Annotated in this window: 51 protein-coding genes, 1 tRNA gene and 1 pseudogene (1 of these 53 cut by a window edge); 35 read left to right on the forward strand and 18 right to left on the reverse strand. The window is 66.0% G+C overall.

All coding sequences use genetic code 11. The features are described 5' to 3' along the window. Positions 1-473, reverse strand: a 473-nt coding sequence (locus tag AmiPiv_RS03770) for a hypothetical protein (RefSeq protein WP_340035942.1), incomplete at its 3' end; no start/stop codon positions are given. A 179-nt stretch (positions 474-652) separates the two neighbouring features. Here AmiPiv_RS03770 and AmiPiv_RS03775 point away from each other — a divergent pair. Beyond that, positions 653-1,240, forward strand: a complete 588-nt coding sequence (locus AmiPiv_RS03775; RefSeq protein WP_340035943.1) for a transglutaminase-like cysteine peptidase — start codon at positions 653-655, stop codon at positions 1,238-1,240. 36 nt (positions 1,241-1,276) lie between these two features. On the opposite strand, the gene AmiPiv_RS03780 is transcribed toward AmiPiv_RS03775, so the two are convergent. Further along, positions 1,277-1,807, reverse strand: a complete 531-nt coding sequence (locus AmiPiv_RS03780; protein WP_340035944.1) for a GNAT family N-acetyltransferase — start codon at positions 1,805-1,807, stop codon at positions 1,277-1,279. An 86-nt stretch (positions 1,808-1,893) separates the two neighbouring features. Further along, positions 1,894-2,121 carry a YdeI/OmpD-associated family protein gene (locus tag AmiPiv_RS03785; protein ID WP_340035945.1) on the reverse strand — a complete coding sequence of 76 codons (228 nt, stop codon included), beginning with the start codon at positions 2,119-2,121 and terminating at the stop codon, positions 1,894-1,896. 134 nt (positions 2,122-2,255) lie between these two features. On the opposite strand from AmiPiv_RS03785, the gene AmiPiv_RS03790 reads away from it, so the two are divergent. Then, positions 2,256-2,696: a DUF2214 family protein gene (locus AmiPiv_RS03790; RefSeq protein ID WP_340035947.1), complete on the forward strand. Its 441-nt coding sequence runs from the start codon at positions 2,256-2,258 to the stop codon at positions 2,694-2,696. 37 nt (positions 2,697-2,733) lie between these two features. On the opposite strand, the gene nth is transcribed toward AmiPiv_RS03790, so the two are convergent. Continuing rightward, a complete protein-coding gene (nth, locus tag AmiPiv_RS03795) occupies positions 2,734-3,540 on the reverse strand; it encodes an endonuclease III (protein WP_340035948.1) in 807 nt (268 codons plus the stop codon). A gap of 22 nt (positions 3,541-3,562) precedes the next feature. Here nth and AmiPiv_RS03800 point away from each other — a divergent pair, with 22 nt between their 5' ends. Then, positions 3,563-4,057 carry a DUF2244 domain-containing protein gene (locus AmiPiv_RS03800; protein ID WP_340035949.1) on the forward strand — a complete coding sequence of 165 codons (495 nt, stop codon included), beginning with the start codon at positions 3,563-3,565 and terminating at the stop codon, positions 4,055-4,057. 75 nt (positions 4,058-4,132) lie between these two features. After that, positions 4,133-5,038 (forward strand): bifunctional helix-turn-helix domain-containing protein/methylated-DNA--[protein]-cysteine S-methyltransferase, encoded by a 906-nt coding sequence (locus AmiPiv_RS03805; RefSeq protein WP_340035950.1) that lies wholly within the window; start codon positions 4,133-4,135, stop codon positions 5,036-5,038. A gap of 25 nt (positions 5,039-5,063) precedes the next feature. Here the strand turns inward: AmiPiv_RS03805 and AmiPiv_RS03810 are convergent, their stop codons facing one another. From AmiPiv_RS03810 to AmiPiv_RS03830, 5 genes are all read right to left on the reverse strand, one after another. Beyond that, on the reverse strand, positions 5,064-5,699 hold the full coding sequence (locus tag AmiPiv_RS03810) for a ribbon-helix-helix domain-containing protein (RefSeq protein ID WP_340035951.1): 636 nt from the start codon (positions 5,697-5,699) through the stop codon (positions 5,064-5,066). Beyond that, a complete protein-coding gene (locus AmiPiv_RS03815; RefSeq protein WP_340035952.1) occupies positions 5,689-6,978 on the reverse strand; it encodes an HlyD family type I secretion periplasmic adaptor subunit in 1,290 nt (429 codons plus the stop codon). The genes AmiPiv_RS03810 and AmiPiv_RS03815 overlap by 11 nt, the downstream gene beginning before the upstream one ends. 56 nt (positions 6,979-7,034) lie before the next feature. Continuing rightward, a complete protein-coding gene (locus AmiPiv_RS03820) occupies positions 7,035-9,170 on the reverse strand; it encodes a type I secretion system permease/ATPase (protein ID WP_340035953.1) in 2,136 nt (711 codons plus the stop codon). Between the two features lie 30 nt (positions 9,171-9,200). Further along, positions 9,201-10,640 (reverse strand): TolC family outer membrane protein, encoded by a 1,440-nt coding sequence (locus tag AmiPiv_RS03825; protein WP_340035954.1) that lies wholly within the window; start codon positions 10,638-10,640, stop codon positions 9,201-9,203. A 317-nt stretch (positions 10,641-10,957) separates the two neighbouring features. After that, positions 10,958-11,872: a transglutaminase-like cysteine peptidase gene (locus AmiPiv_RS03830; protein ID WP_340035955.1), complete on the reverse strand. Its 915-nt coding sequence runs from the start codon at positions 11,870-11,872 to the stop codon at positions 10,958-10,960. A gap of 200 nt (positions 11,873-12,072) precedes the next feature. Between AmiPiv_RS03830 and AmiPiv_RS03835 the strand changes: the two genes are divergently transcribed. From AmiPiv_RS03835 to AmiPiv_RS03875, 9 genes are all read left to right on the forward strand, one after another. Further along, positions 12,073-12,858, forward strand: coding sequence for a thermonuclease family protein (locus AmiPiv_RS03835; RefSeq protein ID WP_340035956.1), 786 nt, complete (start codon positions 12,073-12,075; stop codon positions 12,856-12,858). A gap of 182 nt (positions 12,859-13,040) precedes the next feature. Beyond that, positions 13,041-13,793: a GGDEF domain-containing protein gene (locus tag AmiPiv_RS03840; protein WP_340035957.1), complete on the forward strand. Its 753-nt coding sequence runs from the start codon at positions 13,041-13,043 to the stop codon at positions 13,791-13,793. A gap of 137 nt (positions 13,794-13,930) precedes the next feature. Further along, positions 13,931-15,157, forward strand: a complete 1,227-nt coding sequence (locus AmiPiv_RS03845; protein ID WP_340035958.1) for a TadE/TadG family type IV pilus assembly protein — start codon at positions 13,931-13,933, stop codon at positions 15,155-15,157. A gap of 129 nt (positions 15,158-15,286) precedes the next feature. Continuing rightward, entirely contained in the window at positions 15,287-16,375 is a 1,089-nt protein-coding gene (locus AmiPiv_RS03850) for a hypothetical protein (protein ID WP_340035959.1), read from the forward strand. Between the two features lie 207 nt (positions 16,376-16,582). Next, entirely contained in the window at positions 16,583-17,254 is a 672-nt protein-coding gene (locus AmiPiv_RS03855; RefSeq protein WP_340035960.1) for an amino acid ABC transporter permease, read from the forward strand. Next, positions 17,254-17,925 (forward strand): amino acid ABC transporter permease, encoded by a 672-nt coding sequence (locus AmiPiv_RS03860; RefSeq protein ID WP_340035961.1) that lies wholly within the window; start codon positions 17,254-17,256, stop codon positions 17,923-17,925. The genes AmiPiv_RS03855 and AmiPiv_RS03860 overlap by 1 nt, the downstream gene beginning before the upstream one ends. Next, positions 17,925-18,656 (forward strand): amino acid ABC transporter ATP-binding protein, encoded by a 732-nt coding sequence (locus tag AmiPiv_RS03865; RefSeq protein ID WP_340035962.1) that lies wholly within the window; start codon positions 17,925-17,927, stop codon positions 18,654-18,656. The genes AmiPiv_RS03860 and AmiPiv_RS03865 overlap by 1 nt, the downstream gene beginning before the upstream one ends. A 10-nt stretch (positions 18,657-18,666) precedes the next feature. Then, positions 18,667-19,590: an isoaspartyl peptidase/L-asparaginase gene (locus tag AmiPiv_RS03870; RefSeq protein WP_340035963.1), complete on the forward strand. Its 924-nt coding sequence runs from the start codon at positions 18,667-18,669 to the stop codon at positions 19,588-19,590. A 20-nt stretch (positions 19,591-19,610) separates the two neighbouring features. After that, positions 19,611-20,408 (forward strand): transporter substrate-binding domain-containing protein, encoded by a 798-nt coding sequence (locus tag AmiPiv_RS03875; protein WP_340035964.1) that lies wholly within the window; start codon positions 19,611-19,613, stop codon positions 20,406-20,408. Between the two features lie 206 nt (positions 20,409-20,614). Here the strand turns inward: AmiPiv_RS03875 and AmiPiv_RS03880 are convergent, their stop codons facing one another. Next, on the reverse strand, positions 20,615-21,613 hold the full coding sequence (locus AmiPiv_RS03880; RefSeq protein ID WP_340035966.1) for a LacI family DNA-binding transcriptional regulator: 999 nt from the start codon (positions 21,611-21,613) through the stop codon (positions 20,615-20,617). A gap of 65 nt (positions 21,614-21,678) precedes the next feature. On the opposite strand from AmiPiv_RS03880, the gene AmiPiv_RS03885 reads away from it, so the two are divergent. Continuing rightward, positions 21,679-22,593, forward strand: coding sequence for an ROK family protein (locus AmiPiv_RS03885; RefSeq protein ID WP_340035967.1), 915 nt, complete (start codon positions 21,679-21,681; stop codon positions 22,591-22,593). Next, entirely contained in the window at positions 22,586-23,311 is a 726-nt protein-coding gene (locus tag AmiPiv_RS03890) for a copper homeostasis protein CutC (protein WP_340035968.1), read from the forward strand. The genes AmiPiv_RS03885 and AmiPiv_RS03890 overlap by 8 nt, the downstream gene beginning before the upstream one ends. Positions 23,312-23,329: 18 nt before the next feature. Here the strand turns inward: AmiPiv_RS03890 and AmiPiv_RS03895 are convergent, their stop codons facing one another. The 3 genes from AmiPiv_RS03895 to AmiPiv_RS03905 are packed head-to-tail and all read right to left on the reverse strand — an operon-like array spanning position 23,330 to position 28,187. After that, positions 23,330-24,886 (reverse strand): SpoVR family protein, encoded by a 1,557-nt coding sequence (locus AmiPiv_RS03895; protein WP_340035969.1) that lies wholly within the window; start codon positions 24,884-24,886, stop codon positions 23,330-23,332. 9 nt (positions 24,887-24,895) lie between these two features. Continuing rightward, positions 24,896-26,212, reverse strand: a complete 1,317-nt coding sequence (locus AmiPiv_RS03900) for a YeaH/YhbH family protein (RefSeq protein WP_340035971.1) — start codon at positions 26,210-26,212, stop codon at positions 24,896-24,898. A gap of 25 nt (positions 26,213-26,237) precedes the next feature. Beyond that, the gene (locus AmiPiv_RS03905) at positions 26,238-28,187 is read right to left on the reverse strand and encodes a PrkA family serine protein kinase (protein WP_340035972.1); all 1,950 of its coding nucleotides are present in this window, start codon (positions 28,185-28,187) and stop codon (positions 26,238-26,240) included. A 380-nt stretch (positions 28,188-28,567) separates the two neighbouring features. Here AmiPiv_RS03905 and AmiPiv_RS03910 point away from each other — a divergent pair, with 380 nt between their 5' ends. The 6 genes and pseudogenes from AmiPiv_RS03910 to AmiPiv_RS03935 all read left to right on the forward strand — a co-directional run bounded on the left by AmiPiv_RS03910 (position 28,568) and on the right by AmiPiv_RS03935 (position 35,454). Next, entirely contained in the window at positions 28,568-29,608 is a 1,041-nt protein-coding gene (locus AmiPiv_RS03910; RefSeq protein ID WP_340035973.1) for an ABC transporter substrate-binding protein, read from the forward strand. A 197-nt stretch (positions 29,609-29,805) separates the two neighbouring features. Beyond that, positions 29,806-30,630: an ABC transporter permease gene (locus AmiPiv_RS03915; protein ID WP_340036462.1), complete on the forward strand. Its 825-nt coding sequence runs from the start codon at positions 29,806-29,808 to the stop codon at positions 30,628-30,630. Then, positions 30,630-31,418 (forward strand): ABC transporter permease, encoded by a 789-nt coding sequence (locus tag AmiPiv_RS03920; RefSeq protein ID WP_340035974.1) that lies wholly within the window; start codon positions 30,630-30,632, stop codon positions 31,416-31,418. Before AmiPiv_RS03915 ends, AmiPiv_RS03920 begins: the two co-directional genes overlap by 1 nt. Before the next feature lie 4 nt (positions 31,419-31,422). Then, a complete protein-coding gene (locus tag AmiPiv_RS03925) occupies positions 31,423-32,484 on the forward strand; it encodes an ABC transporter ATP-binding protein (protein WP_340035975.1) in 1,062 nt (353 codons plus the stop codon). A gap of 196 nt (positions 32,485-32,680) precedes the next feature. Then, on the forward strand, positions 32,681-34,003 hold the full coding sequence (locus AmiPiv_RS03930; RefSeq protein ID WP_340035977.1) for an amidohydrolase family protein: 1,323 nt from the start codon (positions 32,681-32,683) through the stop codon (positions 34,001-34,003). 45 nt (positions 34,004-34,048) lie between these two features. Then, positions 34,049-35,454, forward strand: a pseudogene (locus AmiPiv_RS03935) (M20/M25/M40 family metallo-hydrolase). Between the two features lie 557 nt (positions 35,455-36,011). Here the strand turns inward: AmiPiv_RS03935 and AmiPiv_RS03940 are convergent. Then, the gene (locus AmiPiv_RS03940) at positions 36,012-37,886 is read right to left on the reverse strand and encodes an adenine deaminase (RefSeq protein WP_340035978.1); all 1,875 of its coding nucleotides are present in this window, start codon (positions 37,884-37,886) and stop codon (positions 36,012-36,014) included. Between the two features lie 146 nt (positions 37,887-38,032). Here AmiPiv_RS03940 and AmiPiv_RS03945 point away from each other — a divergent pair, with 146 nt between their 5' ends. Beyond that, positions 38,033-38,971, forward strand: a complete 939-nt coding sequence (locus tag AmiPiv_RS03945) for a nucleoside hydrolase (RefSeq protein ID WP_340035979.1) — start codon at positions 38,033-38,035, stop codon at positions 38,969-38,971. A gap of 423 nt (positions 38,972-39,394) precedes the next feature. Here AmiPiv_RS03945 and AmiPiv_RS03950 read toward each other — a convergent pair whose 3' ends face one another. Beyond that, the gene (locus AmiPiv_RS03950) at positions 39,395-40,573 is read right to left on the reverse strand and encodes a M20 aminoacylase family protein (protein ID WP_340035980.1); all 1,179 of its coding nucleotides are present in this window, start codon (positions 40,571-40,573) and stop codon (positions 39,395-39,397) included. A 60-nt stretch (positions 40,574-40,633) separates the two neighbouring features. Here AmiPiv_RS03950 and AmiPiv_RS03955 point away from each other — a divergent pair, with 60 nt between their 5' ends. The 3 genes from AmiPiv_RS03955 (at position 40,634) to AmiPiv_RS03965 (ending at position 42,967) form a co-directional block, all read left to right on the forward strand. Next, positions 40,634-41,365 carry a phosphoribosyltransferase gene (locus AmiPiv_RS03955; RefSeq protein ID WP_340035981.1) on the forward strand — a complete coding sequence of 244 codons (732 nt, stop codon included), beginning with the start codon at positions 40,634-40,636 and terminating at the stop codon, positions 41,363-41,365. A gap of 274 nt (positions 41,366-41,639) precedes the next feature. Continuing rightward, complete coding sequence (locus tag AmiPiv_RS03960; protein WP_340035982.1) at positions 41,640-42,278, forward strand: hypothetical protein; 639 nt, start codon at positions 41,640-41,642, stop codon at positions 42,276-42,278. 206 nt (positions 42,279-42,484) lie between these two features. Beyond that, the gene (locus AmiPiv_RS03965) at positions 42,485-42,967 is read left to right on the forward strand and encodes a c-type cytochrome (protein ID WP_340035983.1); all 483 of its coding nucleotides are present in this window, start codon (positions 42,485-42,487) and stop codon (positions 42,965-42,967) included. Positions 42,968-43,066: 99 nt separating this feature from the next. Here AmiPiv_RS03965 and recQ read toward each other — a convergent pair whose 3' ends face one another. Further along, a complete protein-coding gene (gene recQ / locus AmiPiv_RS03970) occupies positions 43,067-44,866 on the reverse strand; it encodes a DNA helicase RecQ (protein WP_340035984.1) in 1,800 nt (599 codons plus the stop codon). 185 nt (positions 44,867-45,051) lie between these two features. Beyond that, a tRNA-Ser gene (locus AmiPiv_RS03975) sits at positions 45,052-45,141 on the reverse strand. Positions 45,142-45,570: 429 nt separating this feature from the next. Here AmiPiv_RS03975 and AmiPiv_RS03980 point away from each other — a divergent pair. The 4 genes from AmiPiv_RS03980 to AmiPiv_RS03995 all read left to right on the forward strand — a co-directional run bounded on the left by AmiPiv_RS03980 (position 45,571) and on the right by AmiPiv_RS03995 (position 48,594). Beyond that, positions 45,571-46,281 carry a hypothetical protein gene (locus AmiPiv_RS03980; RefSeq protein WP_340035985.1) on the forward strand — a complete coding sequence of 237 codons (711 nt, stop codon included), beginning with the start codon at positions 45,571-45,573 and terminating at the stop codon, positions 46,279-46,281. A gap of 92 nt (positions 46,282-46,373) precedes the next feature. Continuing rightward, entirely contained in the window at positions 46,374-46,694 is a 321-nt protein-coding gene (locus AmiPiv_RS03985) for a hypothetical protein (protein ID WP_340035986.1), read from the forward strand. 51 nt (positions 46,695-46,745) lie between these two features. After that, on the forward strand, positions 46,746-47,405 hold the full coding sequence (msrA, locus tag AmiPiv_RS03990) for a peptide-methionine (S)-S-oxide reductase MsrA (protein WP_340035987.1): 660 nt from the start codon (positions 46,746-46,748) through the stop codon (positions 47,403-47,405). Positions 47,406-47,604: 199 nt separating this feature from the next. Beyond that, positions 47,605-48,594: a BMP family lipoprotein gene (locus tag AmiPiv_RS03995; protein WP_340035988.1), complete on the forward strand. Its 990-nt coding sequence runs from the start codon at positions 47,605-47,607 to the stop codon at positions 48,592-48,594. A gap of 63 nt (positions 48,595-48,657) precedes the next feature. On the opposite strand, the gene AmiPiv_RS04000 is transcribed toward AmiPiv_RS03995, so the two are convergent. After that, entirely contained in the window at positions 48,658-48,867 is a 210-nt protein-coding gene (locus AmiPiv_RS04000) for a SlyX family protein (RefSeq protein ID WP_340035990.1), read from the reverse strand. Positions 48,868-49,032: 165 nt separating this feature from the next. Here AmiPiv_RS04000 and AmiPiv_RS04005 point away from each other — a divergent pair, with 165 nt between their 5' ends. The 6 genes from AmiPiv_RS04005 to deoA form a co-directional block, all read left to right on the forward strand. Then, positions 49,033-50,565, forward strand: a complete 1,533-nt coding sequence (locus AmiPiv_RS04005; RefSeq protein ID WP_340035991.1) for an ABC transporter ATP-binding protein — start codon at positions 49,033-49,035, stop codon at positions 50,563-50,565. Continuing rightward, positions 50,562-51,704 carry an ABC transporter permease gene (locus AmiPiv_RS04010; RefSeq protein ID WP_340035992.1) on the forward strand — a complete coding sequence of 381 codons (1,143 nt, stop codon included), beginning with the start codon at positions 50,562-50,564 and terminating at the stop codon, positions 51,702-51,704. Before AmiPiv_RS04005 ends, AmiPiv_RS04010 begins: the two co-directional genes overlap by 4 nt. A 1-nt stretch (position 51,705) precedes the next feature. Beyond that, complete coding sequence (locus AmiPiv_RS04015) at positions 51,706-52,677, forward strand: ABC transporter permease (protein ID WP_340035994.1); 972 nt, start codon at positions 51,706-51,708, stop codon at positions 52,675-52,677. 161 nt (positions 52,678-52,838) lie between these two features. Next, a complete protein-coding gene (gene cdd / locus AmiPiv_RS04020; protein WP_340035996.1) occupies positions 52,839-53,231 on the forward strand; it encodes a cytidine deaminase in 393 nt (130 codons plus the stop codon). Next, a complete protein-coding gene (locus AmiPiv_RS04025; protein WP_340035997.1) occupies positions 53,228-54,034 on the forward strand; it encodes a purine-nucleoside phosphorylase in 807 nt (268 codons plus the stop codon). The genes cdd and AmiPiv_RS04025 overlap by 4 nt, the downstream gene beginning before the upstream one ends. 252 nt (positions 54,035-54,286) lie before the next feature. Next, positions 54,287-55,372: the 5' portion of a thymidine phosphorylase gene (gene deoA, locus AmiPiv_RS04030; protein ID WP_340035998.1), read on the forward strand. Its footprint extends 234 nt past the window's final position; only the first 1,086 of its 1,320 coding nucleotides appear in the window; its start codon is at positions 54,287-54,289; the stop codon falls past the right edge of the window.

The following is a 55,372-nucleotide window of genomic DNA, read 5'->3' on the forward strand; positions in this document are numbered from 1 at the left end:
CCACCGCCGCCGCCGCCGCCGCCGCCACCGCCGCCGCCGCCACCGCCGCCGCCGCCGCCGCCGCCACCGCCGCCGCCGCCGCCACCGCCGCCGCCGCCGCCACCGCCGCCACCGTTACCGCCGCCGCCGCCGTTGCCGCCGCCGCCGCCGTTGCCGCCGCCACCACCGTTGCCGCCGCCCTCGTTGCCGCTGCCGGTGCCGCCATTGTCATCGCTGCCGGTTCCGGCCACGGCCTGAATCAAAGACGTGGTGATGGGAGGGCATTGAGCCAATTCGTCGGATGACAGTATTTGTCGCCTGTTGAGCGCGATGCAGCAGCGTTCATAGTTGCCGCTGCTGAGCGGCTGGCACTGCTGTGCCGACATGACCGGTCGCACTTCGGCGAGTGCACTTCCACTGAGATAGGTGGACGAGGCCGAGGCCGTCACTAGCAGAAACAGTACTTTGGAAAAGCTTCCCTTGATTGCGGACATGGTACTCTCTCCATCAGGAAAGGCGCCGCAACCGCTCCAATCTCACCCCTTCAACCGGTGTTAATTCAAGGTAACAATTTGTTAGCCATGCCGCCTCCTTTCGGGCGGGTAGGTATTTTAGCAACCACTCATTAATCACCCACCGTCATCCTTTCATCCATCTAGCGGGGACTACCACTGTGAAACGCCTTGTCGCGCTGGTCGCGCTCACGACCACGTTTGCCGGAACGTTTGCTGCCTATGCCGGTACATCAATGGAAACCAAGGGCCAGGCCTTCGCGCCGCCGGCCTTCGCGTCATTCTGCGGCCGGGAACCCGGTCTTTGCAGCACGTCCGGGGGCAAGAAGGTCGTCGCCCTGAAGCCCGGGCTGAGCAGCGAACTCCAGCAGGTAACCCGTGCGGTGAACGCGCGGATCAAGGAGCGCAGCGATGTGGAGAATGGCGGCAAGGAGGACGATTGGCGTGTGCCGACCGCCTATGGCGACTGCGAGGATTTCGCCATCCTCAAGAAACGCGAGCTCATCAAGCGCGGCTGGCCCGCGTCGGCCCTGCTGCTGACCGTTGCGCGCTACCGCGGCCAGGGCCACACGGTGCTGACGGTTCGCACCAGCGAAGGCGACCTGATCCTCGACAACCTGACGAGTTCGGTGAAGGACTGGTCGCGCACGCCCTACAGCTACTTCGCGCGCCAGGCCCAGGGTAATGGCAGCCGCTGGGAGCGCATTGGCGCGGCCAAGCCGGTCCGCACGACCGCAGCCGAATTCTGAGCGGAAAGGCCTGTCAGGCCGCTTGCCCGGGCGCCGTCAGCCGCGGCGCTCGAGCAGGATCGTCGGATTGCCGTGATAGCTGGTCCGGGCGATCTCGCGATAGCCGTTCTTCTCGGCGACGCGCAGCGAGGCGCTGTTGCCGGGATCGATGATGCACACGGTGCGTGCAAAGCGGCCGTCTGCCCATTTCACGAAGCCCCCGACGACTTCGCTCGCCAGTCCCTTGCCGTGCATGTCGGCGACGAAGCCCCAGCCGGCCTCGGGCGTGCCCTCGATCGACGGAACCAGATCTCGCTTGAGGTCGTGGAAGCCGCCTTCGCCGACGAAGCGGCCCGTTGCCTTCTCCTCGACCGCCCAGAAGCCGTAGCCGATCAGCGACCACGAGCCGGCATGGCGCAGGAAGCGCTGCCAGCTTTCCTCGCGCGTGCGCGGCGTGGCGATGAAGCGGGTGACGACGGGGTCGGCCCACATCTGCGCATAGGCGTCGAAGTCGTCGAGCCGGTGCGGGCGCAATATGGCGCGATCGGTCTCGATCACGGGGATGTCGGCAAGGGAAAAGGCGGACATGGGCGGCTTCCAGTTTGGTTGGCCGCCTGTAGCACGGCCGGCGACCGGTGGATCAGGCCAGGGGCCCGCTTCTTTCCCGCCAGCTCTCAGCCATTCCACTGCATGCGCATGTAGACGCCGCCGCGAACGAGTTCGTCGAGCATCTGTTCGAGCCGTTTGCGCCTGGTGTCTTCCCGCTTGGCGCGGCCGATCCAGCCGAGATAGTCGTTGCGCTGGTAGGCGGGCCTCGCCTCGTAGGCGGCGAGCAGGCCGCGCGCGACGAGCTCGTCGCGGATCCAGTCCGGAATCGGGTTGATTTCGCGGGTCAGCGCCATGATCCGACTGTGCTGGCGGATGGCTGGGCGGTCAACAGCGCAGGCGAAGTGGCAGGAGGGTGGGCGGCGACCATATCGCGGTGGAAGCAGGCTTGCTAACCTCGCGGGCAGAATCGGCTCGGCGAGGCCCGCGAATGACCGACCTCATCCTGGCAATCGTGCACCATCTGCTCGCCTTCGCGCTGGCAGGCGTGATCTGCGCCGAGGCCGTGCTCCTGCGCCCGGGCCTCGACCGGCGCGGGCTCGCCACGCTCGGCCACATCGATGCCATGTATGGCGGGCTCGCCGCGCTCCTGATCGTCATCGGCATCGGCCGCGTCTTCCTCGGGCTGAAGGGCTGGGAATTCTACGTCTACAATTGGGTGTTCTGGGCCAAGATGGCGGCGTTCGCCGCCGTCGGGCTGCTGTCGATCGCGCCGACGATCCGCATACTGCGCTGGCGTGCCGCCGCGAGCGATGTCGCCTATGTCGTTCCCGAGGCGGAAATCCTGGCGATCCGGCGCTTCGTCAGGGCCGAGGCCGCGGTTTTCGTGCTCATCCCGGTGTTCGCCGCGGCCATGGCGCGCGGCTACTGAGCATTCCAGGATAAGTACGAGGAAAGCCGGGAACGCGCTATTGAGCCGCCATCTCGGCTTCGGCCACCTCGACCGGATCGAGTTCGTCGAGCGGCACCAGCGGCGCCGGCTCGTCGGTCGTCTTTTCCGGCGACTTGCAGATGTCGGCGATGACGCAGCGCCAGCAGTCGGGCTTGCGCGCCTTGCACACATAGCGGCCGTGCAGGATCAGCCAGTGATGGGCGTGCAGCATGTATTGGGCCGGCACGATCCTGAGCAGGCCCTGCTCGACCTGGTCGGGCGTCTTGCCCGGCGCGAGCCCGATGCGGTTGCCGATGCGCAGGATGTGGGTGTCGACAGCCATCGTATGCTGGCCGAAGGCCATGTTGAGCACCACGTTGGCCGTCTTGCGGCCGACGCCCGGCAGCTTGGTCAGCAGGTCGCGCTCGTCCGGAACTTCGCCGCCATGGTCGCGGATCAGCGCTTCGGATAGCGCGATCACGTTCCTGGCCTTGTTGCGCCAGAGCCCGATGGTGCGGATGTACTCGCCGACCTTGTCCTCGCCGAGGGCCAGCATCTTGTCGGGCGTGTCGGCAACGGCGAAAAGCGCCCGCGTCGCCTTGTTCACGCCGGCATCGGTCGCCTGCGCCGACAGCACGACGGCGACGAGCAGGGTAAAGGCGTTGACGTGCTCGAGTTCGCCCTTCGGCGCGGGCCTCTGGACCTGGAAGCGGCGGAAGATCTCGTCGACTTCTGCCGCACTGTAGAGCGAGCGGCTGCGCGTCGCGCGGCGGACGGGCTTGGCTGCGGCTGTCTTGTTGGCCGTCGACGCCTTCGGCCTGTCTTGGGGCTTGGGGTTTTTCATTGCCCCTCTATAATCAACCGACATGAGCGATACAAACAGCACATTCGCCGCCGATGAGCCCTTCTTCAAGGCGCTGCTTTTGCCGCACCGTTCGCTCGGCCGCACCGGCTTCCTGATTCTCATGGGGGCGCTGCTGTTCGGCTGGGTGGTCACCGGGGCGATCTTCCTGAGCTACGGCGCCTGGCCGGTGTTCGGGTTCTTCGGGCTCGACATGGCCGGCGTCTACGTCGCCTTCCGGCTCAACTACCGCGCCGCAAGGGCGCGCGAGGAAGTCAGCGTCTCGCGAACCAGCCTGGATATCCTCAAGACCGCGCCCTCCGGCAGGTCCGAGCGGTTCCGCTTCAACCCGTTCTGGGCCCGCTTCTCGGTCTCGCGCCATGACGAGATCGGCATCACCGCGATGGCGGTGACATCGCGCGAGGCAAGCGTGTCCATCGGCGGCTTTCTCAATCCCGACGAACGCGAGAACTTCGCCCGCGCCTTCTCCCGCGCGCTCGCCGTGGCCAAGGCCGGTTAGTCCGGCAGAATGAGCAGGAATCGGGTGGGAAACGCCGGCTTGCCACGCGATATTGGCGTTCAAGGAGACATTGCCATGAACGCTCAGACGAACGCTCGGACGAATCTCAGCCCCGTCGCGATGCTGCACCAGGACATCACCCCGGAGGGCATCGAGTACGAAACCGTGCGCCGGGTGATCGAGAAGATCAGCCTCGACTATCGCGACCAGCCCTCGCTCGAAATGCTGGCCGAGGAAGTCGGCGAAAGCCCGACCGGGCTGCAGAAGCTGTTCAGCCGCTGGGCGGGCCTGTCGCCGAAGGCGTTCCTGCAAGCGGTGACGCTCGACCATGCCCGCCGCCTGCTCGACGAAGGCCTGCCGCTGCTCGAGACCTCGCTGGAGGTGGGCATGTCGGGGCCGGGACGGCTGCACGATCTCTTCGTCACCCACGAGGCGATGTCGCCGGGCGACTACAAGACGCGCGGCGCGGGTCTCACCATCCGCTACGGCTTCCATATCTCGCCCTTCGGCGTGGCCCTCATCATGGTGACCGACCGCGGCCTGGCCGGCCTGTCGTTCAACGACGCCGGCGAGGAGCGCGCCGCCTTTGCGGACATGTCGGGCCGCTGGCCGAACGCCACCTATGTCGAGGACATGGGTGCGACCGCACCCTATGCCGCGCGCATCTTCGACCCGAGCCGCTGGCGCGCCGACCAGCCGCTCCGGGTGGTGATGATCGGGACGGACTTCCAGGTCCGGGTGTGGGAAGCCCTGCTGAAGATCCCGATGGGCCGGGCGTGCACCTATTCGGCCATCGCCGCCGACATCGGCACGCCCAAGGCAAGCCGCGCGGTCGGGGCCGCCGTCGGCGCCAACCCGCTGTCCTTCGTCGTGCCCTGCCATCGGGCGCTGGGCAAGTCGGGCGCGCTCACCGGCTACCACTGGGGCCTGACGCGCAAGCGCGCCATTCTGGGCTGGGAAGCCGGCCGGGTGGCACGGTAGGGCGACCGGCCGGCGGCGAAAACGGTCAGCCGTTCACCACGAAGGCAAGCAGCAGCTGCGGTGCCTGTATCGGCGCCCGCACGATGTTGAGCTGGCCGCGATAGCGGCGTTCGCCCGCGCCGATGACGAAGCCGCTGGAGATGGGGACGCCGTTGTTGCCGTCGAGGCGGGTGAAGATGTCGGCGACGTTGACGTCGAGCGACAGGCGCAGGTCGCGCTGGGCGTCCTGGCCGAAGCCGACCGGCAGCTGGCGCCTGACGAGCTGCTGGAACGCCGGATTGAAGGCCAGGATGCGCTTGGCCGAAGACAGCGCGAAGGCGGGGGCGGGGCAGGCGCCGAGGATCGCGTTGATGGTGCGAAGCGAGGCGAGCGCGCCGAGCTCCGCCTTCTGATCGGAAACCCAGCGCAGGCAGGCGACCCGTATCGCCGATGCGAGATTGCTGCTGTCGTCGTTGGCGGTGGCGATCTCTTCGACCATTTCGCCGATGGTGAGCTGGTTGTGCTCGGCGAGCTGCTTGAGCGTGGTCCAGAACAGGCGCTCGAGCCGGATGCCGCGACGTGTCCCCTGGCGGACGACGACGCGGAAGTCGGTCGCCAGGTCGTCTGCGGAAAAGACGCTGACCGGGGGCGGTATCGGCTGTCTGGCGGCGCTATCGTTCACGCAGGGCCTCGTTGCGTGCCTTGGTGATCGGCTTGAGCAGGTAGCTCAGGATGGTCTTGCGGCCGGTGATGATCTCCACCGTGCTGATCATGCCTGGGATGATGGAATAGGTCTTGCCATCCTTTTCCAGGGTCGACCGGTCGGTCGACACCCGGACCTGGTAGTACGGCTCGCCCGTGTTCTGGTCGACGAGGCTGTCGGCGGTGATGTTCTGCACCTTGCCGTCGAGGCCGCCGAAGATCGAGAAGTCGTAGGCCGAGACCTTGATCAGGGCCCTCTGCTCGGGGCGGATGAAGGCGACGTCGCGCGGCGAGACGCGCGCCTCGACGAGCAGCGTGTCGGATGTCGGTACGATGCCCGCCACGACGCCGCCCGGCTGCACGAAGGCGCCGAGCGTGTTGACGTCCAGCGTGTTGACGATGCCGTCCACGGGAGAGCGGATGTCGGTGCGGGCGACGCGGTCGCTGGCGCCGCGAATGGTCTCGTCGACAACCGACAGTTCGGCCAGCGCCTGGGTCAGTTCGTCGAGCGCCTGCTGCCTGAGCTCCAGCCCGAACTCGTCGACCTGCAGCCTGGCTTCGACGATGGCCGCTTCGGTCCGCTTGATGGTTTCGCCGGCGAGCTTGAGCTGGCCGTTGAGATCGGCCTGCTCGCGGTCGACCCGCATCTGCTCGGTCCGGGCCATCAGGTTGCGCTTGACCATCGAGGTCACCAGCGCGGCCTCCTTCTCGCTGACCGCGATGTTCTCGGTGAGCCGTTGCACATTGGCCTGCGCCTCGCTCAGTTCCTTCTGTCGCTGATCAAGCCGCGACTTGAGCACCGACAGCTTGGTGTCGAAATTCTGCCGCCGCGCGACCAGCAGCTTCTGCTCGTTCTCGCAGATCTCCGGCGCGGTCTCGACCAATTCGTCCGGGCAGGCGAGCGGCTCGCCGATCCTGCCCTCCTGTTCCTGCTTGAGCCTGGCTATCCGCGCCTGGAGCGTGCGCGCCTTGGCCTGCTGCTCGCCGAGGCTGGAGGTGCTGACGGTGTTGTCCAGCCGGATGATCAGGTCGTTCTTCTTGACGATCTGGCCGATCTTGACGGCGATTTCCTGCACGACGCCAGCCTCGCTGGCCTGCACGATCTGCGTTTTCGACGCGGGAATGACCTTGCCCTCGCCGCGGGCGATCTCGTCCACCTCGGCAAACGACGCCCAGCCGATGAACGCCGCGAACAACGCACCTATGATCAGCACCGAGGCCGACGCGAACAGCGGCGGCCTGTCTTCCCTGGCTATCATTCCTGCCCCAGTATATTGAACGGGTTCAATATAACCAATCGCCCAGACGTCCGTGCTCAGCCGTTAGGCCGCTGCAGTGCCTGAATGACCTTATCCTTCGGCCCGTCTGCAACTATCCGGCCCTGTTCGACGACAATTAGGCGATCGACGATCTCCAGCATACTATAACGATGCGTCGATATGATCAGTGTCGTCTTGTCGTCGAAGGCGATTTTCAGTTGTTTGATTAACTGCCGCTCCGAAGCCAGGTCCATGGAGCCCGACGGCTCGTCCAGGAAGACGATCTTGGGCTTGGTCAGGAGCAGCCTGGCGATGGCCACGGACTGGCGCTGCCCGCCGGACAGGTTGGTGCCGCGCTCGCCGACATTCATGTCGTAGCCGCGCGGGTGACGCGACACGAACTCGTCGACGCCGGCCGCCTTGGCGGCGGCGATGATCTCCTCGTCGCTGGCGTCCGGCCGCGCCATCAGGAGGTTTTCCTTCACCGTGCCGGAGAAGAGGTCGCCGGCCTGGGCGACGATGCCGACGGCGGCGCGCACTTCCGAGGGGTGGTATTGCCGCACGTCGATGCCGTCGAGCAGCAGTTCGCCCGACGTCGGCAGGAACAGGCGGCCGATCAGGCGCCCGAAGGTGGTCTTGCCCGAACCGATCCGGCCGATGATGCCGACACGCTCGCCGGGATTGACCGTCAGGTTGACGCCGGTCAGCACCTGCGCCTCGGTGCCGGGATAGACGAAGCCGACATTGCGCAGCGACAGCGCCCCGAACCGGATCGGGCGGTTGACGAAGCCGACCGTGTCCGGCCGGTCCTCGGGCTGCTGCATGATGGTGTTCAGAACCTTCAGCGACAGCGTCGCCTGGCGGAAGCGCGAAATGGTGATGGCGAGCTGGCCGAGCGGCGCGACGGCGCGTCCCGACAGCATGACAGCGGCGATGATGGCGCCGGTGGAGACGGCGCCCAGCTCGAACGCGTAAGCCCCGGCCACGACCAGCGCCACCGTCACCAGCTGCTGGATGAACTGCGTGATGTTGGCGGCGGCCGCCGAGAGCTGCTTGATCTTCTCGGAAGTGTTGGCGGCATTCTTGGAATGCTCGCGCCACTTGCGCAGCAGATAGGCCTCGGCCCGCAGCGACTTGATGGTCTCGACCGTCGAGATCGATTCGATCAGCAGCGCCTGGCGTTGCGAGGCCTCGTTCATCGACGCGGCGACCCGCTTGCCGATCCGCTGCTGCGCGACCAGGCCGATGCCGATCGCGGCGATGAAGGCGACGACCGGAACGATGACGAGCCAGCCCGCGACCGCATAGATCACCAGCAGGAAGATGAAGACGAAGGCGGTGTCGATGAAGGTGCTGACCGTGTTCGAGGTGAAGAATTCGCGCACGAATTCGTATTGCGACACGCGGTTGGCATATTCGCCCGTGGAGGCCGGCCGCGAACTCAGGGACGAATTGAGGACCTTCTCGAACAGCATGTAGGAGATGCGCAGGTCGGCCTTGCGGCCGGCATGGTCGATCAGCGCGGCCCGCGCCGTCTTCAGGAGCAGGTCGAACAGGATCGCGGTTGCGACGCCCAGCGCCAGCACCCAGAGCGACGAGATCGCCTTGTTGGGCAGGATGCGGTCGTAGACGTTCATGGTGAAGATTGGCGATGCGATCGCCAGCAGATTGATGAAGATCGCCGCCAGGGCCACGCGCGAATAGGATCGCCAGAAGGCGCTCACGGTGCCGAACAGCCAGTGCTTGCGCTCGATGCGGGCGGCCGTGCCCGCGCTCATCTCCCCGGCGGTGTTGGCGTAGGTGATCGAGAAGCTCGCGCCGCCTTCGATCGCTATGCTCAGCAGTTCATCGCGCGAGATCGAGGTGCGCCCGTCCTCCTGCGGTCCCGTCAGGAACGCCGCGCCGTCGCGCTGCTCGGCCAGAAGCGCTATCGGCAGGCGGTTCTGGCGAAAGATGATGACGGGCAGATCGAAGCGGCCGCGCGCGAAGTCGCGGTGGTCGAACTCCTCGGTCTCCAGCCCGATTCGTTCGGCGAGATGCCGGATCTCCTGCATCTCGATCCGGGAATCCGAGATCGGGACGCCGGAGAACAGGACTGTCTCAGCGCTTGGGCGGCCCAAATAGGCCGCAACGGCCGAGAAGCATTTCTTGAATGCTTCGGCCGGCGTCTGGATGTGTGCCTGTTGGTTCATGAGCGGCGGGGGCGGCCGTCAGGCTACACCCTACTTCTTTCTGACGGGTGCCAGCAGGTCGAAAGGCAGATCGTTCGCCTGCTGCGACGGTGTCCGTGCATAGGTTTCCGTATCGGCGGTCTCGGGTACGTTGAACTCGCTCCGTGCATAGGCGTCAGCCTGCTTGGCCGGCGCGACGTTCATCGTCTTCAGCAACTGGCCGGTCGCGGCAAGCAGCCGGTACTCGGCGAACAGCGAGGCGAAGGCCGCGGTGTTCGACAGCGTCTCGGTGTTGAAGCGGGTGTTCTGCGCGTCGAGCACGTCGAGCAGCGAACGCTGGCCCACCTTGAACTGTTCGCGGTAGGAGGCGACCAGCCGGTCGTTGGCGATGGACTGCTGGCGCAGGGTCTTGGCCAGATCCGCCTGGCGGAAGCGGCGATCCCAGGAAATGCGCACCGCTTCCTCGACCTCGCGCTGCACCTGGTGCAGGGCGAGACGCTGCTCGCTGACGCGGCGGATCTGCTCCTGCTCGTTGGCCTTGTCGATGCCGCCGCGGTAGAGGTTCCAGCGCAGCACCAGGCGGGCCTGCAGGTCGTTGGTGTCTTCCTCGGCGCCGTCGACGTCGTAGCCGACGCGCGCGCGGCCCTCGGCGACGACCTCGGGGCCGTATTTGGCCCGCGCCGCGTCGACCAGCGCCGCGGCGGCGTCGATGTCGCTGTTGGCCATGCTGACGCGCGGATTGTTGCGGCGGGCGATGCCCAGCGCATCGTCGAGCGAGCGGGGCAGGGCCTTGGCCACGGAGCCCGGCTTGGACGCATTGACCAGCGGCTTGCCGACGGTCTTGAAGAACCTGATCTTGGCGGCTTCCAGCTCTTCGGAAGCCTCCTGCACGCGGGCCTTGGCGGCAAACAGCCGCTCCTCGGCCTGCTGCCTGTCGGCGTCGGTCAGCGCGCCGCCCTTGATGCCTTCCTGGATGTCACCGAGGATGGACTGGTGGAAGCCGAGGTTCTTCTTGGCGTCGCCGACGATCTGGGCCTGCAGGATGTATTCGAGATAGTCCTGGACGACCGACAGGCCGATGAACTCCGAGCGCTCGAGCACACGGAACGAAGCGCCGTCGACGCGCGATGCCTGGCGGCTGAGCTCGGCCCTGCGGGCGCCGTTGTCGAACAGCTTCTGGGTGACCACGACGCCGGCTTCCGACGGATAGAGCGCATCGTCCTCGCGGTCGCTGAGGCGCCGCGACGGGTTGTCGAGCCGGCGCACGCCGGTCGAGGCCTCGAGATCGACGCTCGGCAGGTAGAGCCCCTTGGCCTGGCGCAGCTCGAACTCGATCGCCTCGCGGTTTTCGATGGCCTGGCCGATCTCCGGGTTGGATTCGACTGCGACGGCAATCGCTTCCTTGAGCGTCAAGGCGCCGGCGCTCGTGCCCGACAGCATAGTCGCCGCAAGCAGGATGCCGAACCGCGTCGCAAACTTTCCAAGGTGCATTTCGAAAACTCCCCGCTCCACCACGGCGTCCCCGCCAGCGTCGCCCCTCACCGCATCCACCAACTGCAATTATCCAGCTGTCGGAGAAAAGCGACAGCAAATTGATTGCGGTTGTACCGGATTGATCCGATTCGCGCCATTTGACCCAAGACCTGTAGCAAAAATGCTACATTCTTAAAGGCTAAAACTACTTTCGCCTGAAAGATTTCCGAAGTCTTTCGCGCTGTTGCGGGCTTTCTGCCTTTGAAACCTGGAATTGTCGAACAGGCCGCCTCCCGCCCAAATCGCGGCGGCGGGAGGGCCGTGCCGCCCCCGGCCTACTGCAGGCCTTCTCCGGGGGCGATCGTGGTGAAATCGCCTGAAAGTGCAGCCACCTGATCCGATCCGGGGCGTCCGCCATGGATCCAGGCGCGGTCGGTGCTGAAGGAATAGAGCGGCACGTAGCTCTTCAGCTCGTCGTCGCGGCGGACGTCGTTGTAGAGATTGTCGAGAATGAAATTGCCACTCTGGGTAGCAATCGATAGCACCGCGTGGAACACCTTCAGTTCCCTGTCCTGGAGCACGACCAGCGACATGCTCTGGGCCGGTACGCCGGCCTTGATCAGTGCCGCCATCTTGAGGATCGCGAAATCCTCGCAATCGCCGATGCCGCGCGCCAGCGTTTCCGCCGGCGTCGCCCAATAGTCGAGGCCGCCGTAGATTTCCTTGTCCTTGCGGTAGCCGATCATGGTGTTGACCACGCGGTTGACGGTGGCGAGCTTGTCCAGGAACTTCTTGTCGCGGACGCCCACCGTCAGCATCGCGAAGGACGCGCCCCGCTTGCCGCAGGCGATGCCTTGCGTGCACTCGCCGATCTGGCCGTAGACCTTCCTCCAGCGCCCGGCGACGGGAAAGTTGCGCATCGGAATGGCAACCGAACCGAACACGCCGGGGACGATGCCGGAGGTCTGGATCGGATCCACCCCGGCGATCTCCTCGGCTTCGGCCGACGCGACGACCTGGACGGAGCGTTCGACGAGGCCGCTGGCGTCTGCCGCCGGATCGGGCGATGTCGTTGCCTGGGCCGCGGCGGGCAGGCGCAGCGCCACGCCGCCGAGAAGCGCCGGCATCTGCACCGCGGACTGCGTCTGGTCGTCGCTTGCGGCGGCATTTTGCAGTGTCGTGGCGACAAATGCCGCCGTTGCAAGAAGTTTAATGCCGCGTAGGATGTATTCGTTTGACGTTGCTTTCATGGCGCCCACCAATTTTGATGAACGGTAGCAACGGGGTCTCAAATTATCGCAAAGAGATACAGGTAATCATAGTATAATTTGCTGGGCGCACTTTTCTTCAAATTTTATGAGAATTCTGATCTTTGCAGACGCTGGCAGGAACCGGGGGTGCGTGCCGCATCGGTCAGGGGCTGGTGCGCCGACGGGATTCGTGGCCTCCTGTGGCATCGATCGAGGTCGTCATGGAACGCCGTCCGCCTGATCCGATGCCGCCAGCGTTGGCATCCGCATGGAGAGATCGGTCACTGCGCGGGAGCGCCACGCTGGTTGCTCTCGGCGCCGCCGCCGCGGTCGTTGCCGTCGCTTTGCTGATCATGGCTGCGGACTGGCTCCATGTGGCGCGGCAACCTGTCTTCAGGCCGACGGAGCGGTTGTCTGCAGCCGAGGAGGCATCGTTGCCTGGCCCGTCAGCCTCATTCTACGCGCCGCCCGCGTCCGCGCGCCTGGTCGCCCCCGACGTCGTTGCCCCTCCGGACGTCCGTCCGCAGGAACTCGAGCGCGTCGCCGCCCGCGCGCCGCTCGGCGCGCTCGGCTTGGCCTCGTCCGGCAGAGGCTGGCGGCAGGACGATTGGCAGGGCACCTTGCTCTATCGCCCGGTCGTCACCTCTTCCGCCTCTTTCGAGGCGATGGGGCACGCGATCATCATCGCGGGCACGGAACCGGTCGACGCCGAGAGCCCTTGCGAGTTCGAGGGCGTGCGATGGCGCTGCGGCGAGCGCGCCTTGCTGGCGTTTCGCTATTGGCTACGGGGGCGGGCGCTGCGGTGCCAAGTACCGCCGGTCGCCGAACGCTGGCCCGTCGCCGCGCCCTGCCGGCTGGGCAAGCAGGATGTCGGGGCGTGGCTGGTCTCCAACGGCTGGGCCCTGGCGCGTCCGGGCGGCGGCTACGAGAAGGCCGAACTGGTGGCGCGAGAGGCACGGATGGGTGTCTTCGGGAGCCCGGAATGAAGCTCTTTTGTCGGTGAAGATGCCTCGAAACAGGAATTTCCAACCGCTTTTCGACAAATTCGTTAAACTGTTCGAATTCGTACAAGGAATGTTTCATTCTCGCCCAGTAGATCGATTCGTCGACGAGTACGGAGGGATCTGGCGTGGACAATACTGGTTCGGGGCGATCGGGCGGCAACAGCATGGGACCGATCGTGCGCTACACACTTCTCGGCACCACTGCGATCGTGGCGGTTGCCGCCGGCGCTGCCGCGATCCTGTTCCAGGGCCAGGGCGACGCAACCTTGTGGCGCGGCGTCATCAGCGCGGGCGTCATCGCAGCGCTCGTCGCAGCACCCTTGCTCGCGCTGGTCGCCAACGAACGGCGCAAGTTCACGGCGCTCAGGTCCGAGGTCAGCCGGCTGTCGTCGATCGATACGCTGACGTCCTGTCTCAACAGCGGCGTATTCGCCAACCTCATCGACGCCTTCCGCGGCGACTCGGCCCAGGGTGGGCGCAGGCAGGGAGCGCTGCTGGTCGTCGAGATCGACGATTTCCGCGCCATCAATGCCCGGTTCGGCCATGCCTGGGGCGACGAGGTGCTGAAGAGCGTCGCCGGCACGGTCAAGGCCTCGGTGCGCTCGGGCGATCTCGTCGGCCGCATCGGCGGCGAGGGGTTCGGCATCTTCCTGCCCGGCACCAGCCGTGAGAATGCCGAGCGCGTCGCCGAACGCATCCGCGGCACGGTGTCCGAAACCATCCTGGAGCCCGGCGGCCGCAAGCTGCCGCTGTCGGTCAGCGTCGGCGCCGTGCTGTTCGAGGACCAGCTCGAATTCGACGACCTGTTCCGCAAGGCGGACGACCGCCTGTCGGAAGCCAAGGCGCGCGGCCGCAACCGCGTCGAGTTCGCCGAGCTTCCCGCCGAGGATGGCGACCGGCCCGGCCTGGACGCCTGAGGCGGGCGTCCCGGCATGCTGTGGGCGCAACGGCCCACAGCCTTTCCGCGAGTTACTCGGCATTTTAGCGGTTACCGCAACAAATCCTGAAATGTCAGCGTGCCCTAATGTGTCCGCGGCTGACTAGGGGGCGAGCAATGCGGGAATTCCTGCGATCGCGGCGGGGCAATTTCGGGGTGATGACGGCGCTGGCCATGGTTCCGATCATGGCGGGCGTCGCCGGCACCATCGATTTCGTCAGCCTCAACAACAAGGCCACCAAGCTCCAGAACTCGCTGGACGTCTCCGGCCTTGCGATCGCCACCAAATATTACTCCGGCATGACCAAGACCGAGCTGACCCGGCTCGGCCGCGACTTCTTCGATTCCAACCTGGTCAACGACCGCCCCGACGCGAGCGACCTCATCTACAACGACGAGGTGGCGGATTTTCAGGCCTCGGCCTCGTCCAAGGGCGACCTCAGCTTCATCGAGGTGACCTCGACGATCCAGCAACAGGGCATGATCGGCGGCTCGATCACTTGGAAAACGGCGCGCCGCGCCGTGGTCGAAGTGGCGCCGGGGCAGCCCGCCTGCGTACTGGCGCTCGATCCCCACGCCGCGACCGCGGTGAAACTGCAGGGCTCGACCCAGGTGACCCTCGACGGCTGCGTCATCGCCTCGAATTCGGATGCGGGCGACTCGGTGTCGCGAGGCGGCTCGGCTCAAGTCGCGGCCGACTGCGTGGTAACCGTGGGCGGCACCTCCGGCCTGACCGGCTACAACACCAATCTCGATTGTGGCATCCCGCGCGAAAAGCAGTACGCGTCGATGGATCCGCTCGCCAACATCGTTCCGCCCGCCTATACGGCCTGCAAGTCCGTGCCGGGCGGCAAGACCAAGACGCTGGCGCCCGGCACCTTCTGCAACAAGACGATATCCGGCGACGTGACGCTAAATCCCGGCAGCTACATCCTGCGCGGCGGCCAGATCAAGCTCGGCGGCAACGGCAAGCTTTCCGGGCAGGGTGTGACGATTTTCCTGATGGAGGGCGCGGAATTCACCTCGAACGCCAATGAGGTGATCAATCTGTCGCCGCCTGCGACCGGGCCCTACGCCGGGATCACGATCTACCAGGAGAAGAGCAACACCCAGGAGGTTAAGATCAACGGCGGTTCGGGATCGAACGTGACCGGCTTCATCTACGCGCCCGGCGCCCATGTCTTCTATGCCGGCAATTCCGACATGTCCGGCGGCGGCCAGTGCATCCGCATCGTCGGCAACACGATCGAGATGACCGGCAACTCGGCCGTCACATCAAACTGCGAGGCCGAGCTCGGCGGAAAGAAGATGTATGCCGGCCGCATCATTTCGCTGGTCAGGTGATCGCGTGATCGTCTGCGCCGGACGCCAATATTGCAGACTGCAACAGATCGTGGATGGCGCCTATATCGTTGGCCCCTAATGTGTGGCGGGCTTGATTCGAACATTGCACCGAGAGAGGGAGACATTCCGGTGGTCACCAGTAGGAAATTGCTAGTCTGCGCAGCGTCCGCGCTCGCCATCAGCGTGTTGCCGATCAAGCTCGACGCGTCCTCGATCGTTGGTTTCGCCAAGGCCTATGCCAAGAGCGAGAACGGCGGCGGCAACGACAAGGGCGGCGGTAACGACAAGGGTAGCGGCGGCGACCGCGGCAAGGGCGGCGGCTCGTCCAACGGCAAGTCGGCTTCGGCCGGGGGCAAGAGCGATACGTTTGGTGGAACGCTGAAGTCCCTGTTCGGCGGTGGCCAGACCAAGAAGGCCTCGCTCCAGGACAGCAAGCAGAAGGGACCGAAGCACGCCACGCAGAAGAAGGCGCCGGTCGCCGATGTGCTGCAGGCTTCCGTTCCGGGCAAGCAGAAGAACCTCAACGCCAAGCTTGCGGGCCTCAATTCGCTCAAGCGCAATTACCACGCCTACCTGAACTCGCAGTCGCCGCGCATGGCGCTGATCCGCGAATACGTCATCAACTCGGCCAAGCTTGACCTCGCGGTCGAAGCTGCCGCCGCGGCGCAGGCCAAGGCCGACGCGGCGCAGCTCGAGCTCGACGCTGCCATGGCCGCCCTGGGTGGCATCACCCCCTATGACGGCACCACGCCGGTCAGCGATCCGGCTGCGCTCCAGGATCGGCTCGACGCGCTGACGACGGCGGGCGCCCCGGTCGACCCGGCGCAGCTCGAGGCCTACAATGCCGAGCTGGACGCGCTTTCGGACGCGATCGCGGCCGCAGACAGCCTGACCACCGCCGAGCAGGAAGCGATCGATGCCCAGGCCACGGCGGATGCGGCTGCCGAAGGCACGACGGAAGAGGATCTCCGCGAGGCACTGTTGGCCGCAGCCAATCCGAACCGTGTCGCCGAATATGGCGACGCCTATCTCGACGATGGCGTGCTCGACTGGGCGAAGGACGTGCTTGGTGTCGGCGACGCCTATGGCAAGATCGATCAGGTCAAGGAAGTCCTGGCGGAGGAAGCTGCGTCGGAAGCGCCGGCGGTAGAGCCCGAGCCGGTGCTGGAGCCGGTGGTCGAGCCGGCCCCGACCCTGGTGCTCGCCCCGGCCAACTGACGGATCGGCAGGCCGTCGATACGGGCGGCCCCGGATAGCAGAGCTTCGACCGCCGCCGGTTCCACCGGCGGCGGTTGTCGTTTCGGCCTGATGGCTGCATGCCGCGCACCGAATGCCCAAAGCTGTGTTTCATGCCGGTTGGCCGTTGACAGGGACGTAGCCGTCTTGCAAAAGTGAAACCGGTTTCACTCTTCGGGAACGTGCCGCTTGAAGTTCGACCTGTCGATCCTCGCCAAGCATATCCCCTTCCTGCTGGAAGGGGCGTGGCTGACGTTTCAGGTCTGCCTCCTGGCTGTCGTCGGCAGTCTGGTGCTCGGGCTGCTGGTCGCCGCAGCCCGCACATCGGCCTCGCCGCTGCTCAACCGGTTGTCGGCGATCTATGTCGACATCTTCCGCAACATCCCCTTCATCGTGCAGCTGTTCTTCTTCTACTTCGGGCTGCCCGAGATCGGCATCTACATCGATGCCTTCACGACAGGCGTCATCGCCATGTCGATCGCCGGCGGCGCCTTCACCTCCGACGTCATCCGCTCGGGCATCCTGGCAATCGACCCGGGCATCATCGAGGCTGCGCAGGTCAGCGGGCTGAAGAAGAGCACGATCTTCCGCAAGATCGTCATGCCCATTGCGCTCCGCGCCTCTGTGCGGCCGCTGGGCTCGGTATTCATCAACCTGATCCTGACCTCGTCGATCCTGTCGACCATCACGCTCAACGAACTGACCGGCTCGGCCAAGATCGTGGCGTCGCAGACCTTCCGGCCCTTCGAGGTCTACTTCGTGCTGCTCGTCGCCTATGCGGCGCTGACCTGGTTCGTCTCGATCCTGATCGGCATCCTGCACCGCTACCTCAATCGCAACCAGGCGGAGGGAGCGGTCTGATGCGCTACGGCGACTTCACGCCCTACGATCTCGTGCTCCTGCTGCAGGGGCTCGGCGTCTCGCTGGCGCTGTTCGTGTCGACCACGCTGATCGGCCTGGTCGTCGGCACGCTCTGGGCGGTGATCCGCTTCTACCGCGTGCCGGTGCTGGCGCAGGTCGTCGCCTTCCTTGCCGAGTTGCTCAAGAACTCGCCGGTGCTGGTCCAGCTGTTCCTGGCTTTCTTCGGCCTGCCGGCCTTCCTCAAGATCAATGTTACGCCGACCGAGGCCGCCGTCATCACGCTGTCGGGCAACAGTGCCGCCTTCATCTACGTGATCGTCGTTTCGGCCATCGAATCCGTCGGCCGCGACCAGCTCGAGGCGGCCCGCGTCTTCGGGCTCAGCCGCTGGCAGATCCTGCGCCGGGTGATCGCGCCGCAGGCTGCCGCCTTCGCCGTCGGCCCGCTGACCGGTCTTCTGGTCAACCAGCTGCAGGTCACCTCGCTGATCTCGGTCATTGGCGTCATGGACCTCACCAAGGTCGGCAACATCCTCAACCTGCGCACGCTGAAGCCCTTCGTCGTCTGGAGCGTCGTTGGCGCGCTCTACTACCTCGCCGCCAAGCTGGTGGCCCATGCCGGCGCGCGCTTCGAGAAGCGGCTTCGCGCCCATACCGCCTGGAAGGGTCTGTAATGATCAGTATCGCCGGCCTGCGCAAATCCTTCGGCGCCGCCACCGTCCTCAACGGCATCGACCTCGAGATCCGCCAGGGCGAGGTGGTCTCGGTGCTCGGCTCGTCCGGGTCGGGCAAGTCGACGCTCATCCGCTGCATCAACGGCCTGGAGAAGATCGACGCCGGCACGATCACGGTCGACAACTTCGACGTCTCCAAGCCACGTGAGCTCACCGAGGCGCGCAAGCGTTCGGGCACGGTGTTCCAGCTGTTCAACCTCTATCCGCACATGACGGCGGTGCAGAACGTGGCGCTCGCCCCGGTCGAGGTGCTCAAGGTGCCGCGCAAGCAGGCCGAGGAGGAAGCGCGCGAGCTGCTTCGCTCGGTCGGCCTGTCCGAGCGCGCCGACGCCTATCCGGCGCAGCTGTCGGGCGGCCAGCGCCAGCGTGTGGGCATCTGCCGGGCGCTCGCCATGAAGCCGAGCTACCTGTTGCTCGACGAGGTCACCAGCGCGCTCGATCCCGAGATGACGGCGGAGGTGCTGTCGATCCTGGCCAACCTCGCCAAGGGCGGCACCACCATGGTGTTCGTCACCCACGAGATCGAGTTCGCCCGATCCATCTCCACGCGCATCGCCTTCCTCGACAAGGGGCAGATGATCGCCGACCTGCCGACCGCGGAATTCTTCTCCGACAAGGGCATGGCGCTGCCGCGCGTCGCCCAGTTCCTCTCCAAGATGCGCAAAGACTGAAAAGACCGAAATGATCCTGCTTGCCAATTCCGAGGCCTGGCCCGGCTTCTCCAAGAGCGTCGAACTGCTGAAGGGCGGCAGCCATGGCCTCGACGCCATGGTCGCCGGCATCGGCGAGGTCGAGCGCGAGGTCAAGGTGCGCTCCGTCGGCTTCGGCGGCTGGCCCAACATGCTCGGCCGCATGGAGTTTGATGCCGGCGTGATGGACGGCACCACCCGCGAAGTGGGCTCGGTTGGCGCCGTGCCCGACACACTGCCGGTCGCAGCCCTCGCCCATGAGGTGATGAAGCGCCTGCCGCATGTCATGCTCACCGGCGATGGCGCCCGCCGCTTCGCCACCGAGATCGGCTTTGGCGTCGACGAGACGCTCTACGAGGACAGCAAGCGCGTCTGGTGGGAGCGCCTCCAGAAGGAGCTGACCCCGGAAGAGCTGGCAAAGTTCCCCGACATTCCGCTGGCGCCGCTCAGCCGCACCATCACCGATCCCGAGCGTGTGCGCGACACCACCGTGTTCCTGTCCAAGGACAGCGCCGCCGGTCTCAACGTCGTCACCTCGACCTCGGGTTGGGCGTGGAAATATCCGGGCCGCCTCGGCGACTCGCCGATCCCCGGCGCCGGCTTCTATGCCGACAGCCGCTTCGGCGCCGCCGCCTGCACCCATACCGGCGAGATGACCATGCGCTGCGGCACCGCGCGCACCATCGTGCTCGCCATGCGCCTTGGCCACTCGCTGGAGCAGGCGATCGCGCTCGCCGTCGAGGAACTGCTCGAGCTCGAGCAGGGCTTCCTTGCCGGCGTCGTCATCCATGCGCTCGACGCCCATGGCGACCACAAGGTCGTCAGCCTGAATTGCGAAGAACAGATCCGCTACTGGTACTGGGACGAAAGCCTGCCGGAACCGGAACACCGCTTCGCCGAACCGTTCAAGTCCTGAAGCTCAAAGGGAGAGGAAACATGAAGAACCTGATTGCCAAACTGGCGGGCGTTGCCCTTGCCATCGGCCTCGCGGCCACGGGCGCTGCCCAGGCCGGCAAGATCGACGAGATCCGCGAGCGCGGCACCGTCCGCATCGGCGTGTCGCTCGGCGGCGAGCCGATCGGCTTCCGCGATGCCCAGAACAACCCGGTCGGCTACGACGTCGACGTCGCCACCATGCTCGCCGAGAAGCTCGGCGTGCCGGTCGAATTCGTCGATGTGTCGGGCGACGCCCGCATCTCGATGCTGGTCTCGGGCCAGATCGACATCGCGGTTGCCAACACCTCGGCGACGCTCGAGCGCGCCAAGTCGGTGGATTTCTCGATCCCCTACAACCGCGCGGGCCTGCGCATCATCGTCCAGAAGGACGCCGGCATCACCAAGATGGAAGACCTCGCCGGCAAGAAGATCGTCGTCGGCCGCGGCTCGACCGGCGAGACCTTCATCAAGAAGGCCGCGCCTCAGGCGGAACTCGTCTACACCGACACCTTCGCGCCCGAGGGCGTGCTGCTGCTGCAGCAGAAGCGTGTCGACGCGGCCATCGAGGACTCCTCGCTGCTCGACTACCTCGCCACCAAGAACGACAACCTGGTGACGCTGGCGGGGCTCTATTCCAACGACCCGATCGGCATTGCGGTCGCCAAGGGCGACGACGGCTTCGTGCGCTGGATCGACATGTTCGTGTCGGACTACATCCAGAGCGGCGCCTATGAGACGAACTACAAGAAGTGGTGGGGCGAGACCGCCAACCCGCCGGCCCTGACCCCGCTCTGGTAGGCGGACGATGTGAGGGGCTGAGCTGCCCCTCATCCCCTGCCGGACCTTCTCCCCGTAATGACGGGGAGAAGGAAGCTGGCCGGAACGCCGGCACCAATGAAGACAGCCGCAATGCCGACGCCCCCCTCTCCCCGTCCTTCACGGGGAGAGGGTAAGGGTGAGGGGCAGTCTAGTTTTTCACTTAGCAAGTTCGACCAGTTTCCGCCTTACGACGTCGCGCGCGGCACGAAGAAGGTCGGCACCGTCACCTCGGCCTTGCCGTCGGCGAACTCGCCGGGGCGGCTGAGGAAACGCAGGATCTCGGCGACATAGGCGTTCTTGTCGTAGCCGATGGACGAGATCGGATAAGCCTCGAAATCGGTCAGCGACAGATTGTCGAAGCCGTAGAGCCGGAAGCGCCCGGGCTGGTTTTGCGGGAACGCATCGCGATGAACGTCCATCACGCCCATGGCCATGGCGTCCGACGTGCAGAACACGGCGTCGGCAGCGGGCCAGTCGGCTGCCTGCGCGATCTTGCGGCCGCTGGCATAGGAATAGTCGCCGCGCAGTTCGGCGACGAGCCTGATGCCATGGCGCGCCATCTCGGCCTTGTAGGCAGCGATGCGGCTCTGCTCGACCGGCGAGGACACGCGGCCGGTGACGAGGGCGGCGGTCGCAACCCCCTTGCTGGCGGCATCCGCCACGGCCTCGGCGATGCCGATGGCCTCGTCGGGAACGACCGAGGGCGAGGAGCCGTCATGCATGCCGTTCAGCATCAGGACGTCGTCGCTGCGGAACATCTTGCGCACGCTCGCCGCGTCGGCGAAGTCGGAGAACACCAGTGCCGCGTCGACATGGTAGGCGACGCCGTTGCGCAGGAACTCCTCGATGCGCTCGACCGAGCCGACGCGCAGGAAGATGACCTGCTTGCCGATCGACTGGATCTCGCCGATCAGGAGGTCGAACAGGTCGAGGTCGGAGAAGTCGTGGATGTGGTTGACGATGACCGCGATCAGGTTGACCGTCTTGGTGGTCAGGCTGCGCGCCAGGAGATTGGGCTTGAAGCCGAGCTTCTCTGCTGCTTCAAGCACACGCGCACGCTTGTCGGCCGAAACAGGGCGGCTTTCGCTCGACAGCGCCCGCGAGGCGATGGCGCGCGACACGCCGGCCAGCTCGGCGACATCGGCGATGGTCGGCGAGGTGCGTCGTTTGCGCGTACTGTCCATTGCTGCCTTTGCTAAGCGTCTTGGGCCGGCATTGCGCCGCAGAATTCCAGTCGGGAACTGATTTGATGATTACCTGCTTCGACATTGGCGGTTCAACGATAAAAAGCGCCCGCGCCCGCTCGGCTGGCGAAATCGAGATCATCGACAGGGTGGCGACGCCGCTCGACGATTTCGACGCCTTCGCCGCCGTCATCGCCGAGCGTGTCGCCTTTGGCGAGGGCCGCTCGAAGGGCGTGTCGATCTCGATCGCCGGCGTCGTCGACCCGGCGTCCGGCAGCCTGAAATGCGCCAACATTCCTTGCGTCGACGGGCGTCTGATCGCCGCCGATCTCGAACGCGTCATCGGCCTGCCGGTGTGGATCGCCAACGATGCCGACTGCTTCGCACTGGCCGAGGCGACCAGCGGCGCCGGCAAGGGGCATAGCAACGTCTTCGGCGTCATCCTCGGCACCGGCGTCGGCGGCGGGCTGGTGATCGACGGGCGCATCGTCGCCGGCGCCGGCGGCTATGCCGGCGAGTGGGGTCACGGCAAGGCGCTGCAGACGACAGTCGGCCAGCCGCCGGTCGACGTGCCGCATTTCGCCTGCGGCTGCGGCCAGTCGGGCTGCGTCGACACCATCGGCGGCGCGCGCGGCATGGAGAAGCTGCACAAGCTGCTCTGCGGCGAGGTGCTGTCGAGCACCGAAGTCATCGATCGCTGGCGCGCCGGCGAGGCCAGCGCCAGCCACACCATCGACATCTATCTCGAACTGGTCAGCGTGCCGTTGGCGCTGACGCTCAACATCATCGGCTCGTCCGTCGTGCCGGTCGGTGGCGGCCTGTCCAACGTGCCCGAACTCATCGAAGCCATCGACCGCGAAGTGCGCGGCCGCACCCTTCGCCGCGCCGCCGGCCCGCTGGTGGTCAAGGCGGCGCTGACCACCGAACCCGGCCTGATCGGCGCCGCCGCCCTCGGCCTCCAGGAGACTGCCAATGTCTGAGACCATCCTGCTCGAAGTCTGCGTCGACAGCCCCGAGGGCCTCGCCTCGGCGATCGCCGGCGGCGCCGACCGGATCGAGCTTTGCGCCGCGCTCGAGACCGGCGGGCTGACCCCGTCTGCCGGGCTGATGGCGCTGGCCGCCAAGGCGCCGATCCCCGTCTATGCCATGGTCCGCTCGCGGCCGGGCGACTTCGTCTATGGCGACGGCGATATGGCGGCCCTGCTGGCCGACATCGATGCCGTGCGGGCCGCGGGCCTGGAAGGTGTCGTGCTCGGCGCCAACCGTGCCGACGGCAGCCTCGACCGCGATGTGCTCGCGCGCCTTGCGGACCATGCCAGGGGTCTCGGCAAGACGCTGCACCGCGCCTTCGACCTTGCCGGTCCCGATTTCGCCGGCGCAATCGACCTTGCCATCGAACTCGGCTTCGAGCGCATCCTGACTTCCGGCGGCGAGACGACGGCGCTGAAGGGGCTGGACGTGCTTGCCGCCTGCTTCGCCCATGCCGGCGGCCGCATCGCCATCATGCCGGGGTCGGGCGTCAATCTCGAAACGCTCGCCGCCATCCGGGCACGGCTGCCATTTCGCCAGATCCACTCATCCTGCTCGGTCGCGGCCGATGTTGCCGGCGGCAAGGCGCTGGAACTCGGCTTCGTGTCGCCGCGCCCCAAGCGCACCGACACGGCCACCGTCCGGGCGATGAAGGCGGCGCTGGCCTAGCCGAATAGGAGAGGGGGCTCAGGCCTTGTCGGCAAGGTCCTTGCTCGAAACCTCGTAGAGCGTGGTGTCGGTCTGGGCGTCGACGCCGAGAAGGCTCACCTCATGTCCCCACAGCCGCTGGACGTAGCGCAGCGTGGCGTCGCGGCTCTGCTCGGCCAGCGTGCCGCCGTTGTGGACGGTGTGCCTGAGCCGCAGCTTGCGGTCGCCCTTGAGATTGGCGTCGATGGCCTGGATGTCGGGCTGCGTCATGCCGACATCGTAGCTGTCGGCCAGCCGCGAACGCACCCGCTCGTAGCCGCGCTCGTCGTGGATCGCGGTCACCTCGTAATAGGGGTCGGAGGCTTCCTCGCGCAGCGAGAACAGCCGCATGTCGCGGATCAGCGCCGGGCTCAGGAACTGGCGGATGAAGGATTCGTCGCGATGGCTCGCCCAGGCGTCGAGCAGCGTCCCGCACCAGTCGCCATTGCCGGCGAAATCGGGGAACCAGTCGCGGTCCTCGGCGGTCGGCTCGGTGCAGATGCGCTGGATGTCGCGCATCATGTTGAAGCCGAGCGTATAGGGGTTGAGCCCGCCATAGCGCGGATCGTCGAAGCCCGGCTGGAACACGACGTTGGAGTGGTTCTGCAGCACTTCGAGCATGGTGCCTTCGCTGACCCTGCCCTTGTCGTAGAGGCTGTTCATGATGGTGTAGTGGACGAAGGTGGCGCAGCCCTCGTTCATCACCTTGGTCTGCCGCTGCGGGTAGAAATACTGGGCGATCACGCGGACGATGCGCAGGATCTCGCGCTGCCAGGGCTTCAGAACAGGGCTGTATTTCTCCAGGAAGTAGAGCAGGTTCTCTTCCGGATATTCGATCGCCTGCTGCCGTTCGGCAGGATCGGACTCGGGCTCCTTCGGCGCGCTGGCCTCCGCCGTGGCGGGCAGGGTCCGCCACAGGTCGCTGAAGGTGCGCTCCTCATGCTCGAGCCGTTCGCGGATGCGCGCCTGTTCCTTCTCGACCGAGAGTCGCGGCCGGCGGCGATAGCGGAACACCGCCTGCGGCATCAGCGAATGGGCCGCGTCCAGAACTGCTTCCACGGCGGCCGGGCCATAGCGCTCCTCGCAGCGGGCGATGTAGCTCTTGGCGAACTCCATATAGGCAAGGATGGCGCCCGCATCGGTCCATTGCTGGAACAGGTAGTTGTTCTTGAAGAAGTGATTGTGGCCGAAGGAAGCATGGGCGATCACCAGCGCCTGCAGCGCCATGGTGTTCTCTTCCATCAGGTAGGTGATGCATGGATTGGAATTGATCACCAGCTCGTAGGCGAGCCCCATCCGTCCCCTCCGGTAGAGGTTCGACTCGTGGACGAAATGCTTGCCGAAGGACCAGTGCTGGTACATCAGCGGCATGCCGATCGACGAATAGGCATCGAGCATCTGCTCGGACGAGATGACCTCGATCTGGTTGGGGTAGAAGTCGAGGCGCAACTCGTCGACGGCGATCTGCCTGATCGCGTCATAGACGCGGGAGAGGTCCGAGAAACTCCAGTCGGAACCTGTGAAAAGAAGCGGCGAGGTCTTCGGGCGCTTTTCCAACTTGCTTCCTCAACTGCGCTTGCCGGATGGCGGCTGCTTGGCGAACAGTTCGTGAAAGACGGGATAGATGTCGGACGGCTTGGCGATGCGCGTCATCTCGAAATTGGGCCAGTCCTCGCTCACCGTGCGATAGGCGTTCCACAGCGACGTGCCGTTGTCGGCATGGCGGAACATCTCGCTTTCGCGCTCATCGATGATCTCGACATAGGCGTAGTACTGGCAGAGCTTCATCAGCGTGTCGTTGAGCAGCGACACGCACTTGTCGGAGTCGTTGGGGATGTTGTCGCCGTCCGACGCCTGGGCGGCGTAGATGTTCCATTCGTTGCTGGGATAGCGCTCGCGGATGACGCGCAGCATCTCCTCCAGCGCGGTCGACACCACCGTGCCGCCGCTCTGGGTGCTGTAGAAGAACGTGTCCTCGTCGACCTCCGATGCCTCGTGGGTGTGGCGGATGAAGACGATGTCGGTCTTCTCGTAGCGCCGCTTGAGGAACAGGTGCAGCAGCACGAAGAAGCGCTTGGCGAGATCCTTCTCACGCTCGCCCATCGAGCCCGACACGTCCATCAGGCAGAACATGACCGCATTGGCGTTGGGCACCGGCTGCGGCTCGAAGCGCTTGAATCGGATATCGATCGGATCGACAAAGGGAATGAAGGCGCGCCGGCGCACCAGCGTGGCAAGCTTCTCGCGCAGTTCCCCCAGGCGTTGCAACGTGGCCGCATTGGGCCGCTTGTCCTCCTCGAGCTTCCTGATCTCCTCGGCGACCTCGTCGAGCTCCTCCTGCTTCGGACGTCGCAGCGCGATGCGTCGACCGAAGCTGTTGAACATGGTCCGCGCCACCGCGATGCTGGTCGGGTTGCCGCTCACCGTATAGCCGGCCCGGCGGGGCCGGAACGTCACCACTTCCTTGAGGTTGAGCTTCACCAGGTCCGGCAGTTCGAGATCCTCGAAGAACAGGTCGAGCACCTCTTCGCGGGTGAGCACGAACTGGAAATCGTCTTCGCCCTCGCCGGAGGCGGACGGCTCCGACCCCTTGCCGCCGCCGGCGGCCGGCCTCGGAATGCGGTCGCCGGTGCCGAACACCTTGTTGCCGGGCAGCACCTCCTCGCGCCTTCCGGTGTGCGGCGCGCGCTGGAAGGTCGGCTCGCCGATCCCCTTCGTCGGGATCCTGATCGTCTGGTCGGAATCGGCGGTGGTGATCTTGCCGGATTTCACCCGTTCGTTGATCGCCCGTTTCAGCTCGTCCCTGGCACGTCTCAGGAAACGCTGCCTGTTGCCGAGGCTCTTGTCCTTGGGGTTGAGGCGCCGATCGATGAAATTCGGCATTTGGGGTCCCCGTCTCCTCGCTCGCTCAGCCCGCCTTGTTGACGCGCATGTACCAGTCGACCAGGCGCCGCACCTGGCGCTGCGTGTAGCCGCGCTCGGTCATGCGCTGGACGAACTCGGCATGCTGCTTTTCGGTCGTACTGTCGCGCTTGGCCCCGAAGCTGATGACCGGCAGGAGGTCCTCGACCTGGCCGAACATGCGCTTCTCGATGACTTCGCGCAGCTTCTCGTAGCTGGTCCAGGACGGGTTGCGGCCACTGTTCTTGGCGCGCGCCCTGAGCGTGAACTTCACCACCTCGTTGCGGAAGTCCTTCGGATTGGCGATGCCTGCCGGCTTCTCGATCTGCGACAGTTCAGAATCGAGGATGCCGCGGTTGAGGATCTGGCCGGTGTCGGGATCCTTGTAGTCCTGATCCTCGATCCAGGCGTCGGCATAGGCGATGTAGCGGTCGAACAGGTTCTGGCCGTATTCGCTGTAGGATTCGAGATAGGCCTTCTGGATCTCGTGGCCGATGAACTCGGCATAACGCGCCGCCAGTTCCGACTTGATGAAGTCGAGATAGGACTGCTCGATCTCGTTGGGGAACTGCTCGCGCTTGATCGCCTGTTCCATCACATACATCAGGTGCACCGGGTCTGCCGCGATCTCCTTGGTGTCGTAGTTGAAGGTCTCCGACAGCACCTTGAAGGCGAAGCGGGTGCTGATGCCGGTCATGCCTTCGTCGACGCCGGCGGCGTCGCGATATTCCTGCATCGACTTGGCCTTGGGGTCGACGTCCTTCAGGTTCTCGCCGTCATAGACGCGCATCTTGGTGTAGAGCGGCGAGTTCTCGTGCTCGGTAAGGCGTGTCGAGACGGTGAAGCGGCTGAGGATGTCGAGCACTTCCGGGGCGCAGGGATTGTTGACCAGCTCGCTCTCGCGCAATAGCTTCTCGTAGATCTGCCGCTCCTCGGTGACGCGCAGGCAGTAGGGCACCTTGACCACCAGGATGCGGTCGAGGAACGCCTCGTTGTTGCGGTTGCTCTTGAACTGCAGCCATTCCGACTCGTTCGAGTGCGCCAGCACGATGCCCTGGTAGGGGAAGGCGCCGAAGCTTTCAGTGCCGTTGTAGTTGCCCTCCTGGGTCGCCGTCAGCAGCGGATGCAGCACCTTGATCGGCGCCTTGAACATCTCGACGAATTCGAGCAGCCCCTGCGTCGTGCGGTTGAGGCCACCGGTAAAGGAGTAGGCGTCGGGGTCCGACTGGCTGAAGTTCTCCAGCTTGCGGATGTCGACCTTGCCGACGAGCGCCGACACGTCCTGATTGTTCTCGTCGCCGGGCTCGGTCTTGGCGATGCAGATCTGGCGCAGCCGCGATGGCATCAGCCTGACCACGCTGAACTTGGAGACGTCGCCGCCGATTTCCTCGAGCCGCTTGGCCGCCCAGGGCGAGATCAGCCCGTTCAGCCGGCGCTTGGCGATGCCGTACTTGTCTTCGAGCAGGTCGGCCATGCGTTCGGGATGAAACAGGCCGAGCGGCGATTCGAAGATCGGGCTGGTCTGTCCGCCCACCTTCAGCGTGTAGATCGGCCGTTCCTCCATCAGCTTCTTCAGCCGCTCGGCGAGCGACGACTTGCCACCGCCGACGGGGCCGAGCAAATAGAGGATCTGCTTGCGCTCCTCGAGCCCCTGCGCGGCGTAGCGGAAGTAACCGACGATGCGTTCGATGGTGTCTTCCATGCCGTAGAATTCGGGGAAGGCCGGGTAGATCTTGATGGTCCTGTTGGCAAATATGCGCCCCAGCCGTGGGTCCACGCTGGTATCGACCAGCTTGGGTTCGCCTATCGCATCCACCATGCGCTCGGCTGCCGTCGCATACATCGACGGCTGATCGCGGCAAGCGAGGAGATATTGCTGCAAGCTCATCTCCTCGGTCGTCTGACTGCCGTAGATTTCCGAGAACAGGTTGAAGACGTCGGTATCGCGTGTTTGCATGGCACCCTCACATCGCCGAAGTCGATAGCGAGTGTATCACCACTTCGACTCTTTGCCTTCATCTCAAACTTCCCGGATCAGCCAAAGTTCCCTTGAGGAAGGACCTGACCGAACAATTAGTTGTGGATCGGCGGCGATGCGTCGCAATCGGGGCGCGCACAACCTTCCCATTGGGTAACCCTGTGGTTGGAATCACCCGGCCGGGGTCACGGAGCCGCTTTGAAAAGCTGAGTCGGCTTGTTGGACGCGGACGCTGCCTGCCCGCAAATGATGTGCGTCGCACAATATTTGGAGTTGCACCCCGGCCATCGCGAAAATAGGCTTTCTCGTCCCTCCGCGAGCCCGCAGGCCGCAGGGCGTCGAAACAGCAGAGGCTAAAAATGAACCGACTTCACACCCTTCTCGCAGCGGGCGTCGCCTCGGCTGCGGCGGTGCTCGCCGCCGCTCCGGCATTCGCGCAGGGCAAGACGCTGACCATCTCCTGGTGGGGCTTCAACGGCGACAAGCTCGACGAATTCATCATCAAGCCGTTCAAGGAAAAATGCGGCTGCGAGATCGTGTTCGAGACCGGCAACAATGCCGACCGCCTCAACAAGATCAAGATCCGCAACGGCGAGGGCGTCGACGTCGCCTACTTCACCGATGCCTATTCGCAGATCGGCATCAAGGAAGGCCTGTTCCAGCCGATCGACAAATCCAAGATCCCGAACCTCGATGGCCTCTACGACATCGCCAAGGCGCCGCAGGGCGAGTACGGCCCGGCCTACACCATCGGCCGCGTCGGCGTCATCTACGACAGCGCCAAGGTGAAGGCACCGGTCACCTCGTGGAACGACCTGTGGAAGGAAGACTTCAAGAGCTCGCTGTCGCTGCCGGGCATCACCACCACCGCCGGCCCGATGGCCGTGATGGTCGCCGGCACGCATGCCGGCGTCGACGCCTTTGCCGATGCCGACGCCGCCTTCAAGGCCGTCGAGGAGCTGAAGCCGAACGTGGTCAAGAACTACAACACCGGCTCGGAGCTGGTGAACCTGTTCTCGACCGGCGAGATCTCCGCGGCAATCGCGCAGGACTTCACGCTGGCCCAGATCCAGGCCGCCGTGCCGACCGCCGCCTGGGCCAACCTGTCGGACGGGGCGATTGCCACGCTGAACACCATCAACATTCCCAAGGGCGCGGCCAATGTCGAACTCGCCCACGAGTTCATCAACTTCGTGCTCTCCAAGGAAGTCCAGCAGAAGACCGCCGAGAACGGCGTCGATGCGCCGGTCGTCAAGGCCGTCGAGCTGACGCCCGACCAGGCCAAGCTGTGGACCTACGGCCCCGACATGATCGCCTCGCTCAAGCAGGTCGACTACGAGAAGATGAATTCGGCCAAGACCGAGTGGGTCGACCGCTGGAACGAAGTCTTCGGCATGTAAGACCAAGACGGGGGAAGGCGTTCGCCTTCCCCCGCATCTGTGCATTTCGGGCGACGAGCGCCCCATTTTCCGCCTTGCATCTGCCTTTGCGCCAATCTGCACCTTTCGCGATCGCGCAATGAAGGCTAGCAAGCCTCGCAAGTGCCGCAGCTGGAAGGCTGTGCGATCGAGGCAACTGGAAGAGATCGGACTTCATGCTGAAACGCTTTGCCGGATGGTGGCTCGCCGGGCCCGCTACGCTGGCCGTCGTGGTTTTTCTGATGCTGCCGGTGGCCGCCACCATCGCCACGACCTTCGGTGAGGACGGCGGCGTGCTTGCACCATACCTCGCCTTCTTCAACAGTGGCTTCCGCCGCACGGTTCTGTGGCGCACCATCGAGATTTCGCTGGCCACCACCGCGATCTCGCTCGTCGTCGGCTTCCTCACCGCCTATGTCGTGTCGAAGTCGCCCGCCAAGCTGAAGAGCCTTTTGATCATCGCCGCGGTGTTCCCATTGCTCACCGGCGTCGTCGTGCGTTCCTTCGCCTGGCTGATCATCCTCGGCAAGAACGGCATCCTGAACAACTTCCTGCTCGGCATCGGCGCGATCAGCGAGCCGCTGTCGATGCTCTACACGCAAGGGTCGGTCATCGTCGCGATGGTCTACCTGTTCGTGCCGCTGATGATCCTGACGCTCGTCGGCGTGCTCGAAAACATCCCCGACGACGTCGTCCAGGCCTCGGCTTCTCTGGGCGCGACGCCGGGGGCCACCTTCCGGCAGGTCATCCTGCCGCTCGCCGTGCCCGGCCTCATCGTCGGCGCCGTTCTCGTCTTCACCGGCTCGTTTACCGCCTACGCCACGCCGCAGCTGCTCGGCGGCGAACGCCAGATGGTCATGGGCACGCTGATGTACCAGCGCGCCATGGTGTCCTTCGACTGGGTCGGCGCTTCGACAATCGCAGCGATCATGGTGGTGATCACCGTCACCGTCGTGCTCGCCATGAGCCGCATCGCGCGGCGTCTCAACCCGATGGCGACCTGATGACCAGCCGTATCAATCCCCTGCTGATCCTGTTCGCCGTCCTGGTCTACATCTTCCTGACCGGGCCGCTGATCATCGTGCTCGGCGCCTCGGTCAGCGACACCACCTACCTGACCTTCCCGCCACAGGGCTTCTCGCTGCGCTGGTTCGAGAACATCTTCGCCATCAGCGCCTTCAAGCGCACCATCATCACCAGCCTCGAGCTCGCCTTCCTGGCGACCGGCCTGGCGCTGCTGGTCGGCATTCCCGCCGCCTATGCGCTCAACCGCTACCGCATCAAGCTGCCGACCTGGCTTTCGACGGTCTTCGTGCTGCCGATCCTGGTGCCCGAGATCGTGCTCGGCTTCTCGCTGTTGAAGTCGGTCGCGGTCGGCATGCAAACGCCGATCTTCCTGACGCTGCTCGTCGGCCACATGCTCTTGGTGCTGCCCTATTGCGTGCGTGTCGTCTCGGCCAGCCTCGCCTCTTTCGACTTCTCGATCGAGGAAGCCGCCGTCAGCCTCGGCAGCCCGCCGCTGAAGACCTTCTTCACCATCGTGCTGCCCAACGTCCGTTCCGGCGTGATCGCGGCCTTCATCCTGGCCTTCATCACCTCGATCAACGACGTGTCGACGTCGCTGTTCCTCACCGGCCCCGGCATCTCGACCCTGCCGATCCAGATCCTCGCCCATGTCGAGCAGTTCTTCGATCCGACGATCGCGTCGGTGTCGGTGCTGCTGATGCTGCTGACCGTCGCAGTCATGGCCATCGTCGAGCGCACGCTCGGCCTCACCTTCCTTGCGAAATAGACCAATGACCCAGTCACTCACAGTCCAGAATCTCACCGCCCACTACGGCGCCACCAAGGTGCTGGAGGACCTGTCGCTGTCGGTCGGCAAAGGCGAACTCGTCTCGCTGCTCGGCGCTTCGGGCTGCGGCAAGACCACGACCTTGCGCCTCATCGCCGGCTTCCTCGAACCGACTTCCGGCTCGATCCGCCTCGGCGACAAGGACCTGACCCGGCTGCCCGCCTACAAGCGCGACATCGGTCTGGTATTCCAGAACTACGCACTGTTCCCGCATCTCTCCGTGCTCGACAATGTCGGCTTCGGCCTCAAGCAGCGCGGCGTGACCGGCGCCGAGCGCGAGAAGCGCGCCAGGGCGATGCTCGAACGCGTCGGCCTGTCGCAGCTCGCCGACCGCCTGCCGGGCGCGCTGTCGGGCGGCCAGAAGCAGCGCGTGGCGCTCGCCCGCGCACTCGTCATCGAGCCGCCGCTTTTGATGTTCGACGAGCCGCTGTCCAACCTCGACGCCAAGCTGCGCGTCGACATGCGCGTCGAGATCCGGCAGCTGCAGCGCGCCAACGGCACGACGTCGGTCTACGTCACCCACGACCAGGAAGAGGCGTTCTCGATCTCCGACCGCGTCGCCATCATGAATGCCGGCCGCATCATGCAGTTCGATACGCCCGAGACGCTCTACCAGCGCCCGGCCAATGCGTTCGTCGCCCGCTTCGTCGGCTTCGAGAACCTGATCCCGATGACGGTCGTGAGCCGCGACGGTGCGACCGTCACGGCCGAGGCAGCTGGCGGTGCCAAGCTCAAGCTGTCGCAGGAGCGCTTCGGCGAGATCGCCGACAGCTTCTTGCTCGCCACCCGCGCCGACGGCCTCGCGGTTTCGACCGAGGCCGGCGCCGAAGGCATCCCGGCAACGCTCGGCCTGCGCACCTATCTCGGCCGCGCCTATCAGTACCAGGCTGACTCGGCTGCCGGCCGGCTGATCGCCAATGGCTCGCTGTCGGCGCCGCTGGAACCGGGCGCTGAGGCCAAGCTGGTGCCCGTGCCCGACCAGTGCTGCGTGCTGAAGCCGGAATAGTTATGCCGTGCCATGTGGTACCCCCCTCTGCCCTGCCGGGCATCTCCCCCTCAAGTGGGGAGATTGGCAGTGGCAAGGAGGGCGACGATCGCCTGCGTTGCAGGATGGGCGGGGCGTATGAACTGCTGATCTCCCCCCTTGAGGGGGAGATGGCCGGCCCTTCGACCAACTCAGGACCAGAGAGGGGCGTTCGTCCATGACCTTGATCATCACCAACGCCACCGTCCTGCCTTGCACCGAGGACATGCCCGTCATCGACAGGGGCTGGATCCATGTCGAGGGCGACGTCATCAAGGCCGTTGGCTCCGGCGATGCGCCCGCTATCGTTGGCGCTGAAACGCTTGATGCCGGCGGCGACCTCGTCATGCCGGGCATGGTCAACCCGCATTGCCACATGGCGATGACGCTGTTCCGTGGCTTGGGCGAAGACGTCGACAACCGGCTCTACCGCTACATCCTGCCCTTGGAGCGCAAGTTCGTGCGGCCCGAGGCGGTGCGCGCCGGCACCGCACTTGCAGCGCTCGAACTGATCGAGGGCGGCGTCACCTCGGTCGCCGACATGTATTATTTCGAGGCCGAAGTTGCCCGCGTCGTCGCCACCTCAGGCATCCGCGGCGTGCTCGGCCAGACCATCGCCGACTTCGATCCGCCGGATCACAAGAACGCCGACGAGGGCTTCGCGCTGACCGAGGCGCTGGTGGCGGAATTCGCCGGCCACGACCGCGTCATCCCGTCGATCGCGCCGCACGCGCCCTATTCCACCGGCATGGCTGTCATGGAGCGCATCGCGCGCTGGGCCGACGATCATCCCGATGTCCCCGTGCAGATGCACCTGGCCGAGAGCGACCAGGAGATGGAATGGGCGCAGAAGACCCACGGCATGCGCCCGGTCGAGGTGGTCGAGAAGGCGGGGCTGCTGCGCAAGGGCCTGATCTGCGCCCACTGCCTGCATGTCGACGCTTCGGACATCGAGCGCATGGCCCATGCCCAGGTCTGCGTCGCCCACAACGCCCGCTCCAACGGCAAGGCCGGGCGCGGCATCGCCCCCGTCGAGGCGATGCGCAAGGCCGGCATTCCCGTCGGCATCTCGACCGATGGGGCGATGAGCGGCAACACGCTCGACCTGTTTTCGCAGTTCGCGCCGGCGTCGATGTTTGCCAAGCTGCTCGGCCACAGCCGCAAGCCGATGGCCTCGATCGACGTCGTGCGCATGGCCACGCGTGACGGTGCCAAGGTGCTCGGGCTGGACGCAAAAGTCGGTTCGCTCGAACCGGGCAAGCAGGCCGACCTCATCCGTGTCAGCCTGGCCTCGCCGCGCCAGCAGCCGATCTACGACGTCTATTCGACGCTGGTCTTCGCCACCATGCCGACCGACGTGCGCGACGTCATGGTCGGCGGCGACTGGCTGATGCGCGACCGCGAGGTGCTGAGCCTCGAACGCAAGAAGGTGCTGCGCGACGCGCTGCAGGTGGCGCAGAGCTTCAAGGCCGAGATGGCCCGCATCGACGCCGCCGGATAGGCGGCTCGGCAAGGTGTCAGGCTGATACAGGGAAGGACAAAAGCCATGAACAAATCGGAAGCCACGGCGCGCCTCGACGAGGTGCTCGCCAATGTCGACGCCAACATCGACGGCAGCCTGGGGCGCCTGTTCGACCTGATCCGCATCCCGTCGGTCTCGACCGATCCGGCCCACGCCGCCGACTGCAAGCGCGCCGCCGAATGGCTGACGAAAGAACTCGGCCAGCTCGGCTTCGACGCCTCGGTGCGCCCGACCGCGCGCCACCCGATGGTCGTCGGCCACGACCGCACCGGGCAGGGGCCGCACGTGCTGTTCTACGGCCACTACGATGTCCAGCCGGTCGATCCGCTCAATCTGTGGCACTCCGACCCGTTCGAGCCCAAGCTCGTGCCGCAGCCCGACGGCGAGACCCACATCGTTGCCCGTGGCGCATCCGACGACAAGGGCCAGCTCTTGACCTTCGTCGAGGCGTGCCGCGCCTGGAAGGCCGTCACTGGCAGCCTGCCGATCCAGATCTCGGTGCTGTTCGAGGGCGAGGAGGAGATTTCGAGCCCTAGCCTGCCGCCCTTCCTCGACAGCACCGGCGCCGAGCTCAAGGCCGACGTCGTGCTGGTCTGCGACACCGACATGTGGGACGCCGAGACGCCCGCCGTCACCACCATGCTGCGCGGCGTGCTGAAGGAGGAGATCGTCATCTCCTGCTCCAACCGCGACCTGCATTCGGGCATCTACGGCAACGCCGCGCGCAACCCGCTGCAGGTGCTGTCCGACATCGTCTCCTGCGCACGCCCGACGGCGGTGTTGCCGTCGCCGGCTTCTATGACGGCGTCACCGAGCTGCCCGACGCCATCAAGGCGCAGTGGCAGCGGCTGCCTTTCGACGACAAGGGCTTTTTGGGCGACATCGGCCTTTCGATTCCTGCCGGCGAAAAGGGCCGTTCGGTGCTCGAGCAGGTCTGGGCCCGCCCGAGCTGTGAAATCCACGGCATCATCGGCGGCTACACCGAAGAGGGCTTCAAGACCGTCATCCCGGCCAAGGCGCAGTCGAAGATCTCGTTCCGCCTCGTCGCCGGCCAGGATCCCAAGAAGATCCGCGAGGCCTTCCGCGCCCATGTCCGCGCCCGCATCCCTGCGGACTGCTCGGTGGAGTTCATCGACCATGGCGCCAGTGCCGCGACCGTGATGCCGATCGACGGTGTATTCCTGACCAAGGCGCTGGGTGCACTGACCGAGGAATGGGAGCGCGAGGCGGCCGTCGCCGGCAGCGGCGGCTCGATCCCGATCGTCTCCGCCTTCAAGGAGAAGCTCGGCATGGATTCGCTGCTGATCGGCTTCGCCCGCTTCGACAACCGCATCCACAGCCCGAACGAAAAATACGACCTCTCCAGCTTCCGCAAAGGCATCCGCTCCTGGGCGCGTATCCTCGCGGCATTCGCCGAAGACAAGGGCTGAGGCAGCTGGCGGGCACGTCCTTCGAGGCTCGCCCGCCGAGGTTTTCGCGACCTGGATAACAGCGTTGCCGGCTCGCACCTCATGATGAGGACCTACGGCGCTCGCTATTCCCTAACGATTGCCGTTTCGCCCGGCGAATACCCCCTCACCGTCACGGCTTCGCCGTGCCACCTCTCCCCCACTTCGTGGGGGAGAGGAATTGCCAATCGCGGGGTGTCTCGCCAGGCCAATGCTGGAGGCGCGCCCCACTGCGGCCCTGCAGAACCTGAATTCCTCGCCCCAGGAAGTTGGGGGGAGGAATCGCCAATCTTGCAGGTCGGGGCCTCTCCGAACTCGGGTTCCTCGCCCCCACGGAGTGTGGGAGAGGTGGCACGGCGAAGCCGTGACGGTGAGGGGGCTTTTGAGCCAAGCCGCCTCAGTAGCCCTCATTGGTGAGTCGTGAGCTTGTCGAATGATCGAACCACGAGGGCGCTAGGCGCCATCTCGGTCGTGCCAAGACCCCTCCTGCTTCGATCATTCGACAAGCTCACGACTCACCATGAGGGTGTCGTGTGCCCCTACCAGACCACCTTGTGGCTCTCGCCCGTCTGCACGTTAACGAAGCCCTCGGGCACAGCATCCGTCGGCGCCACCAGCACCCAGCGCCACGGCGCGCAGGTCAGCGTCGCGAACTGCAGGCGCTCGGGGAAGCCGGGGAACCAGCGCGGCGAGAACGTCGGCTCGTATAGCCAGTCGATCTTGTTGGCCTCGGCGTAGAGCTTTTCCATCTCGGCATCGAGCGCCTCGGCGGGCCGGTTGGTCATCAGCCCGCCGACCTCGTAGTGCACGTCGGCCACCACCTTGCCGCCTGTGACCAGCGCCCAGCCGCCCTGGTTCTCCGAGATGCGGTTGACGACCTCGGCCATCGCCGCGTCGGACGAGCCGACGACCCAGATGTTGTGCTGGTCGTGTGCCACCGTGCAGCCCACGGCCGTATCGGGCGTCTTCGGGCCGCAGCCGAGCCAGAACATTTTTGCCACTCGGCCCTTGCCCGAATAGCGGTCGACGATGGCGAACTTGGTGATGTTGCGCTCATCGTCGCGCTGCACCTCGCCATCGGTCACGGGCAGTTCGGTGGTGATGAAGTTATCGTCCCAGTGGAACGGGCGCAGCAGTGCGGCCTGCATCGTCGCGCGGCCCGGCTCGGCCGATATCGCGAAGTCTTGGGCGGTCAGCTTGCGGCCGACATTGACCGTCTTCGTCGCCCAGTCGGGCCAGTCGATGCGCGGCAGGTGGCCGGTGAAGCTCTTGCCCTCGGACACCTGCTCGCCGTCGGCCCAGACCTCCGCGATCGACACGGTCGCCGTCTTGTCGAGCAGCACCATGTCGGCGAAGCGGCCGGGGGCGATGGAGCCGACGAAGGGCGTCAGCCGCATGTGCCGCGCCGGGTTGATCGACACGCACTGGTAGGCGATCTCGGGCGCCATCCCGCTCTCGATGGCGAGGCGGACATTGTGGTCGGTGGCACCCAGCTTCAGCGTGTCGGAGGCGCTGCGGTCGTCGGTGGCGAATGCCACCTGGCTCCAGTCGCGCAGGCCGCGCTCGAGCAGGCCCTTGATGATGTCGGGCATCGAATGCGGGCGGATCTCGACGAAGATGCCGCGCCGGAGCTTGTCCCACGCCTCCTCGGGCGTCCACGCCTCGTGGTCGGACGACAGGCCGGCGGCGGCAAAGGCGTTGATAGAGGGCAGGTCGCGCAGGCCGGCGCCATGGCCCTCGACCACGCCGCGCTTTTCGAAGGTCGCCTGGATCATGCCCCAGAGCCGGCTGTACGACGGATTGTCCGGGTTCCACACGGCCGGCCAGTCCATCACCTCGTCGAGGCCGGCGACCATCGCGCTTTCGCCGAGGAATCCGATCTGCTCGGCATAACCGAAATGGCCGCCGCCACCCTCATAGGCCGTCGGCGGCACGGCCGAGCCGGGCAGCGGGAAAATCTTCATCGGCGAGCCGGCGCGGCGCGCCGTCAGCCAGAATTCGAGGTTGTTCGGGCCGTTGACGTTGGAGAATTCGTGGCTCGCCTCGCAGGTCCAGGTGTTGCCGCGCGGCATGACCAGCGCCGCCTCATGCTCCGGCGTCAGGTGCGAGCTTTCGATGTGCTTGTGCACCTCGCCGAAGCCGGGCACGGCGGCCAAATGGGTGCGGTCGACGGTCTCGCGCGCGGTGCCCGCGAAGCTGCCGGCGTGGCCGACATAGGCAATGCGCCGGCCGCGGATCGCCACCTCGCAATCGTCCATCCAGGTGCCGGTGTGCACGTCGAGCACGCGGCCGAACTGGACGAGGCGATCGGCCTGGCGCTTGCCGAGGGCCACGAGCACCAGGTCCTGACGGATCACGATTTCGTCGGCTGGGTCGATGAGCAGGTCGGCGGGCAAGGGGGCTGTCTTGGTCATGGGCTCGCCTCTACTGCATCGCCCTTAAAATCGGAACCGGTTTCCGCTGTGCCAGCCCGGTTCGCCCAGGCGCTGGCGCAAGCATTTCGGCTTGATTCACCCGAGCCGATGATGTGAAGCCAGGCCGGACTTGATTTGAGACAGGCATGAAAGGTCGCACCATGCAGCAGAAACCCACCCGCAAGGTGATCATCGACACCGATCCCGGCATCGACGACGCGGTGGCGATCCTCCTGGCGCTGAAGTCGGCCGAGTTCGATGTCATCGGCATCACCACGGTGGCGGGCAATATCGGCATCGCCACCACCACGCGCAACGCCGGCCGCATCTTGGCTCTCGAAGGCCGCGTCGACGTGCCGGTGATTGCGGGCGCTGCCGGGCCGCTGTCGCGAAAAGGCTTCGACACTGCCGACATCCACGGCAATGACGGCCTCGGCGGCGTGGCCTTCCCCGATCCGCTGGCGCAGCCCCAAGGCGGAGACGCGGTGACCTGGCTGCGCGACACGCTCCTGACCGCTGACGCCGGCACCGTCGACATCCTGGCGCTCGGCCCGCTCACCAACATCGCCCGCCTCGTCACCGAACATCCGGAAGCTGCGCGCCGTATCGGCCGCGTCATTGCCATGGGCGGCGCGGTCTATGAGCCGGGGAACATCGGTCCGCGCGCCGAGTTCAACATCGCCGCCGACCCCGAGGCCGCCGGGATCGTCTTCGCCGCCGGGCTCGACATGACGCTGATCCCGCTCGACGTCACCCGCAAGGTCCGCGCCACGCGCGACGACACCGCCATGCTGCAAGCTTCCGCCGTGCCGGCGGCGGTCGCCTCGGGCGCGCTGATCGACGCCTATTTCCAGTCGACCATGGGCGGCGAGAGCCGGCCGCTGCACGACCCCTGCGTCATGCTGCTGGCCCTCGACGAGGCGCTGTTCACCCGCGAGACGCTGAAGCTCACTGTTGACACCGGCACGACGCGCGACGCCGGCGCGCTCACCGTATCGGAAGATGGCTCGCCCGTGTCGGTGGCGCTGAAGGTCGAGAGCGCTGCGGTGCTGAAGCTGCTCTATGACAGGCTGCAGGCGGAGTAGCGGGTGAAGAGCTGCTGGCCGCGGACGGAATAGCACTCCGCCATCCCTGAAGCCGGAGCGAGGCACCGGCGATCATTTATTGGGCGGCGGGCAGCGCGGGCACTCGTCGCCTCGCCAGTCGTTTCACGACAAGTCCCCCTCACCGTCACGGCTTCGCCGTGCCACCTCTCCCCCACTCCATGGGGGCGAGGAACTCCAAGTTCTGTGCAGACTGCGCCTCAGGCTCGGTTTCCTGAAATCTTACTGCTGAAAGGGTTTGGTTTGTTCGGACGAACCGCCGGACCCTAGGCGATTGGCGATTCCTCTCCCTCACGAAGTGGGGGAGAGGTGGCACGGCGAAGCCGTGACGGTGAGGGGGCTTTGAGCCAGCCCGAAGTGTCGATCCAGCAAAAAGTTCGCTGGTGCGCGTCGGAAGACCAGCCTCTACGCCGCCAGTTCCTGCTCCACCAGCGTCGTCCAGAACTTCACCCCGCTCGCCAGCGCGTCGTCGTTGAAGTCGTAGCGGCTGTTGTGGTGCAGGGCGCCGTCGACGGCGGGGCCGTTGCCGAGCCAGACATAGGCGCCAGGCACCTCCTGGCTGAACATGGCGAAGTCGTCGCCGGCGGTCGATGGCGGGAACTCGGTCATCACCTTGTCGACGCCGAGTGCGGCCTGCGCCGCCGCCAGCGCCCGGCGCGTCGCGTCGCGGTCGTTCACCACGGGCGGCATCTGCCTGAAATAGCGATACTCCGCCTCGATGCCGTAGAGCCGCGCCGAGCCTTCGGCCAGCGCACCGATCTCTTCTTCCAGCTGGTCGCGCACGGCGGCCGAATACGCGCGCGACGTGCCGCCGATCTTGACGAGGTCCGGGATGACGTTGAGCGCCTCGAAGCTGCCGGCCTCCATCGCGCAGGCGCTGACCACGGCCGGCTGCAGCGGGTCGACGCGGCGCGCGACGATGGTGTGGAGCGCGGTCAGGAACTGGCCGGCTGCGGTCATCGCGTCGCGGCCGAGATGCGGCTTGGCACCGTGGGTGCCGATGCCCTTGAACGTGACGGTCCAGCGGTCGGACGAGGCGAGCTGCGGCCCGGCCACCACTGCCATGCTGTCGGGCGCGATGCCCGGCATGTTGTGCAGTCCATAGACCGCATCGACGGGAAACTGCTTGAAGAAGCCGTCGGCGATCATCGCCTTGGCGCCGCCCCGGCCTTCCTCGGCCGGTTGGAAGATGAAATGCACGGTGCCGGAGAAATTCTTGCGACGGGCGAGCTCGCGTGCGGCACCCAGGAGCATCACCGTGTGGCCGTCATGGCCGCAGGCGTGCATCTTGCCCTCGACGGTCGACTTGTAGGACCGCTCCTCGGCCATTTCGGGCATGGCCAGCGCGTCCATGTCGGCGCGCAGCGCGATCCGTCGCGAACCGTCGCCGACCTTGAGCGTGCCGACGACGCCGGTCTTGCCGAGGCCCGTCTGTATGGCGATGCCGGCGTCAATCAGCATCTTCTGCACGATGCCTGACGTCCGCACCTCCTCGAAGCCGAGCTCCGGATGGGCGTGGATGTCGCGGCGCAGCGCCGTCAGCATCTCGATTTCGCCCTTGTCGTGCCTGGCCGTCGATGTCATCACGCAAGCTCCGTTCGGCCCGTCTCTTCGTCCGGCAGCGCCCAGGGCCATCGGCGCCGCATGTCCCCTTCTGCATCAGAAAGGCCCATTGTGCCACTCGCTCCGCATCAATTCTGGCAGACGGTTTTTCCCGCAGGCACGTTCGACGCGGCGCCTGCCGGCGGCTTCAGCGACCTCTACCCGGCATCGCTGGCCGACGGGCGCCAGATCGCGCTGCCGATCAGGGTCCTGCCGGGCGACGGCAGCCGGGCAGTCGCCTCGATGATCGTCAACCAGGCGAGCTTTGCCGTCGAGGATGCCTTGTCGGATGCCATGGCCTCCTATGCCCGGGCCTACGACCCCGAGGTCGTGATCGGCGTGCCGACGCTTGGCCTGCCGCTCGCAAACGGCGTGGCCCGGCGGCTCGGTCACGACAGGATGGTGGCGCTCGGGACGTCCAGAAAGTTCTGGTACAGCGAGGAGCTGTCCGAGCCGATGAGCTCGATCACCAGCCCCGAGCACGCCAAGCGGCTCTACCTCGACCCGCGCATGCTGCCGCTGCTCGAAGGCCGGCGCGTGCTGGTCGTCGACGACGTCATCAGTTCCGGCACCTCGATGCTGGCGGTGCTGAAGCTCCTGGCCAAGGCCGGCATCAGGCCCGTTGCGTCCATCTTCGCCATGCTGCAGGGCGATGTCTGGCGCCAGGCCATCGGCGAACACGACGCTTCGCTGGTTGAGCGCATCCACGGCGCCGTTGCCTCGCCGCGTCTGATCCGCACCGATGCCGGCGGCTGGGTTCCCGTTCGGTCCTGACGATTTTGCCCGGTCGGCCTGCGACGAGCCGGAGCACCGAGGGCGGCCGCCCACGCCGGGCAGCCTTCGCTAGGCATGCGCGAAAATCGCTAGATCAGCTCATTCTTATACTTGACTCAAAAAGTCATAATAAATAGGAAAAAACAGACCCGATCGCCTCCGCCCAAAGTGGTGCGCCGGGTCAGAATTCGCCAACGTCGCAGTTCAGGCAGGCCGGGCGCGTCCTCGTTTCGGGGATGCGGAGGCGTTGCCATGTCTTTCCCGGAGCGCAAATTTGCACGGTCTGGATCTCGCCTCGCCCCACATCGCCGCCCATCTGCGCACCGCGCTCAGGCTGATCCATTTCGGCGGCCTGGTGCTGGGCTTCGGCGGCGCGCTCTTCCTCGACCTGTTGCTGTCGCGCTACCGTCGCTCGCCACTGACGGCGGAACTCGTCGGCAATGTCGAATGGATCAGCCGTTTCGTCGCCCTGGGGCTCGCCCTGCTGTGGTTCTCCGGCGTCGGTTTCCTGCTGCTCTACCAGGCCACCGAGCCGGAAAAGCTGCTCAATCCGAAGATTTGGGCAAAGGTGACGATCGTGTCGATCCTGACCCTCAACGGCATCGCCATCCATCGGCTCGTCCTACCCTTCCTGAACCAGCGGATCGGCAGCCGTCTGCTGGACGGCATAACACCCGGAAGGAAGGCTGCGCTGATCGGCTGCGGCGTGGTCTCGGCCGTATCCTGGACGATGCCGGTGATCCTCGGTGCGGCGCCACAGCTCAACTTCGTCGTCCCCTGTGCGATCATCCTCGCGGCCTATGCCGCAGTCATGCTGCAGGCGTTCCTGATCGCATCCTATGCCATGCGCGCACCGAAGGTCCGCGCGGAAAGTCTCTTGGGAGAGCCGTCCCGGCACCAGGCCGCGCGCTGACCTTGCCGGCACGCGCGCATCCCCGCTGAACGGGGCGTCATTGCCTCCCGGACCCGGACGGCAATGCGATTGCGGCCGTTCGTTGGACCGCTCGGGCGACGCGCCCGGCGTGTCCAGAGGCCGCAGGCGCGGGCGATTGAGGGTATGCCGGCTCCTCGCTAGGATGAGGCCATCGCGTCTGTGCTTGGCAGGCGAGGGTGGGGACCATGCGGACAAGATACGTCGTTCTGGGTGCGGGCGTGCTCGCCGCGGCCGCGGTGCTGGCCTATGCATTGCTTCCCGGAAAATCCGGAGGACTTCTCCGGCCGGGCGACGCGCAGGTCGTCGCCCGCGGCAAGGCGGTCTATCTCGGCACGTGCGCCGTCTGCCATGGCGCCAACCTGCAGGGCCAGGCCGACTGGCAGACGCCCGACAAGGACGGATACCTGCCGGCCCCGCCGCACGACGCGGACGGCCATACCTGGCACCACGCCGACCAGCTGCTGTTCGACATCACCAAGCTCGGGGTGACGGAAGGCGCCAAGCTGAAGGACTACAAGTCCAGGATGCCGGCGTTCGAAGGGACATTGCCGGACGAGGACATCATCGCCGTGCTGTCCTACATCAAGTCGACCTGGCCCGCGGATATCCAGAAGGCGCATGCCGAATTCGAGCGCGCCTACGAAATCCAGTCGCAAGCCAAGCAGTGACCGGCCGCAGCGAAGCTGCGCGGTGGTGCCTCTTCCGGGGGAACAAGGTCGGCTATCCGCCCAAGGCTGCCTAACCCTCGTCATCCCGCCACGATCTCGTCATGCGTGCTCGGCGATCACCACGAGGAAGGCGGGGCCGTAGCGCTCGAGCTTGGCTTCGCCGACGCCGGGCACGTTGGCCATCTCCGCGCGTGACGCGGGTCGCGCCGCAGCCAGTTCGATCAAGGTCTTGTCATGGAAAATCACATACGGCGGCACGTTCTGCAGGCGTGCGATCTCCGTACGCTTCCGCCGCAGCGCCTGGAACAGGTCGTGGTCCGCATCGGAGACGGCGGACTGCGCTGAGCTCCGCGCGACCTTGCCGCGCCTGGCGCGCGGCGAGGCCGGCACACGCAGCATGAGTTCTGGCTTGTCGCGCAGGAAGTCGCGGCCGGCGGGCGCGATCGACAGGCCGCCATGGCCGGTGAGATCGACGTCGATGAGGCGCAGCGCGATCAGCTGGCGCAGGATCGCCCGCCATGTACGGTTGTCGTGCTCCCTGCCGATGCCATAGGTCGAGATGCGGTCATGGCCGAACTGGGCGATGCGCTCGTTTTCCAGGCCGAGCAGCACGTCGACGATGTAGGCCTGCCCGAAACGCTCGCCGGTGCGGTAGATGCACGACAGCGCCTTTTGCGCGGCAATGGCGCCGTCGAACAATTTGGGTGGCTCGGCAAAGGTGTCGCAATTGCCGCACGGTTCGCACTGGTCGCCGAAATAGGACAACAGCACCTGCCGGCGGCAGCTTGCCGTCTCGGCCAACCCCAGGAGCGCGTCGAGCTTCTGCCGCTCCATGCGCTTGCGTTGGTCGGGCGCCTCCGATTCCTCGATGAAACGGCTGCGCAGCGCGATGTCGTCGTAGCCGTAGAGCATCAGCGTGTCGGACGGCAGCCCGTCGCGCCCGGCGCGGCCGGTCTCCTGGTAGTACGCCTCGATGCTGCCGGGCAGGTCGATATGGGCGACGAAGCGCACGTCGGGCTTGTCGATGCCCATGCCGAAGGCGACGGTGGCGACCATGATCACCGCCTCGCCATGCTGGAAGCGCATCTGGTTGGCCTCGCGCGCCGCCTTGTCCATGCCGGCGTGGTAGGCGAGCGCCTCGTAGCCAAGGCCCTGCAGCCAGGCGGCGGTTTCCTCGGTCCGTCGTTTCGACAGGCAGTAGACGATGCCGCTCTCGCCCTCGTAGCGCTTGAGGAACTCCTTGAGCTGGGCGCGCGGATTGTCCTTTTCCTCGATGGCGTAGCGGATGTTGGGGCGGTCGAAGCCGGCGATGAAGGCATCGGTTTCGTCAATGGCGAGATGCGAAAGGATTTCCGCCCGCGTCGGCTCGTCGGCCGTGGCCGTCAGGGCCATGCGCGGAACCCCGGCAAAGCGCGCCACGACCGCGTCGAGCTGGCGATAGGAGGGACGGAAATCGTGCCCCCATTGCGACAGGCAGTGCGCCTCGTCGATGGCGATCAGCGACAGCTTCACGCCTTCGAGCAATTCCAGCACGTCCGGCCTGAGCAGCGTTTCGGGCGCGACATAGAGGAGGTCGAGCTCGCCGGAGCGGATGTCGCGCCACAGGGCGCGGCGATCCTCGGGCGCAAGGTCGGAGTTGAGCCCGGCCGCGCGCACGCCGGCTTGCCGCAGCGCCGCCACCTGATCGGCCATCAGCGCCAGCAGCGGCGACACGACGAGCCCCATGCCGGGGCGGACGATCGCGGGGATCTGGTAGCACAGCGACTTGCCGCCGCCCGTCGGCATCAGCACGAAGGCGTTGCTGCCGGCGATCACATGCTCGACGATGCGCGCCTGCGGTCCCCTGAACGCATCATAGCCATAAACGGTCTTGAGGATTTCGAGGGCGGTGGCGGTCATCGGCGGCGCGGAGAATCATGGAAAGATCCTTCATAGCAGCTTCGCCGCGGTAGCGATCATCGATGCACCTTTTGTCCCTTACAACAATTTCGCCTGAGGAGCGAGCTGGGCTGAATCCAGCTTTGCTTTGCAAGCGCCTGTCGAAGAATTCAGGCTGTGCATTTGGGGCGGCACTGCAGACTGGCTGGCGGAGAGAGCGGGATTCGAACCCGCGATACGGTTCCCCGTATACACACTTTCCAGGCGTGCGCCTTCAACCACTCGGCCACCTCTCCGCGTCGCGCGCCTTGCGCCGGCCGGTTTCGCCGGGCTGGTTGGGAGTGCGTGCATCTCCTGGGGCGTGGCTTGCGGCCGCTCGGGCCGGCAAATCGGGCGCAGTCAACCTGCCTGACGCCTTCGCCTGCAGCCGAACGCGATCGCTTGCGTGCCGCTGCGGGGCTCATCTAGTCGATCCGGCGCCGCTTGCCAAGCGGTCGCGTCGCAAATCTTGCCGGCGAATTGGCCTTGCCGGCAAAATGGCGTGCATTGCGCCAGAGCATGGGGCGGGAACGAAGGCCGGCCGCCGCCTGGGCGCGTCCGCTGGCCAGGCTGCTGTCGAGCGTTCGGGGCGCGGTCGGACCGGCTGGCTTCGCTCCCCATCTTGCCAGCGGCGACGCTCGTGAGCAGACTGGCCACGGAGCGGAGAAGCGTGCGGGGGAGAAAAAATGTCCACACAGGGCGGCGAAGGCGGCGCGGGCGACAGGAGCATGCTGGGCTGGCTGCCGGTGGCCTGGGTCTGCATAGTCATGGCCCTTGCCGCGCGCGGCGTCGACGGCAGCCTGGCAAGCATCTGGAGCTATTCGTACCCCGGCTCCGTACTCGCCTTCATCTATGGTTCGATGGCCGTCGGTGCGGTCACCATCGCCTGGGGGCTCTATTTGCTCTGGCTCGTCTACCAGCGCTCGCCATGGTTCGCCCGCCAGTTCACGCGCTGGCAGTGGGCGGTCATCGCGGCCCTCGTCGTCAAGCAGCTCTATGTGCTCGCCGCGCCCGACTTCGCCTTCAGCCTGACCGCGCTTGCCTGGAGCCTGGGCGAGATCGTCGTAGGCGTCGCGATGATCGTGCTCGTCAAGCGCGAGCGCCAGGACCGGCCGGCGGCTCTCGCTGCCCCGGGCGCGCCGCGGCCGGCGTTGTCGGTCGTGGCTTCGATCGGGCTCGTCCTGCTCGGCATCGTCCTCGGCGGCGCGCTCGGTCTGGCAGCGGGGCTCGGCGGCGGCCAGCTTTATGCCTCGGCAACCGACATGAGCTGCTTCGAAGGCGGCTGCGGCTACTTCGTCATCTTCATGGGCCTTGCCGGCATCATCGTCGGCGCGCTCGCCGGCGGCATCTTCGCCCTCTGGCGCGTCCTCGGCCGCCGCTCCGGCCAGCCGGCATAGGCCATTTGCCTGTCAATTCGCCCTGTCCGCGATTGCGCGCGCTGCCCGCACACCTTATCTCTGATGGCGAAACCGATACTTCAGGACCTCTCATGATCCGCTTCGTGTTCCGTCTCGCTGCGGCGATCGCGCTTTCGGTGGCCGTCATCATGGCCGTGCTCGACGCGACGCGGACCGTTGCGGTGTCCAGGCTGGTCATGACGCCGCTCGATACCAGCTGGTCGACCGCCTCGCCGAGCACGTTTGCCGCCACGGAGGGCTTCGTCCGCGACAAGGCCGGGCCAGCGGCCTGGGAAGCGGTCGTCGTCCCGCTGCTCGACCTGCCGGGCTTCGCGATCTTCGCCGCGATCGCCTTCCTGCTCTATGCGGTGGGCCACCGCCGGCGCCCCGGACGTTTCACCGGCGAGGTCTGAAACCATTCGCCTGCGGCGACCGTATCGGCAAACGATGAAGGGAGAATGCCCATGTTTTTCCTGAGCGACATGCTGAACAAGAAGCTCAAGATGCCGGCGCCCGCCGAGGCGCTGCCCGGCCGCGACCGGCCGATCCCGACGGCCTCCAAGCACTACGTCTCCAAGCGCCCGCTCAAGGGGCCATATCCGGAAGGGCTGGAACAGGCCATGTTCGGCCTTGGCTGCTTCTGGGGTGCGGAGCGGCTGTTCTGGCAGGCGCCCGGGGTCTGGGTGACGGCGGTCGGCTATGCCGGCGGCATCACCCCCAACCCGACCTACCAGGAAACCTGCACCGGGCTCACCGGCCACGCCGAAGTGGTGCTGGTCGTGTTCGATCCCAAGGAGGTCGCCTACGGCCAGTTGCTGAAGATCTTCTGGGAGGCCCACGACCCGACCCAGGGCATGCGCCAGGGCAATGACGTCGGCACCACCTATCGCTCGGCGATCTACACTTACGGTGAGGCGCAACAGGCCGAGGCGATCGCCTCGCGCGAAGCCTACCAGGCGGCGCTCAAGTCCGCCGGCCGCGACAAGATCACCACCGAGATCGCGCCGGCGCCCGAGTTTTACTTCGCCGAGGAGGATCACCAGCAGTATCTGGCCAAGAACCCGTATGGTTATTGCGGCCTCAAGGGCACCGGCGTGAGCTGTGCGATCCCCCAGCAGGCATAGGTCTAGCCGTTGGTTTTGCAGTGGATTTGGATGGCCACAGCATTTTTCCAAAAGGTCAAGATTCCGCGTGAATTTTGCCTTGGCCCGTGCAAGATATGGCCATGAGCGGGGGGACACGATCCTCGCCATGCGCCGGGCGGCAGCCAGAGGAACGGCACGCACGGTGATCGAAAAAGACAACCGACAGGGTGTGGATCACATGAAACGTATCGTTCTTGGCCTCCTGGCGGCCACCGCCATGTGCCTTCCGGCGTTCGCAGCTGAAGTTCAGCCGGCGCTGCTCTACGATCTCGGTGGCAAGTTCGACAAGTCGTTCAACGAAGCGTCCTTCAACGGCGCCGAGAAGTTCAAGTCCGAGACCGGCATCGCCTATGTCGAGTTCGAGGTCTCCAACGCCTCGCAGCGCGAGCAGGCGCTCCGCCGCTTCGCCGAGGATGGCCGCAACCCGATCGTCATGGCCGGCTTCGCCTGGTCGGAAGCGCTCGACAAGGTCGCGACCGACTATCCGGACATCAAGTTCGCCATCATCGACATGGTCGTCGAGAAGCCGAACATCCGCTCGCTGGTCTTCAAGGAGCATGAAGGCTCCTACCTCGTCGGCGTGATGGCGGCGCTAGCCTCCAAGTCCAAGAAGGTCGGCTTCGTCGGCGGCATGGACATTCCGCTGATCCGCAAGTTCGGCTGCGGCTATGTCGGTGGCGCCAAGGCAGCGGGTGCGACCGAGGTCATCCAGAACATGACCGGCGACACTCCTGCTGCCTGGAACGATCCGACCAAGGGTGGTGAAATCGCCAAGACCCAGATCTCGCAGGGCGCCGACGTCATCTACGCCGCGGCCGGCGGCACCGGCGTCGGCGTGCTCCAGGCTGCGGCAGATGCCGGCAAGCTCGGCATCGGCGTCGATTCCAACCAGAACGGCCTGCAGCCGGGCAAGGTGCTGACTTCGATGCTCAAGCGCGTCGACACAGCCGTCTACAACGCCTTCATGGACGCCAAGAACGACAAGTTCGAGGCCGGCATCCAGAACCTCGGACTCAAGGAAGGCGGCGTCGACTACGCCATGGACGACAACAACAAGGGCCTCGTCACCGAAGAGATGAAGGCCGCCGTCGAGAAGGCCAAGGCCGACATCATCGCCGGCACCATCCAGGTCCACGACTACACCTCAGACGACAAGTGCCCCTATTGAGCGCTGGCTGAATGAAATACGCCGCCGGGCCCTGGTCCGGCGGCGTTTTTCATAGCCGGTCGGCTACCAGTGCGGAGGCTTGGTAACCGGCGTGTCGGGCGCGGCACTTTCTTCGAGGGCAAGGAAACGCTCGGTCAGCGCGTCGAGCTTCTTCTGCATGCGGTCGATGACCGTCCACTGCTCGGCGATCTGGCCGGAAAGCTCCTCGATCATGTGCTCCTGTTCCGCATTGCGGATTTCGAGCGTCGTCAGCCGGTCCTCGGGCGTGGTCATGGTCTTTCCTCCTCGGTCCGCAGCATGGGCAACTGGTCGAAAGTGGGCGCGGTCCGCCCGTTTGTCGAGGGCGCGTGCCCTGGTCGATTGGCAGGGCCAAGTGGGCGTGCTAGCTCTTCCGGCAAGCCATAACAAGAACATAAGAAACGTGAGTGGGACAGGCGTATGGCGGAAGCTGCTATCGAGCTGATCGGCATCAACAAGAGTTTCGGCGCCGTGCGCGCCAACCGCGACATCGCGCTCGAGGTGCCGCGCGGCACCATCCACGGCATCATCGGCGAGAACGGTGCCGGCAAGTCGACGCTGATGTCGATCCTCTACGGCTTCTACCAGGCCGACAGCGGCGAGATCCGCGTCAACGGCAAGCCGACCGCGATCAAGACGCCCAACGACGCCATCGCCGCCGGCATCGGCATGGTCCACCAGCACTTCATGCTGGTCGAGAATTTCTCGGTGCTGGAAAACGTCATCCTCGGCGCCGAAGGCGAGGCCCTGCTCAACAAGTCGATTTCCAAGGCGCGCTCCGAGCTGCGCCGGCTGGAGCAGGAATATGGCCTCGAGGTCGATCCCGATGCCGTCATCGAGGAACTCCCCGTCGGCCTGCAGCAGCGCGTCGAGATCCTCAAGGCGCTCTATCGCGGCGCCGAGATCCTGATCCTCGACGAGCCGACCGGCGTGCTCACCCCGGCCGAGGCCGATCACCTGTTCCGCATCCTCAAGCAGCTCAAGGACCAGGGCAAGACGGTGGTGCTGATCACCCATAAGCTGCGGGAGATCATGGCCATCACCGACAACGTCTCGGTCATGCGCCAGGGCACCATGGTTGCCACCCGCAAGACCAGCGAGACCACCGTCGAGGAACTGGCCGAGCTGATGGTCGGCCGCCGCGTGCTCTTGCGCGTCGAGAAGGGCGAGGCCAATCCCGGCGACGTCAAGCTCTCGGTCAAGAACCTGACCGTCAAGGATTCGCGTGGCGTCACCATGGTCGACGACGTCTCCTTCGACGTCCGCGCCGGCGAGATCGTCGGCATTGCCGGCGTCGCCGGCAACGGCCAGTCCGAGCTGATGGAGGCGATCTCGGGCATCCGCAAGGCGGTGTCGGGCACCGTGCTGCTGGACGGCAAGCCGATCGAGGTGACCGGCAATGCCGACCCGGCCGAGCTGCGCGACCGCGGTCTCGCGCACGTGCCGGAGGACCGCCACCATGTCGGCCTGGTGCTCGCCTTCGAGGAGAACGAGAACTCGATCCTCGGCTATCACGACAAGCCGCAATATCTGAAGGGCCCGTTCCTCAACCTCGACGCGATCCAGAAGGACGCGCAGGACAAGATCGCCAAATACGATATCCGCCCAGCCAGCCCTCGGCTCAAGACCGCCAACTTCTCCGGCGGCAACCAGCAGAAGATCGTGCTCGCGCGTGAAATCGAACAGGACCCCGGCGTGCTGATCGTCGGCCAGCCGACGCGCGGCGTCGATGTCGGCGCCATCGAATTCATCCACAAGCGCCTGATCGCCATGCGCGACCAGGGCAAGGCGGTGCTTCTGGTGTCGGTCGAGCTCGACGAGATCCGCTCGCTCTCCGACCGCATCCTGGTGATGTTTGCCGGCCGCGTCGTCGGCGAGCGCGGGCCCGAGGCCGGCGAAGGCGAACTCGGGCTTCTCATGGCAGGCGTCGAACACAAGGAGGCCGCCGAATGAGCACGCCTTACGCAAAACTTCCGGCCTGGGCCGACTATGGCCTCATCCCGCTCATCAACCTGCTGGTCGCCTTCATCGTCGCCGGCCTGGTCGTGCTGCTCGTCGGTGAAAATCCGTTCCGCGCCGCCGTCATCCTCGTCGAAGGCGCCTTCGGCAGCGGCCAGGGCCTCGCCTACACGCTCTACTACGCCACCAACTTCATCTTCACCGGCCTTGCGGTGGCGGTCGCGTTCCACTGCGGCCTGTTCAACATCGGCGGCGAGGGCCAGGCCTACATCGCCGGTCTCGGCATCGGCATCGTCGCCCTTGCCTTCGACAGCGTGCTGCCGTGGTGGCTGACCTTCCCGCTGGCGATCATCGCCTCGGCGCTCGTCGGCGCGCTGTGGGCGCTGATCCCGGCCTATCTGCAGGCCAAGCGCGGCTCGCACATCGTCATCACCACCATCATGTTCAACTTCATCGCCGCCTCGGTGATGGTCTACATGCTGGTCAACGTGCTGAAGCCGGTCGGCGCCATGGCGCCGCAGACCCGCCAGTTCCTTGAAGGCGCGCAGCTGCCCAAGCTCGGCTGGCTGCTGGCCGAATTCGGCCTCAAGGTCCGCCCGTCGGCGCCGCTCAACATCTCGTTCCTGCTGGCGCTGGTCATGGCCTTCCTGGTCTGGGTGCTGATCTGGCGCACTAAGCTCGGCTACGAGATCCGAACCATGGGCTTCAGCCCGAAGGCGGCGCGCTACGCCGGCATCTCGGCCTCCCGCATCACCATCATCACCATGCTGATCTCGGGCGCGCTCGCCGGCATGATGGCGCTCAACCCCATCCTCGGCGACCAGCACAACGTGCCGCTCGACTTCGTCAGCGGCGCCGGCTTCGTCGGCATCGCGGTGGCGCTCATGGGCCGCTCGCATCCTGCCGGCATCGTGCCCGCGGCGATCCTGTTCGGCATGCTCTACCAGGGCGGCGCCGAGCTGTCCTTCGAGATGCCCGACATCAGCCGCGACATGATCGTCATCATCCAGGGCCTGGTGATCCTCTTCGCCGGCGCGCTCGAACACATGTTCCGCCCGGCCATCCAGGGCATCTTCGCCAGCGTCAGTCCGAGATCCGTCGGCATCGCCGCCGCAAAAGGGGAGCGTGTCTGAGATGGAATTCATCGACACGCTCATCAACGTCCTGAACTCGACCATCCGCGTCTCGGTGCCGCTGCTGCTCGCCTGCCTCGCCGGCCTTTATTCCGAACGCGCCGGCGTGTTCGACATCGGCCTCGAGGGCAAGATGCTCGCCGGCGCCTTTGCCGGGGCTGCGGCCGCCGCGGTGTTCGCCTCGGCCTGGATCGGGCTTCTCGTCGCCATCCTGGTGTCGATCGGCATGGCGCTGGTCCACGGCTTCGCCTCGATCACCCATCGCGGCAACCAGATCGTCTCGGGCGTCGCCATCAACTTCATCGCCGCCGGCTCCACCATCATCCTCGGCCAGGCCTGGTTCCAGCAGGGCGGCCGCACGCCGTCGCTGCCCCCCGAGGCCCGCTTCGGCGCGATCAACCTGCCCGGAGCCGACGCCCTGCGCGACGTGCCCGTCATCGGCCAGCTCTATTCGGGCCTGCTGTCGGGGCATTCGCTGCTGACCTACGTCGCCTTCCTCGCCGTGCCGTTCACCTGGTGGGTGCTGTTCCGCACGCGCTTCGGGCTGCGCCTGCGCGCCGTCGGCGAAAACCCGGCCGCGGTCGACACCGCCGGCATCTCGGTCGCCTGGCTGCGCTACCGCGCCGTCATCTGCACCGGCATCCTCACCGGCATGGCCGGCAGCTACATGGCGCTCGCCCAGAACGCCGGCTTCGTCAAGGACATGACCGCCGGCCGTGGCTACATCGCGCTGGCCGCGCTGATCTTCGCCAAGTGGCGCCCGGTGCCGGCGATGTTTGCCTGCCTGCTGTTCGGCTTCCTCGACGCGCTGTCGATCCGCCTGCAGGGCACGCCCTTGCCGGTCATCGGCAAGGTGCCGGTGCAGTTCATGCAGGCGCTGCCCTATGTGCTCACCGTCATCCTGCTCGCCGGCTTCATCGGCAAGGCCATCCCGCCGCGCGCCGGCGGCGTGCCCTATGTGAAGGAGCGGTGAGCGCCGGATGATCGAATTTCCAAAACGCCCCTCATCCGCCTGCCGGCACCTTCTCCCCGTGAATGACGGGGAGAAGGGGGCAGTTGCGACGCTGACGCCTCCCTCTCCCCGTTCTTCACGGGGAGAGGGTAAGGGTGAGGGGCAGACTTCAGGATGCCGCAATGTCCCATGATCTCTTCCAGGCGGCGCAGACCGCCATGGCCAAGGCTTACGCGCCCTATTCGAAATTCCCCGTGGGCGCGGCGCTGCGCACCGAGGACGGCCGCGTCTTTTCCGGCGCCAACATCGAGGTGGCGTCCTATCCGGAAGGCTGGTGCGCCGAAACCACGGCGCTCGGCCACTACATCATGGGCGGCGGCGGCAAGATCACCGAGATCGCCGTGGTGGCGGCGCGCATGGCCCGCATCACGCCCTGCGGCGGCTGTCGCCAGCGCCTCGCCGAGTTCGCCAGCGCCGACACCAAGCTCTATCTTTGCGACGAAACCGGCGTGGTTGAGACCGTGACCATGGGCCAGATGCTGCCCTACGGGTTCCAGGGAGAGATCCTGAAATGAAGGAAGCCGTCGATCGTCTCGTCGAAAGCCTCGGCGGGCTCGCGCCGTCGACCGCGCTGGTGCTCGGCTCCGGCCTCGGCAACCTCGTCGACGAGGTCGAGAATGCCGTCCGCATTCCCTATGCCGAGCTGCCGGATTTTCCGCGCAGCGGCGTGACCGGCCATGCCGGGGAGATCGTCGCCGGCCTGTTCGGCGGTCGCCCGATCATCATGATGGCCGGACGGGCCCATTACTACGAGCACGGCGACGCCTCGGTCATGCGCCCTGCGATCGAGACGCTGGCCGGCATCGGAGTGACCCGGCTGCTGCTCACCAACGCGGCGGGCTCGCTCAGGCCCGGGATGCTGCCCGGCTCGATCATGCTGATCGAGGACCACATCAATTTCTCCGGCACCAACCCGCTGTTCGGCGAGCCGACCGACCGCCGCTTCGTCGGCATGACCGAGGCCTATGACGCGGGCCTGCGCAAGGCTTTCGAAGCCGCCGCCACCGACGCCGGCATCGAGCTGCACAAGGGCGTCTACATGTGGTTCTCCGGCCCGTCCTTCGAGACCCCGGCCGAAATCCGCATGGCGCGCCTGTTCGGCGCCGATGCGGTCGGCATGTCGACCGTGCCCGAGGTCATCGTCGCCCGCTTCCTCGGCCTCAAGGTGCTCGCCTGCTCGGTCGTCACCAATCTCGCCGCCGGCATGACCGGCGCCGAGCTGTCGCACAGCGAGACCAAGGACATGGCCCCCATCGGCGGCGCGCGCCTCGCCTCGGTCCTGCGCAAGGCCTTCGAGAAGGGCTCGTTCGATGCGTGAGCCGGGGGCGGGGCAATTGGAGAGCTTTGCATTCCTTCGCGCCCCCCTCTGGCCTGCCGGCCATCTCCCCCACAAGGGGGGAGATTGGCTGTCATCGCTGATTTCGCCAATCGCCAACGCCGCTGGACGAGCGGCGAGGGTGCCACTGCCAATCTCCCCCCTTGTGGGGGAGATGGCCGGCCCTTCGACCAACTCAGGACCAGAGGGGGGCAACGTAGAGCGCCACCCTGTCCGGTCCGCGAGCGCCCACTGATGCTCCCCCAGGAAATCATCCGCCGCAAGCGTGACGGCAAGGCACTCACCTCCGACGAGATTCGCGCCTTCGTCGCCGGCATCACCTCAGGGGCGGTGTCCGAGGGCCAGATCGCCGCCTTCGGCATGGCCGTCTTCTTCAACGGCATGGGCCGCGGCGAGGCGGTGGCGCTGACCACCTCGATGCGCGATTCCGGCGACGTGCTCGACTGGTCCGACCTGCCGGGCCCGGCCACCGACAAGCATTCCACCGGCGGCGTCGGCGACAACGTCTCGCTGATGCTCGCGCCCATCGTGGCGGCCTGCGGCGCCTATGTGCCGATGATCTCCGGCCGCGGCCTCGGCCACACCGGCGGCACGCTCGACAAGATGGATTCGATCCCGGGCTATGCCAGCCAGCCCGACCTCGCTCTCTTCCGTCGCACCGTGCGCGAGGCCGGCTGCGCCATCATCGGCCAGACCGCCGACCTTGCCCCCGCCGACAAACGTTTCTACGGCGTGCGCGACGTCACCGCGACGGTGGAATCGGTGCCGCTCATCACGGCTTCGATCCTGTCCAAGAAGCTCGCCGCCGGCCTGGGTTCCCTCGTGCTGGACGTCAAGCTCGGCAACGGCGCCTTCATGGAAAGGACGCGCGATGCCTCGACGCTGGCCACCAGCTTGGTCGAGGTGGCGAACGGCGCCGGCCTCAAGACCACCGCGCTCATCACCGACATGAACCAGCCGCTGGCGTCCGCCGCCGGCAACGCCGTCGAGGTGCGGAACGCGGTCGATTTCCTCACCGGCCGCTTCCGCGACCCGCGCCTGGAAGAGGTCACGCTGGCGCTCGCTGCCGAGATGCTGTTGTCCGCGGGCCGGGCCAGCTCGCAACGCGAAGGGCTGGAGCGGGTGCGGCTCGCATTGGAGGACGGCACCGCCGCCGACATCTTCGGCCGCATGGTGTCGATCCTCGGCGGGCCGGCCGACTTCGTGTCGAATGCGGGCAAGCACCTGCCCAAAGCGGACGTGCAGCTTGCCGTGAAAGCCCCGCGCGCGGGCTATGTGAGGGCCATCGCTACCCGCGACATTGGTCTGGCCGTGGTCGCG

The organism is Aminobacter sp. Piv2-1 (genome assembly GCF_037625995.1).
Lineage (GTDB): Bacteria > Pseudomonadota > Alphaproteobacteria > Rhizobiales > Rhizobiaceae > Aminobacter.

What these genes read in the sequence shown, in the direction of transcription:
- AmiPiv_RS03780 (WP_340035944.1), bottom strand. Translation starts at nt 1,807, where the DNA reads ATGTCCGCCTTTTCCCTTGCCGACATCCCCGTGATCGAGACCGATCGC.
- AmiPiv_RS03785 (WP_340035945.1), bottom strand. Translation starts at nt 2,121, where the DNA reads ATGGCGCTGACCCGCGAAATCAACCCGATTCCGGACTGGATCCGCGAC.
- AmiPiv_RS03790 (WP_340035947.1), top strand. Translation starts at nt 2,256, where the DNA reads ATGACCGACCTCATCCTGGCAATCGTGCACCATCTGCTCGCCTTCGCG.
- nth (WP_340035948.1), bottom strand. Translation starts at nt 3,540, where the DNA reads ATGAAAAACCCCAAGCCCCAAGACAGGCCGAAGGCGTCGACGGCCAAC.
- AmiPiv_RS03800 (WP_340035949.1), top strand. Translation starts at nt 3,563, where the DNA reads ATGAGCGATACAAACAGCACATTCGCCGCCGATGAGCCCTTCTTCAAG.
- AmiPiv_RS03805 (WP_340035950.1), top strand. Translation starts at nt 4,133, where the DNA reads ATGAACGCTCAGACGAACGCTCGGACGAATCTCAGCCCCGTCGCGATG.
- AmiPiv_RS03815 (WP_340035952.1), bottom strand. Translation starts at nt 6,978, where the DNA reads ATGATAGCCAGGGAAGACAGGCCGCCGCTGTTCGCGTCGGCCTCGGTG.
- AmiPiv_RS03820 (WP_340035953.1), bottom strand. Translation starts at nt 9,170, where the DNA reads ATGAACCAACAGGCACACATCCAGACGCCGGCCGAAGCATTCAAGAAA.
- AmiPiv_RS03825 (WP_340035954.1), bottom strand. Translation starts at nt 10,640, where the DNA reads ATGCACCTTGGAAAGTTTGCGACGCGGTTCGGCATCCTGCTTGCGGCG.
- AmiPiv_RS03830 (WP_340035955.1), bottom strand. Translation starts at nt 11,872, where the DNA reads ATGAAAGCAACGTCAAACGAATACATCCTACGCGGCATTAAACTTCTT.
- AmiPiv_RS03840 (WP_340035957.1), top strand. Translation starts at nt 13,041, where the DNA reads ATGGGACCGATCGTGCGCTACACACTTCTCGGCACCACTGCGATCGTG.
- AmiPiv_RS03845 (WP_340035958.1), top strand. Translation starts at nt 13,931, where the DNA reads ATGCGGGAATTCCTGCGATCGCGGCGGGGCAATTTCGGGGTGATGACG.
- AmiPiv_RS03860 (WP_340035961.1), top strand. Translation starts at nt 17,254, where the DNA reads ATGCGCTACGGCGACTTCACGCCCTACGATCTCGTGCTCCTGCTGCAG.
- AmiPiv_RS03865 (WP_340035962.1), top strand. Translation starts at nt 17,925, where the DNA reads ATGATCAGTATCGCCGGCCTGCGCAAATCCTTCGGCGCCGCCACCGTC.
- AmiPiv_RS03870 (WP_340035963.1), top strand. Translation starts at nt 18,667, where the DNA reads ATGATCCTGCTTGCCAATTCCGAGGCCTGGCCCGGCTTCTCCAAGAGC.
- AmiPiv_RS03875 (WP_340035964.1), top strand. Translation starts at nt 19,611, where the DNA reads ATGAAGAACCTGATTGCCAAACTGGCGGGCGTTGCCCTTGCCATCGGC.
- AmiPiv_RS03880 (WP_340035966.1), bottom strand. Translation starts at nt 21,613, where the DNA reads ATGGACAGTACGCGCAAACGACGCACCTCGCCGACCATCGCCGATGTC.
- AmiPiv_RS03885 (WP_340035967.1), top strand. Translation starts at nt 21,679, where the DNA reads ATGATTACCTGCTTCGACATTGGCGGTTCAACGATAAAAAGCGCCCGC.
- AmiPiv_RS03890 (WP_340035968.1), top strand. Translation starts at nt 22,586, where the DNA reads ATGTCTGAGACCATCCTGCTCGAAGTCTGCGTCGACAGCCCCGAGGGC.
- AmiPiv_RS03900 (WP_340035971.1), bottom strand. Translation starts at nt 26,212, where the DNA reads ATGCCGAATTTCATCGATCGGCGCCTCAACCCCAAGGACAAGAGCCTC.
- AmiPiv_RS03905 (WP_340035972.1), bottom strand. Translation starts at nt 28,187, where the DNA reads ATGCAAACACGCGATACCGACGTCTTCAACCTGTTCTCGGAAATCTAC.
- AmiPiv_RS03910 (WP_340035973.1), top strand. Translation starts at nt 28,568, where the DNA reads ATGAACCGACTTCACACCCTTCTCGCAGCGGGCGTCGCCTCGGCTGCG.
- AmiPiv_RS03920 (WP_340035974.1), top strand. Translation starts at nt 30,630, where the DNA reads ATGACCAGCCGTATCAATCCCCTGCTGATCCTGTTCGCCGTCCTGGTC.
- AmiPiv_RS03925 (WP_340035975.1), top strand. Translation starts at nt 31,423, where the DNA reads ATGACCCAGTCACTCACAGTCCAGAATCTCACCGCCCACTACGGCGCC.
- AmiPiv_RS03930 (WP_340035977.1), top strand. Translation starts at nt 32,681, where the DNA reads ATGACCTTGATCATCACCAACGCCACCGTCCTGCCTTGCACCGAGGAC.
- AmiPiv_RS03940 (WP_340035978.1), bottom strand. Translation starts at nt 37,886, where the DNA reads ATGACCAAGACAGCCCCCTTGCCCGCCGACCTGCTCATCGACCCAGCC.
- AmiPiv_RS03945 (WP_340035979.1), top strand. Translation starts at nt 38,033, where the DNA reads ATGAAAGGTCGCACCATGCAGCAGAAACCCACCCGCAAGGTGATCATC.
- AmiPiv_RS03950 (WP_340035980.1), bottom strand. Translation starts at nt 40,573, where the DNA reads ATGACATCGACGGCCAGGCACGACAAGGGCGAAATCGAGATGCTGACG.
- AmiPiv_RS03955 (WP_340035981.1), top strand. Translation starts at nt 40,634, where the DNA reads ATGTCCCCTTCTGCATCAGAAAGGCCCATTGTGCCACTCGCTCCGCAT.
- AmiPiv_RS03965 (WP_340035983.1), top strand. Translation starts at nt 42,485, where the DNA reads ATGCGGACAAGATACGTCGTTCTGGGTGCGGGCGTGCTCGCCGCGGCC.
- recQ (WP_340035984.1), bottom strand. Translation starts at nt 44,866, where the DNA reads ATGACCGCCACCGCCCTCGAAATCCTCAAGACCGTTTATGGCTATGAT.
- AmiPiv_RS03980 (WP_340035985.1), top strand. Translation starts at nt 45,571, where the DNA reads ATGTCCACACAGGGCGGCGAAGGCGGCGCGGGCGACAGGAGCATGCTG.
- AmiPiv_RS03985 (WP_340035986.1), top strand. Translation starts at nt 46,374, where the DNA reads ATGATCCGCTTCGTGTTCCGTCTCGCTGCGGCGATCGCGCTTTCGGTG.
- msrA (WP_340035987.1), top strand. Translation starts at nt 46,746, where the DNA reads ATGTTTTTCCTGAGCGACATGCTGAACAAGAAGCTCAAGATGCCGGCG.
- AmiPiv_RS03995 (WP_340035988.1), top strand. Translation starts at nt 47,605, where the DNA reads ATGAAACGTATCGTTCTTGGCCTCCTGGCGGCCACCGCCATGTGCCTT.
- AmiPiv_RS04000 (WP_340035990.1), bottom strand. Translation starts at nt 48,867, where the DNA reads ATGACCACGCCCGAGGACCGGCTGACGACGCTCGAAATCCGCAATGCG.
- AmiPiv_RS04005 (WP_340035991.1), top strand. Translation starts at nt 49,033, where the DNA reads ATGGCGGAAGCTGCTATCGAGCTGATCGGCATCAACAAGAGTTTCGGC.
- AmiPiv_RS04010 (WP_340035992.1), top strand. Translation starts at nt 50,562, where the DNA reads ATGAGCACGCCTTACGCAAAACTTCCGGCCTGGGCCGACTATGGCCTC.
- AmiPiv_RS04015 (WP_340035994.1), top strand. Translation starts at nt 51,706, where the DNA reads ATGGAATTCATCGACACGCTCATCAACGTCCTGAACTCGACCATCCGC.
- cdd (WP_340035996.1), top strand. Translation starts at nt 52,839, where the DNA reads ATGTCCCATGATCTCTTCCAGGCGGCGCAGACCGCCATGGCCAAGGCT.
- AmiPiv_RS04025 (WP_340035997.1), top strand. Translation starts at nt 53,228, where the DNA reads ATGAAGGAAGCCGTCGATCGTCTCGTCGAAAGCCTCGGCGGGCTCGCG.